General features: G+C 42.6%; 60 protein-coding genes and 1 other annotated feature (2 of these 61 cut by a window edge). Of the genes, 7 read left to right on the top strand and 53 right to left on the bottom strand.

Features of this window, described 5'->3' with window-relative positions:
* The 3 genes from LIZ08_RS01800 to LIZ08_RS01810 all read right to left on the bottom strand — a co-directional run.
* Nucleotides 1–460: the beginning of a metal ABC transporter solute-binding protein, Zn/Mn family gene (locus LIZ08_RS01800; protein ID WP_129299587.1), read on the bottom strand. 476 nt of this gene lie to the left of the window's left edge; only the first 460 of its 936 coding nucleotides appear in the window; its start codon is at nt 458–460; its stop codon lies beyond the left edge, outside the window.
* A 354-nt stretch (nt 461–814) separates the two neighbouring features.
* Complete coding sequence (locus LIZ08_RS01805; RefSeq protein WP_049486554.1) at nt 815–1,798, bottom strand: Gfo/Idh/MocA family protein; 984 nt, start codon at nt 1,796–1,798, stop codon at nt 815–817.
* Between the two features lie 16 nt (nt 1,799–1,814).
* A complete protein-coding gene (locus LIZ08_RS01810) occupies nt 1,815–3,077 on the bottom strand; it encodes a DUF6287 domain-containing protein (RefSeq protein ID WP_227038150.1) in 1,263 nt (420 codons plus the stop codon).
* 248 nt (nt 3,078–3,325) lie between these two features.
* Here LIZ08_RS01810 and LIZ08_RS01815 point away from each other — a divergent pair, with 248 nt between their 5' ends.
* Together LIZ08_RS01815 and LIZ08_RS01820 are read left to right on the top strand one after the other, a co-directional pair.
* Nucleotides 3,326–3,847, top strand: a complete 522-nt coding sequence (locus LIZ08_RS01815; RefSeq protein WP_003006066.1) for a DUF2975 domain-containing protein — start codon at nt 3,326–3,328, stop codon at nt 3,845–3,847.
* Between the two features lie 10 nt (nt 3,848–3,857).
* Nucleotides 3,858–4,064 carry a helix-turn-helix domain-containing protein gene (locus LIZ08_RS01820; protein WP_003006064.1) on the top strand — a complete coding sequence of 69 codons (207 nt, stop codon included), beginning with the start codon at nt 3,858–3,860 and terminating at the stop codon, nt 4,062–4,064.
* A gap of 505 nt (nt 4,065–4,569) precedes the next feature.
* Here LIZ08_RS01820 and metG read toward each other — a convergent pair.
* The 22 genes from metG to LIZ08_RS01930 form a co-directional block, all read right to left on the bottom strand.
* Nucleotides 4,570–6,561 (bottom strand): methionine--tRNA ligase, encoded by a 1,992-nt coding sequence (gene metG, locus LIZ08_RS01825; RefSeq protein ID WP_070450347.1) that lies wholly within the window; start codon nt 6,559–6,561, stop codon nt 4,570–4,572.
* A gap of 214 nt (nt 6,562–6,775) precedes the next feature.
* A complete protein-coding gene (locus LIZ08_RS01830; protein ID WP_003006059.1) occupies nt 6,776–7,468 on the bottom strand; it encodes a phosphoglycerate mutase in 693 nt (230 codons plus the stop codon).
* Between the two features lie 144 nt (nt 7,469–7,612).
* The gene (locus LIZ08_RS01835) at nt 7,613–8,059 is read right to left on the bottom strand and encodes a Fur family transcriptional regulator (RefSeq protein WP_003006041.1); all 447 of its coding nucleotides are present in this window, start codon (nt 8,057–8,059) and stop codon (nt 7,613–7,615) included.
* Between the two features lie 603 nt (nt 8,060–8,662).
* Complete coding sequence (locus LIZ08_RS01840) at nt 8,663–8,938, bottom strand: HU family DNA-binding protein (RefSeq protein ID WP_003006038.1); 276 nt, start codon at nt 8,936–8,938, stop codon at nt 8,663–8,665.
* A 110-nt stretch (nt 8,939–9,048) separates the two neighbouring features.
* A complete protein-coding gene (locus LIZ08_RS01845; protein WP_045759182.1) occupies nt 9,049–9,882 on the bottom strand; it encodes a DegV family protein in 834 nt (277 codons plus the stop codon).
* A gap of 89 nt (nt 9,883–9,971) precedes the next feature.
* Nucleotides 9,972–10,700: a metallophosphoesterase gene (locus LIZ08_RS01850; RefSeq protein WP_021152788.1), complete on the bottom strand. Its 729-nt coding sequence runs from the start codon at nt 10,698–10,700 to the stop codon at nt 9,972–9,974.
* A gap of 20 nt (nt 10,701–10,720) precedes the next feature.
* A complete protein-coding gene (recN, locus tag LIZ08_RS01855; protein WP_049486558.1) occupies nt 10,721–12,379 on the bottom strand; it encodes a DNA repair protein RecN in 1,659 nt (552 codons plus the stop codon).
* Between the two features lie 6 nt (nt 12,380–12,385).
* Nucleotides 12,386–12,820: an arginine repressor gene (locus tag LIZ08_RS01860; protein ID WP_003006022.1), complete on the bottom strand. Its 435-nt coding sequence runs from the start codon at nt 12,818–12,820 to the stop codon at nt 12,386–12,388.
* Nucleotides 12,810–13,628 (bottom strand): TlyA family RNA methyltransferase, encoded by an 819-nt coding sequence (locus tag LIZ08_RS01865; protein WP_227038151.1) that lies wholly within the window; start codon nt 13,626–13,628, stop codon nt 12,810–12,812. Before LIZ08_RS01865 ends, LIZ08_RS01860 begins: the two co-directional genes overlap by 11 nt.
* Nucleotides 13,621–14,496, bottom strand: a complete 876-nt coding sequence (locus tag LIZ08_RS01870) for a polyprenyl synthetase family protein (RefSeq protein WP_227038152.1) — start codon at nt 14,494–14,496, stop codon at nt 13,621–13,623. The genes LIZ08_RS01865 and LIZ08_RS01870 overlap by 8 nt, the downstream gene beginning before the upstream one ends.
* A complete protein-coding gene (locus LIZ08_RS01875; protein WP_003006013.1) occupies nt 14,493–14,705 on the bottom strand; it encodes an exodeoxyribonuclease VII small subunit in 213 nt (70 codons plus the stop codon). The genes LIZ08_RS01870 and LIZ08_RS01875 overlap by 4 nt, the downstream gene beginning before the upstream one ends.
* Entirely contained in the window at nt 14,683–16,023 is a 1,341-nt protein-coding gene (gene xseA, locus LIZ08_RS01880) for an exodeoxyribonuclease VII large subunit (RefSeq protein WP_227038153.1), read from the bottom strand. Before xseA ends, LIZ08_RS01875 begins: the two co-directional genes overlap by 23 nt.
* A 152-nt stretch (nt 16,024–16,175) precedes the next feature.
* A complete protein-coding gene (locus tag LIZ08_RS01885; RefSeq protein ID WP_024055990.1) occupies nt 16,176–16,340 on the bottom strand; it encodes a Malolactic fermentation system transcriptional activator in 165 nt (54 codons plus the stop codon).
* A 109-nt stretch (nt 16,341–16,449) separates the two neighbouring features.
* A complete protein-coding gene (locus tag LIZ08_RS01890) occupies nt 16,450–17,904 on the bottom strand; it encodes a glycoside hydrolase family 32 protein (protein ID WP_118396899.1) in 1,455 nt (484 codons plus the stop codon).
* 9 nt (nt 17,905–17,913) lie between these two features.
* Nucleotides 17,914–18,759: a carbohydrate ABC transporter permease gene (locus tag LIZ08_RS01895; protein WP_023917473.1), complete on the bottom strand. Its 846-nt coding sequence runs from the start codon at nt 18,757–18,759 to the stop codon at nt 17,914–17,916.
* A gap of 1 nt (nt 18,760) precedes the next feature.
* Entirely contained in the window at nt 18,761–19,663 is a 903-nt protein-coding gene (locus tag LIZ08_RS01900) for a carbohydrate ABC transporter permease (RefSeq protein ID WP_023917471.1), read from the bottom strand.
* Nucleotides 19,664–19,747: 84 nt separating this feature from the next.
* Nucleotides 19,748–21,061: an ABC transporter substrate-binding protein gene (locus LIZ08_RS01905; RefSeq protein ID WP_118095804.1), complete on the bottom strand. Its 1,314-nt coding sequence runs from the start codon at nt 21,059–21,061 to the stop codon at nt 19,748–19,750.
* A 131-nt stretch (nt 21,062–21,192) separates the two neighbouring features.
* Nucleotides 21,193–22,188 carry a LacI family DNA-binding transcriptional regulator gene (locus LIZ08_RS01910; RefSeq protein WP_049514237.1) on the bottom strand — a complete coding sequence of 332 codons (996 nt, stop codon included), beginning with the start codon at nt 22,186–22,188 and terminating at the stop codon, nt 21,193–21,195.
* A 26-nt stretch (nt 22,189–22,214) separates the two neighbouring features.
* Complete coding sequence (locus LIZ08_RS01915; protein ID WP_227038154.1) at nt 22,215–23,093, bottom strand: NAD(P)H-hydrate dehydratase; 879 nt, start codon at nt 23,091–23,093, stop codon at nt 22,215–22,217.
* 52 nt (nt 23,094–23,145) lie between these two features.
* Complete coding sequence (locus LIZ08_RS01920; protein ID WP_003005996.1) at nt 23,146–23,919, bottom strand: HAD-IIB family hydrolase; 774 nt, start codon at nt 23,917–23,919, stop codon at nt 23,146–23,148.
* Between the two features lie 13 nt (nt 23,920–23,932).
* Entirely contained in the window at nt 23,933–24,787 is an 855-nt protein-coding gene (locus LIZ08_RS01925) for a bifunctional methylenetetrahydrofolate dehydrogenase/methenyltetrahydrofolate cyclohydrolase (RefSeq protein WP_201088198.1), read from the bottom strand.
* 165 nt (nt 24,788–24,952) lie between these two features.
* Entirely contained in the window at nt 24,953–25,183 is a 231-nt protein-coding gene (locus LIZ08_RS01930) for a DUF1797 family protein (RefSeq protein WP_003005989.1), read from the bottom strand.
* 247 nt (nt 25,184–25,430) lie between these two features.
* Here LIZ08_RS01930 and LIZ08_RS01935 point away from each other — a divergent pair, with 247 nt between their 5' ends.
* From LIZ08_RS01935 to LIZ08_RS01945, 3 genes are all read left to right on the top strand, one after another.
* Entirely contained in the window at nt 25,431–27,689 is a 2,259-nt protein-coding gene (locus LIZ08_RS01935) for an ATP-dependent Clp protease ATP-binding subunit (RefSeq protein WP_227038155.1), read from the top strand.
* A gap of 264 nt (nt 27,690–27,953) precedes the next feature.
* Nucleotides 27,954–28,403, top strand: coding sequence for an NUDIX hydrolase (locus tag LIZ08_RS01940; RefSeq protein ID WP_223346145.1), 450 nt, complete (start codon nt 27,954–27,956; stop codon nt 28,401–28,403).
* Between the two features lie 67 nt (nt 28,404–28,470).
* Entirely contained in the window at nt 28,471–28,773 is a 303-nt protein-coding gene (locus LIZ08_RS01945) for a DUF1827 family protein (protein WP_003012157.1), read from the top strand.
* A 101-nt stretch (nt 28,774–28,874) separates the two neighbouring features.
* On the opposite strand, the gene ileS is transcribed toward LIZ08_RS01945, so the two are convergent.
* From ileS to typA, 13 genes are all read right to left on the bottom strand, one after another.
* The gene (ileS, locus tag LIZ08_RS01950) at nt 28,875–31,667 is read right to left on the bottom strand and encodes an isoleucine--tRNA ligase (RefSeq protein ID WP_227038156.1); all 2,793 of its coding nucleotides are present in this window, start codon (nt 31,665–31,667) and stop codon (nt 28,875–28,877) included.
* A gap of 253 nt (nt 31,668–31,920) precedes the next feature.
* On the bottom strand, nt 31,921–32,748 hold the full coding sequence (locus LIZ08_RS01955) for a DivIVA domain-containing protein (RefSeq protein WP_125826174.1): 828 nt from the start codon (nt 32,746–32,748) through the stop codon (nt 31,921–31,923).
* 9 nt (nt 32,749–32,757) lie between these two features.
* Nucleotides 32,758–33,549: an RNA-binding protein gene (locus LIZ08_RS01960; RefSeq protein WP_129824405.1), complete on the bottom strand. Its 792-nt coding sequence runs from the start codon at nt 33,547–33,549 to the stop codon at nt 32,758–32,760.
* A 6-nt stretch (nt 33,550–33,555) separates the two neighbouring features.
* Nucleotides 33,556–33,819, bottom strand: a complete 264-nt coding sequence (locus LIZ08_RS01965) for a YggT family protein (RefSeq protein WP_003011858.1) — start codon at nt 33,817–33,819, stop codon at nt 33,556–33,558.
* Nucleotide 33,820: 1 nt separating this feature from the next.
* Nucleotides 33,821–34,450, bottom strand: a complete 630-nt coding sequence (locus LIZ08_RS01970) for a cell division protein SepF (RefSeq protein WP_003005962.1) — start codon at nt 34,448–34,450, stop codon at nt 33,821–33,823.
* 9 nt (nt 34,451–34,459) lie between these two features.
* On the bottom strand, nt 34,460–35,128 hold the full coding sequence (locus LIZ08_RS01975; protein WP_227038157.1) for a YggS family pyridoxal phosphate-dependent enzyme: 669 nt from the start codon (nt 35,126–35,128) through the stop codon (nt 34,460–34,462).
* Between the two features lie 2 nt (nt 35,129–35,130).
* Entirely contained in the window at nt 35,131–36,396 is a 1,266-nt protein-coding gene (gene ftsZ, locus LIZ08_RS01980) for a cell division protein FtsZ (protein WP_003005955.1), read from the bottom strand.
* A gap of 15 nt (nt 36,397–36,411) precedes the next feature.
* Nucleotides 36,412–37,800: a cell division protein FtsA gene (ftsA, locus tag LIZ08_RS01985; protein ID WP_003005953.1), complete on the bottom strand. Its 1,389-nt coding sequence runs from the start codon at nt 37,798–37,800 to the stop codon at nt 36,412–36,414.
* Between the two features lie 142 nt (nt 37,801–37,942).
* Nucleotides 37,943–38,761, bottom strand: coding sequence for a cell division protein FtsQ/DivIB (locus LIZ08_RS01990; protein WP_406698110.1), 819 nt, complete (start codon nt 38,759–38,761; stop codon nt 37,943–37,945).
* 376 nt (nt 38,762–39,137) lie between these two features.
* Complete coding sequence (locus LIZ08_RS01995) at nt 39,138–40,220, bottom strand: UDP-N-acetylglucosamine--N-acetylmuramyl-(pentapeptide) pyrophosphoryl-undecaprenol N-acetylglucosamine transferase (protein ID WP_045759164.1); 1,083 nt, start codon at nt 40,218–40,220, stop codon at nt 39,138–39,140.
* A gap of 1 nt (nt 40,221) precedes the next feature.
* Nucleotides 40,222–41,571, bottom strand: coding sequence for a UDP-N-acetylmuramoyl-L-alanine--D-glutamate ligase (murD, locus tag LIZ08_RS02000; protein WP_227038159.1), 1,350 nt, complete (start codon nt 41,569–41,571; stop codon nt 40,222–40,224).
* 90 nt (nt 41,572–41,661) lie between these two features.
* Nucleotides 41,662–41,910, bottom strand: coding sequence for a DUF3165 family protein (locus tag LIZ08_RS02005; RefSeq protein WP_004219693.1), 249 nt, complete (start codon nt 41,908–41,910; stop codon nt 41,662–41,664).
* Nucleotides 41,911–41,933: 23 nt separating this feature from the next.
* Nucleotides 41,934–43,781, bottom strand: a complete 1,848-nt coding sequence (typA, locus tag LIZ08_RS02010) for a translational GTPase TypA (protein WP_049474409.1) — start codon at nt 43,779–43,781, stop codon at nt 41,934–41,936.
* Between the two features lie 178 nt (nt 43,782–43,959).
* On the opposite strand from typA, the gene LIZ08_RS02015 reads away from it, so the two are divergent.
* On the top strand, nt 43,960–44,685 hold the full coding sequence (locus LIZ08_RS02015) for a 16S rRNA pseudouridine(516) synthase (RefSeq protein WP_227038160.1): 726 nt from the start codon (nt 43,960–43,962) through the stop codon (nt 44,683–44,685).
* A gap of 44 nt (nt 44,686–44,729) precedes the next feature.
* On the opposite strand, the gene LIZ08_RS02020 is transcribed toward LIZ08_RS02015, so the two are convergent.
* Both LIZ08_RS02020 and LIZ08_RS02025 read right to left on the bottom strand, forming a co-directional pair.
* A complete protein-coding gene (locus LIZ08_RS02020) occupies nt 44,730–45,113 on the bottom strand; it encodes a rhodanese-like domain-containing protein (protein ID WP_031575916.1) in 384 nt (127 codons plus the stop codon).
* Nucleotides 45,113–45,331, bottom strand: coding sequence for a YqgQ family protein (locus LIZ08_RS02025; RefSeq protein ID WP_003017930.1), 219 nt, complete (start codon nt 45,329–45,331; stop codon nt 45,113–45,115). The genes LIZ08_RS02020 and LIZ08_RS02025 overlap by 1 nt, the downstream gene beginning before the upstream one ends.
* Nucleotides 45,332–45,418: 87 nt before the next feature.
* On the opposite strand from LIZ08_RS02025, the gene LIZ08_RS02030 reads away from it, so the two are divergent.
* Nucleotides 45,419–46,078 carry a prepilin peptidase gene (locus tag LIZ08_RS02030; RefSeq protein ID WP_227038161.1) on the top strand — a complete coding sequence of 220 codons (660 nt, stop codon included), beginning with the start codon at nt 45,419–45,421 and terminating at the stop codon, nt 46,076–46,078.
* A 7-nt stretch (nt 46,079–46,085) separates the two neighbouring features.
* On the opposite strand, the gene trpB is transcribed toward LIZ08_RS02030, so the two are convergent.
* The 13 genes from trpB to rsmD form a co-directional block, all read right to left on the bottom strand.
* A complete protein-coding gene (gene trpB, locus LIZ08_RS02035) occupies nt 46,086–47,273 on the bottom strand; it encodes a tryptophan synthase subunit beta (RefSeq protein ID WP_227038162.1) in 1,188 nt (395 codons plus the stop codon).
* Between the two features lie 121 nt (nt 47,274–47,394).
* Nucleotides 47,395–47,635, bottom strand: a binding site (T-box leader).
* Between the two features lie 62 nt (nt 47,636–47,697).
* Nucleotides 47,698–48,225 (bottom strand): VanZ family protein, encoded by a 528-nt coding sequence (locus tag LIZ08_RS02040; protein ID WP_227038163.1) that lies wholly within the window; start codon nt 48,223–48,225, stop codon nt 47,698–47,700.
* Nucleotides 48,212–49,300, bottom strand: a complete 1,089-nt coding sequence (gene rlmN / locus LIZ08_RS02045) for a 23S rRNA (adenine(2503)-C(2))-methyltransferase RlmN (RefSeq protein ID WP_003005918.1) — start codon at nt 49,298–49,300, stop codon at nt 48,212–48,214. Before rlmN ends, LIZ08_RS02040 begins: the two co-directional genes overlap by 14 nt.
* A gap of 6 nt (nt 49,301–49,306) precedes the next feature.
* Entirely contained in the window at nt 49,307–49,882 is a 576-nt protein-coding gene (locus tag LIZ08_RS02050) for a YutD family protein (protein ID WP_049474406.1), read from the bottom strand.
* A gap of 284 nt (nt 49,883–50,166) precedes the next feature.
* Nucleotides 50,167–51,879: a sensor histidine kinase gene (locus LIZ08_RS02055; RefSeq protein WP_227038164.1), complete on the bottom strand. Its 1,713-nt coding sequence runs from the start codon at nt 51,877–51,879 to the stop codon at nt 50,167–50,169.
* Nucleotides 51,876–52,610, bottom strand: coding sequence for a response regulator transcription factor (locus LIZ08_RS02060; RefSeq protein WP_227038165.1), 735 nt, complete (start codon nt 52,608–52,610; stop codon nt 51,876–51,878). Before LIZ08_RS02060 ends, LIZ08_RS02055 begins: the two co-directional genes overlap by 4 nt.
* 58 nt (nt 52,611–52,668) lie before the next feature.
* The gene (gene msrB / locus LIZ08_RS02065; RefSeq protein WP_227038166.1) at nt 52,669–53,790 is read right to left on the bottom strand and encodes a peptide-methionine (R)-S-oxide reductase MsrB; all 1,122 of its coding nucleotides are present in this window, start codon (nt 53,788–53,790) and stop codon (nt 52,669–52,671) included.
* A gap of 11 nt (nt 53,791–53,801) precedes the next feature.
* Nucleotides 53,802–54,362, bottom strand: coding sequence for a redoxin domain-containing protein (locus LIZ08_RS02070; protein ID WP_155125909.1), 561 nt, complete (start codon nt 54,360–54,362; stop codon nt 53,802–53,804).
* 59 nt (nt 54,363–54,421) lie between these two features.
* Nucleotides 54,422–54,787, bottom strand: a complete 366-nt coding sequence (locus LIZ08_RS02075) for a hypothetical protein (protein WP_227038167.1) — start codon at nt 54,785–54,787, stop codon at nt 54,422–54,424.
* Nucleotides 54,788–54,813: 26 nt separating this feature from the next.
* Nucleotides 54,814–55,524 carry a thiol-disulfide oxidoreductase-associated membrane protein CcdA2 gene (gene ccdA2, locus LIZ08_RS02080; RefSeq protein WP_049483939.1) on the bottom strand — a complete coding sequence of 237 codons (711 nt, stop codon included), beginning with the start codon at nt 55,522–55,524 and terminating at the stop codon, nt 54,814–54,816.
* Between the two features lie 162 nt (nt 55,525–55,686).
* The gene (locus LIZ08_RS02085; protein ID WP_045763983.1) at nt 55,687–56,769 is read right to left on the bottom strand and encodes a SepM family pheromone-processing serine protease; all 1,083 of its coding nucleotides are present in this window, start codon (nt 56,767–56,769) and stop codon (nt 55,687–55,689) included.
* Nucleotides 56,753–57,241: a pantetheine-phosphate adenylyltransferase gene (gene coaD / locus LIZ08_RS02090; protein ID WP_227038168.1), complete on the bottom strand. Its 489-nt coding sequence runs from the start codon at nt 57,239–57,241 to the stop codon at nt 56,753–56,755. Before coaD ends, LIZ08_RS02085 begins: the two co-directional genes overlap by 17 nt.
* Nucleotides 57,231–57,347, bottom strand: the 3' end of a protein-coding gene (gene rsmD, locus LIZ08_RS02095; protein ID WP_031575882.1) for a 16S rRNA (guanine(966)-N(2))-methyltransferase RsmD. 423 nt of this gene lie beyond the right edge of the window; only the last 117 of its 540 coding nucleotides appear in the window; its start codon lies beyond the right edge, outside the window; its stop codon occupies nt 57,231–57,233. Before rsmD ends, coaD begins: the two co-directional genes overlap by 11 nt.

Here is a 57,347-nt window from a genome sequence, read left to right on the forward strand (position 1 = left end):
TTTTTACAGGATCCAACCAAGTATGCGGATCATACAAGTGCTTGGATTCTTTTCCCTGACCAGCATCGACATCCTCTAATCCAGCCACCTTATCAAGGGTCATTCCTTGGCTACCTTCGATCACTCGCAACTTGGAACCTTGAAGATTAGGATCTAAGCGACCGGCCCAAGATTCCAGGGTCTGAGAATGATAGACAAATACATCCGCATCATAGATCTGGGCTACTTCCTTGGTTGAGGGTTCATAATCATGGATCCCTGCACCTGACTGAACCATCCAGATGTCATTTTGATCGCCAGAGATTTCCTTGACCAGGGCATAGATAGGATAAAAACTCGTGACAATTTTAAGACCTTTTTTAGAAGGGGGCTTGCCCGCATTTCCTTGACTTCCACAAGCTGTCAGCAGAAAGAAACCGAGAAACAAGAGTCCCAGAACCTTCATTCTTCTCCAATTCATCCTTCACCTCTTTTTTATTTTCGTTAACTAGTTTATTAATCAGTTAATTAACTAGTTAATAATACTGCTAATCATTTGCTTTGTCAAGCCTTTTTTACATTTTTTTCCTTTTAATGCTAGAGACTAACAGTTGCCTAGACTCCACGAGCCTTCCTTGCAGTAAAAAAAGAGAGTGGGACAGAAATCGGTAATTCGTTAGAATTCGATTTCATCGTCCCACCTCCGCACAATTGAGTAGGGCTGTAAAAGCTGATGAAATAAGCGTAGTAGAGCCCACTCAACCACTGCGTCTTGCTCGACAATCCAAAAATAATTGAGAGGCTAGGACTTTTGTCCCAGCCTCTTTTCCGACTCCTATTCTTCTTCTGGGTAAACCAAGCCCCAGTCTTTGCGGAGTTGAGTCATGAGGTCCATGACATCACGGCTGTAGTTTAGGTAGAGATGATTTTCCCTTCCTGCGACTGCTGCTTCCATATCAAGGACTTCATACTGGAGGGCTTTAGCGGTTTCTCCTGCTTCGATCACTTCTTGTGATCCATCTTCCGTATAGGTGATGACCGCTTTTTGCCCACGCGGGTATTCGTAGAGTTCGATATAACCCTTGTCATAAGCGATCGTCCCACGTTTCGGTTGTTTGGCGTGAAGACTCAGCGTCACCGTTGCCATTTCCCCTTCACGATTCGTAAGAAGGATCCCCGCTTGCTCATCGACACCAGTCGGTGCCAGCTTGACCTGTGAAACCATCTCTGTCGGCTGTGACGTCATAAACCAACGTACGAAAGACAGGGCATAGACACCGATGTCCAGTAGAGCTCCACCTGCCAGATTGCGATTGAAAAAGCGGTTGGTCATGTCGTATTCCTTATAGGAACCGAAGTTCATCTGGATAACCTTAAGGGATCCCAGCTTGCCACTTGCTACAATTTCAGAGAGTTTCCGATAAATAGGCATATGGAAAATGGTCATGGCTTCTGCTAGTTTGACATGGTTTTCTTCAGCAAGCTTTATCGCTTCTGCCAATTCCTCACTGTTGAGGGTGATGGACTTTTCGCAGAGCACGTGCTTGCCAGCTGCGAGGGCCTTACGAAGATACTGGATATGAGTATTGTGAGGCGTTGAGATATAGATGATATCCACTTCAGGGTCTTCAAAGACTTCATCAATCTCTTTATAAACCTTTTCGATCCCGTATTTCTCAGCGAAGGCTACCCCCTTGTCATAGGTACGATTGGCAACGGAATAGAGTTTCCCACCAAGCGCTTCAAGGGCTTGCGCCAATTCATTGGCAATAACGCCTGTTCCAAGACTCGCCCACTTATAGTTGATGTGATAGCCCATGGTTTAATCTCCTTTTTTATTGACGGTAGAAATATTGATCAGCTGGGTAGTTTCCTGCAGATTGAGTCACCACCAGACGGGCCTTACTGGTGTCAGACTGGTCTCCATCTGGATTTTGGAAGCCAATTTTCAGCAGTCCAATCGCCGCACCGGTCTCACCCATCTTCAGTTCAACATAAGGGATCTTGCTCTTCTTATCTGAGTCCGCAACGGCCTTGAGGCTGCCTTGGCCCTTGACTTTTCCGTCTGCTTGGATGACGATCTCAGCCCCCTTGCCATTGCGCCAAGTTCCAGCTAAGCTAGAGAAGTCGCCTCCGTTAATGGCCGCAATATCCAAGTCTTTCTCTTTTTTCGGTTGCGGGTAGGCTTTCCACCACTCTAGATGGTAATCACGGTAGGCCGCATCCCCAAAGAGAATCCGACGTTCTTGGGAAGCTACTCCGTCAGGACCTGTCACACCCGCTGGGATCAAGTACAAGGTTTGCTCCTGCCCTTGGATCGCAGTCGCATTTGCCCCTGTGAAATAAACTTCATAATAGCCTTTTCGCTTCTTGGGCTCTTTTTCTTTATTGAACAAGTAACTTGCCCGAGTGCCTCCACTCCAGAAAGTCCAGCCAGTCTCCCCATTTACAATACTTGGAAAGGCATTGGTCTTGTTTTGGTAGTATTCTTCTGGAGTATAGCCATAAAGTTTAAAACCGGAATCTGCGATTTCCTTTTCATAGGTATCATTGGAATAAGCACCTTCAAACGGTGAGAGATTGCCATCAAGGACGACATCATTTGGATCTGTCGATTTGAAAAAATCCTCCCGATTGGCAAAGACCATCTCGTGGTCGGGATTTTTGTCAGACATGGTGACCGTGATCAAAGGCTTCTTATCTGTCTTGTATTTAAAGACACGAACAGTGACTGTAAAGTCTGTATTGCCATCGGACTTTTTCATCTTGCCTGTCGAAACTTTATTAGACCCTTCGACCTTCCAATCCGTGCTAAATTCAGCGGATACCTTGCCGTCAGCTGTTTGGTAATCGATCTTCCAGGCCTTGCCTTTTTTCTCGATTTTGGCTTCATCCCGTTCATTAGAGACATAGTCACCACTCAGGTCAATAGCTTTTTCCTTTGGCTTGGTGACCTTCTTGCTAGTCTGGTTAAATTCCTTTTGATGGTCTGGTTGGATGTTGGAGCTAGAGTAGAGATAAACTCCTCCGATCAGAACAACTGCTCCGACCAGCCCCAAAATCGGCCCCAGGTATTTTTTCTTCCACTTAAGATTCATTTTACTACCTCCATGGAATAAGATCTTTACACTAGTATACCCTAAATCGAAAGTATAGTAAAATTCCCCTCTATATAGTGGTTTTCCAGGTTTAAACTGACTAGTCTTAGCAGAGAATACCTGTTTCTCAAAAATAATATTTTGTTTATCGTTATTTTTTTATCGTTTTTCGATACTTTTTTATTGACTATTTTTTTATAAAGAGTATACTATAAGTGAAAAATAAATAAACTTCAAGGAGGCTTGCGATGAAAAACTCAAAAACCTTAAAAAATGTCATTGAAGTCTTGACGGCTTTCATTTACTTCTGTGGCTTTATGACTGTGGCTGCACTGGTCGTCCACCTGCTTTCACGGATGGGAGTGTTTAAAGATCTCATTCAAACTGGACGCTTGTCCTTTGATGTGAATGGCATCCAACTCTTCCCCAAACATCCGCAACCTCTCTGGCAGTTGCTCTTCCCACTAGCCTCAAGCGCTATCTATATTTACCTTCTCATCACCATTCGCAGCTTCCTCCAAAATCTCTACCAAGAAAAGATCTTTTCTCACTCCAACATTGATCTTTGCAACCGAGCTTGGAAGATTCTCTTGGTCTTGTCCTTTATGTCTGGCACACTTGAAACCAGTGGAAATGCTTATCTCCTTCCCTTCACTTTCCAATTTACCTTTAACACAGGGCTTCTCCTTGCCGTTCCAATCGTCTGGGTCTCTGGCAAGATATTAGAGAGAGGGATTGAGATCGCAGAAGAAAATGAGCTGACCATTTAAGGAGGGGACCATGATTATCGTCAATCTAGATGTCATGCTGGCCAAGCGAAAGATGAAATCCAATGAGCTAGCCGACAAAATCGGCATCACGACAGCCAACCTCTCCATCCTCAAGACAGGCAAGGCCAAAGCCATCCGCTTCACCACCCTTGAAGCCATCTGCAAAGAACTCGACTGCCAGCCAGGAGATATCCTAGAATACCGGCCGGATGAATAGGAAAATATAATTTGAGACCTTCCTTGGGTGAGGACGGACGGTAGCGAATCCCTTTGGGATTCCATACCTAATATTTGAGCCTACTGTCTCAAATCTCCCGAGAGTCTGAAATGATACCGTTTCAGACTCTTTTCTCACTGCGGAAGTCTCCGTTAACATCCATTGCTAATAGGACTCATCTACCATCCTTGTAAAACTCAATGATAGGAACCATATCAATACAACAAAAGCACTCCCGCGGGAGTGCTTGAGAGCGTAGACAATTTGTTCTTCCTTACAAATCAAATTAATTTTATAAAAATCAAAAAATTTATTCGTTAGAATTATTCAATCATCTACTGAAACTTTCCGCCGTGAGAAAAGTGCTAGAAACAATTGTGTTTCTAGCACTCGGGAGTTTTGGAACCTAGGGTCCAAAACTAAGTCATGGAACTTCTTCGAAGTTCGCTGACGTCCGTACTCACCTAAGGAAAGTTTTTTAGATGATTTTTTCTTTGTCTATCGTTTAGCCGATGATGCTTCCATTTGGTACAGATGGATCAACTGTTAAGACTGTTAATTGATCTCCGTGTTCCGCGGAAAGAATCATGCCTTGGCTGACATATTTCTTCATCATCTTACGTGGTTTGAGGTTGGCCACGATTTGGAGTTTCTTGCCGACCAATTCTTGTTCATTTGGATAGAATTGAGCGATACCTGAGAGGATTTGACGGTCTTCGCCATCTCCTGCATCTAGGCGGAAGCGAAGCAGTTTGTCTGATCCTTCGACGCGTTCCACTTCTTTGACTTCTGCTACACGGATTTCAACCTTGTCAAAGTCTTCAAATTTGATCTCGTCTTTTTCAGACTTGAGTTCCACTTCTTCTGGAATCCATTCTTTTTCTTGTGGTTTGCCTGCAGTCATTTGAGATTGGATGTAGGCAATTTCTTCTTCCATGTCAAGACGTGGGAAGATTGGAGTTCCTTTGGCAACCACTGTGACATTTTCAGGGAAGCCTGCTAAGGTCAAGTTTTCAAGATCGAAGTCCAAGCCCAAGCCAAGTTGTTCCATGATGGCGTTTGAGGTGTTCATCATGAATGGTTGGATCAAGTGAGCCACGACACGAAGGCTAGCTGCCAAGTGAGCCATGACCGCTGCCAATTGTTCCTTGTCGCCATCTTCTTTAGCGAGGACCCAAGGCGCTGTCTCATCTATGTACTTGTTGGTCCGAGAGATGATGTTCCATACGGCTTCCAAAGCGCGTGGGTAATCAACCGCATTCATTTGCTTGTGGTATTCAGCGATGTTTTCTTCAACTACCTTAGCCAAATCAGCATCAAATGCAGTGACATTTTCGACATAAGCAGGAACTTGACCACCAAAGTATTTGTTAATCATGGCTACCGTCCGGTTAAGGAGGTTTCCAAGGTCATTGGCCAATTCATAGTTGATACGAGCCACGTAGTCTTCTGGTGTGAAGGTCCCATCAGAACCAACTGGAAGGCTACGCATGAGGTAGTAACGGAGTGGATCCAAGCCGAAGCGTTCCACCAACATTTCTGGATAGATGACATTCCCTTTAGACTTCGACATCTTGCCGTCTTTCATGACAAACCAACCATGGGCAATCAAGCGTTCTGGCAATTTGATATCCAACATCATGAGAAGGATTGGCCAGTAGATCGAGTGGAAACGAAGGATGTCTTTTCCAACCATGTGGAAGACGGTTCCGTTCCAGAATTTATCAAAGTTTTCATGATCTTCTTGACCGTAACCAAGAGCCGTCACATAGTTGAGAAGGGCATCAATCCATACATAGACCACGTGTTTTGGATTAGATGGAACTGGAACTCCCCAGGTAAAGGTAGTCCGAGATACCGCCAAGTCTTCCAAGCCTGGCTCGATGAAGTTTTTCAACATTTCATTGAGACGGCCATCTGGCGTAATGAAATCCGGTTGAGATTTGAAAAATTCAACCAAGCGGTCTTGGTATTTGCTGAGGCGAAGGAAGTAAGATTCTTCGGAGACCCATTCTACTTCGTGGCCTGATGGGGCTACCCCACCGATGACCTTGCCATTCTCATCACGGAATACCTCAGCCAATTGGCTTTCTGTAAAGAACTCTTCATCAGAGACTGAATACCAACCAGAGTACTCACCCAGGTAGATGTCGTCTTGCGCAAGCAAGCGTTCAAAGACCTGAGCCACTACTTTTTCATGGTAGTCGTCTGTCGTACGGATGAATTTATCATATGAGATATCAAGTAATTGCCAGAGTTCTTTCACTCCAACGGCCATCCCATCTACGTAAGCTTGTGGCGTAATCCCAGCTTCTTCTGCTTTTTGCTGGATCTTTTGACCGTGCTCATCGAGACCAGTCAGGTAGAAGACATCGTAGTTCATCATGCGTTTGTAACGCGCCAAGACGTCACAGGCGATCGTTGTATAAGCTGAACCAATATGCAATTTACCAGATGGGTAATAGATAGGGGTTGTGATGTAGAATGATTTTGTCATTTTCTTTTCCTTTCAGGGCTAATGGAACCCAATTTAGTAACACTCTATTATAACACTTTTAGGGGTTACTGAAAACCCAAAACCAGCTAGGATCTAAGGAAGACAAGCAAAAAAGCTGACCGAAGTCAGCTTTCTATGATTGATAACGAATCACGTTATAATTGCCTCGCTTTTGCGTTTTCAGGCTCGGGATAAAAATATCCACTGGATATTTTTATTTTCCAAGATAGTATTCTTTTACAACGTTCAATTTTTCGTCAAATTCGAATACCAATGGTGGGAAGTTAGGGATTTCCACATCCATGATTTCGTCGTCTGACAAGTGTTTGATGTGTTTAACAAGAGCACGGATTGAGTTACCGTGTGCTCCTACGAATACGTTTTTACCGTCTTTAAGAGCTGGAGCGATTTTATCTTCCCAGAATGGAAGGGCGCGTTCCAAAGTCACTTTCAAGTTTTCAGCATCTGGAATCACTGAATCGTCAAGTGAAGCATAACGACGGTCAGTGTGTGCTGAGTGTTCATCATCACGGTCCATTGCAGGAGGCAATACATCGTATGAACGACGCCAGATGTGAACTTGTTCATCACCAAATTGTTCAGCAGCTTCTGCTTTGTTTTTACCAGTCAAACCACCGTAGTGACGTTCGTTCAAGCGCCATGATTTTTCAACTGGGACCCACAATTGGTCAGAAGCTTCAAGCGCAAGGTTTGTTGTTTTGATCGCACGTTTCAATACTGAAGTGTATGCTTGGTCAAATTCGATACCAGCTTCTTTGATCAATTTACCAGCGTCGATCGCTTGTTGTGTACCTTTTTCAGACAAATCAACATCAGCCCAACCAGTGAAAAGGTTAGCTTTGTTCCATTCAGACTCACCGTGGCGAGCAAAAACCAATTTTACCATTAGATGGATCTCCTTTTTATTCTCCGAGGTTTCCCCCGTTTATCTATTTTATTCTACTAGATTTTCAGTAAAAAATCTAGTGGCGACCATAGAAAAGTGCAATTTCTCACAAAAAAGAGCCTGACAGCTCTGATTTCTCTCACATTAATTTTTCTGACAGTCAGGGCAAATGCCATAGACGGTCATCTGGGTCTTGGTGATCTGGTAGCCACTTTGACTGGCTGCTTCTTCGCGCAGATCTGGGACTTCAATGTCCACATCTGCGATACGGCCACATTTTTCACACACCACATTCAAATGGTCATGCCCCATGAAATCAAAATAGGTCGTGGTATCATTGCGAACCTTGATCTCAGAAACAACACCCTCATCAATTAAAACCTTGATATTGTTGTAGACAGTTGCTAGACTCATGCTTGGAAACTGAGGCAATAAATCACGATAGATCTTCTCAGCGCTTGGATGTTCATGACTCGCCACTAAATAGGAAAGAACTGCTCTGCGGGTATCGGTAATCCGAATGCCCTTAGCACGCAAATTTTGCAAGACTTCTTCCACACGCTCTTCTTCATGACGATGCAATGCGTTCACTATGATCCCCCCTTTCCAATATGATTTAATCGATTCGTTACCCTTATTATATCATGTTTCAAAACAAATCACTATTTAGAATGCTTTTAATTAAAAAAAATGTCCGGGGGACATTTTTTTCATGAGCCTGAAAATGGAAAAGCGAGTTTATGTCCGGGGGACATTTTTTTCATGAGCCTGAAAACCGAAAAGCGAGTTTTTGTCCGGGGGACATTGATTCATGAGCCTGAAAACCGAAAAGCGAGTTTTTGTCCGGGGGACATTTTTTTCATGAGCCTGAAAACCGAAAAGCGAGTTTATGTCCAGGGGACATTGATTCACGAGCCTGAAATAGATTCATCTACTCTCAGCCGATCCAACTGGTCATCCAGCGCACGGTTCCTAGGATCATTTTGACCACGAGGATCATAAAGCAAAATTCCAGTACGAACCACAGCCCTTTCAATAGATACAAAATAGGTCGGATAAACAACAAGGCAAAGAGGCCTAAAATGAATCGCATGGTCTTTTCTCTCTTTCTTTTTTCCTATTATACCCTTATCCTATAGAGCTGTCCAACAAAAAAACCATCCTAGAAATCTAGGATGGCTTTTCAAAATGCAATTATTTAACTGCTTCTTTAAGAGCTTTACCAGCTTTGAATGCTGGAACTTTAGAAGCTGCGATTTTGATTTCTTTACCAGTTTGTGGGTTGCGACCTTTACGAGCTGCACGTTCACGAACTTCGAAGTTACCGAAACCAATCAATTGAACTTTTTCACCTTTTGAAAGGTATTCTGAAACTGCTGCGAATACAGCGTCAACAGCTGCTGCTGAATCTTTCTTAGTCAATTCTGTAGCTTCTGCCACTTTTGCGATCAAATCTTGTTTGTTAGCCATTTAACAAATCCTCCAATTTTTTTTAGGCTTTACGCCTTAACAGTACTATAATATCTAAAAAAAGCCTTTAGGTCAAGTACTAAACCTGTTTTTTCAAACATTTATTCAGCTTATTCGTAGCGCACCAAAACTGCAAATGCATTCTCACCTGTATGAGTTTGAATAATCGATCCAGTTTCGAGAACAGGGATTGCTTTTTCAACGAGCGATTGCAACTGAGCCTTCATTTCATTGGCCCATTCTGGTGTCCCTGCGTAAGAAATACCGATCTCAGCCACCTTACTATGGGAAAGTTTCTCTACCAATTCATCCAACCATTTCTTAAAGGTCTTGTTTCCACGGCCCTTGACGATTGGTTCCAACTGATGGTCCTTCATTTCCATCACCACACGGATGTTAAGAAGCGAGCTCAAAAGTCCGGTAACACGGCCAATCCGACCACCTTTAACTAGATTTTCCAAGGTAGATACGCCGATATACAACTCTGTCTTTTCTTTGACTTCTTCAATACGAGCTAAAACGGTGTCTAGATCTGCTCCTTCTTTAGCCAACTTAGCTGCCTCAACCACTTGGAACTTCATAGCTTGGTCTGTAAAGCCACTATCAATCACGGTCACATCTGCCCCTGACAAGGTTGCCCCTTGGCGAGCCGCCTCTACGGTTCCTGACAAGGCATGAGACATATGAATTGAAACGATATGAGCTCCGTCTGCTGCTAGTTTTTCATAAATTTCCGCAAAGACTCCAACGGGTGGTTGGCTGGTCTTTGGAAGATTTTTGCTAGACTGCATTAAGCGCAAGAAGTCACCCTCACCCAACTCACTGTCGGAATAAAGGACTCCATCCACCATAACAGAAAGTGGCACAATGGTGATGCCATATTCTTCAACCACTTCAGGCTCAATTGTAATAGATGAGTCTGTAACTATTTTAATATTTGCCATATATTTCTATACTCTTCCTAAGAATGTTCTGCTTTCATTATATCAAAAAACACGGGGTTTTGCAGTGAAAGATATCCATTCCTGCTTCCTCAGTCGTCTGCGGCAGAAAAACCTGTATTATGAAGGACATGGTCATGGACAATGCCTTGATCATCCAAGAGCAATCCATGGAGGACTCCACCAAAGACAGCGCCCCCATCGACGCCCATTTTCTGATCTGAAATCCAAAGATTTTCGGTACCGACTGGCTCATTGAGCAGTCCATAGACCGGTGTATGGCCAAAGACGATCCATTTGCCTGTATGATTCTCCGCTTCATGGAATGGTTTTCGGATCCAGACCTTTTGATAATCACTGGTTTCTCGCCAATTTTCAAGGGTTAGATCCACACCAGCGTGGACAAAATAATAGGTCTCTGTCTCGTAGTCAAAAGGCAAACTACGGATGAAGGCCACCAAGTCAGGAACGGCATTTTCTACTGCTTGCGCATCCGCAATGCCATCTACAGGAGCATCGAGCGGCCGGCCTAACAGAGAGTTGATAGTCGTATCGCCACCATTTCTTCGGTAGTGGTCATAACGCTCTTCTGGATTGTCCAACCAGGCTAAAAACATGTACTCGTGATTCCCGGAAAGGCAAACAGCTCCGTGATGGTCTACGTAGTCCTTTACGATTTCAATTGATCGTTTGCTGTTTTCGCCTCGATCTATCAAATCCCCTAAAAAGACCAATTGAGCTTTTCCATCCCATTCTGTCATGAGCTCTTCTAGCATTTGTGCTTTTCCGTGAATATCTCCGACTACAAAGTATGTTGACATTGTTTCAAACCTTCTTTCTCTTAACGCTTGAGAAGTTGCTCTGCTTGTTGACGGGCAGCTTCCGTTAGATCCTCTCCTGCCAGCATCTTGGCAATTTCTTCAATTCGTTCTTCTCTATTGAGCAAACGCACAGTAGAGACAGTTGAGTGTTCATCACTGATTTTCTCAATATAGAATTGATAATCTGCTGCAGCGATGACTTGAGGCAGGTGAGAAATGGCAAGCACTTGGCCATTTTGACCAATCTTATGAATTTTCGCTGCAATGGCTTGAGCCACGCGCCCAGAGACCCCTGTATCCACCTCGTCAAAGACGATACTGGTTTTTCCTTCTTTTCGAGAAAAAGCCGACTTAATGGCCAACATCAAGCGTGACAATTCTCCGCCGGATGCTACCTTGACAAGAGGTTTAAAGTCCTCTCCTGGGTTGGTCGAAATGTAAAATTCGACAGCTTCATTTCCCTCACGATTAAACTTAGACTTGCTGAAGCGCACTTGAAAACGCGCCTTGTCCATGTAGAGGTCTGCCAATTCTTGCTGGATTTCATTTTCCAAAGCTTGGGCCAGAGTATGCCGCTGATCACTCAAATCTTGAGCCAAGATGACCAAGCTCTTTTCTAGACGTTTGAGTTCTTTTTCCATATCCTCAGACGAGAGGTCACTTCCGGTGAGGAGGCTATATTCTTTGGTGATTTGCGCCAGGTATTCTAAGACGTCCTTGACTTGGCCACCATACTTGCGCGTGATAGAATGGATCAAATCCAAACGCGATTCCACCTGCATGAGGCGATTGCCATCAAACTCCAGACCATCGACCACATCTTCTAAGCGCTTGGTAATATCCTCAAGGGCATAGAAGGTTTCCGATAACTGGCTTGAGAGCTCTTTGTAGGTCGGATCATATTCTTCAATGCTTTCCAGATCATTCATGGCTGAGCGAACATTGGAGAGGCTCGAAAACTCTTCTGCATCCAGCATGGTATAGGCATTGGTTAGGGTATCAGCAATCATCTTGTGATTGAGCAGGCGTTGGCGTTCTTGCTCCAGATGCAGGTCCTCATCCACTTCCAAGGCAGCTGCCTCAATCTCTGCAATTTGAAACTCCAACATCTCGATACGGGCCTTGTTTTCCTGCTGGTTGCGCTGGAGTTCCACCACTTGTTTGCGCAGGCGTTTGTAATCTTCAAAGGTCTGACGATAAGCATCTTTGGTTTGGAAAAAGGCTGCATCCCCAAATTCATCCAGCATGGCGATATGCAATTGGGGCCGCATCAGTTCTTCCTGATCATGCTGGCCATGGATGTCCACCAAATGTTGACCGACTGCCTTTAAGACCGATAAATTCACCATCTGACCATTGATCCGGCTGACACTTCGTCCATTTTGCAGGATCTCTCGGCGAATGATCAATTCATCGGTCCACTCTAGTCCTTGTTCTTCAAAAAGCGACGTCAAGTGGCGATTGCTCTCAACGGTAAAGAGACCTTCGATTTCTGCTTTTGGGGCTCCGTGTCGAATGACATCCGTCGTTGCACGGCTTCCCAGCATCATGTTCATGGCATCGATAATGATGGATTTCCCTGCACCTGTTTCCCCTGTCAGTACCGTCATTCCCTTTTCAAAATTTAAGGAAATCTCTTCGATAATGGCAAAGTTCTTAATCGAAATTTCTAATAGCATAGGCTCTTACCACCCAAAGATTGATTTGAGGATATTCTCTGCTTCAGGTGCGGAATAGGCGATCAGTAAGATCGTATCATCATCTGCAACAATACTAAAGATATGCTCCTTATAAATCTCCCGCAAGCGACGTTTGACTAAAGGCGCTGTCCCTGGAACCATGGTGAAATTGACATATTCTCCCATGCGACGATGAGACAAAATATTGCTTTCGATCATCCCGATCCCTTGGTGGTGCTTACGTGGCAATTCATAGACATAGGTCATATCTTTCAGAGGGCGTTTTACGATGCCCAATTCTTTGATATCCCGTGATACCGTCGCTTGGGTTGCTGAGATGCCTTCTTCTTTCAAATGTTCGACGATCTCTTCTTGGGTCCCAACTTCATGATCGCGAATAAAGCGACGAATTTTTTCTAATCTGATATTCTTACTCTTCATGTTTAAATTCCTTATGTGCCAGCTCCACAACAGCCTCCAGCTGCTCTGTCGTTGGCTTTATTTTCTCTTCTTTTTTTTCTAGATACATCAAAAATTCGATGTTGCCATGGCCTCCTTGGATAGGGGAATAATCCACTCCCATTACAGAAAAGCCATGAGTTCCTGCAAATGTAGCGACCTTTTCAAGAACCGCTAAATGAATCTTAGGATCCTTAATGATCCCATTTTTCCCAATCTGCTCACGTCCTGCCTCAAACTGAGGTTTAACTAGCGCAACCACTTGTCCATTTTCTGCCAAAATCCGATGAAGGGCTGGCAGAATCAAGTCCAAGGAAATAAAGCTGACATCGATACTCGCAAAGCTCGGTGTCGCTTCAAAATCATCTGGTTGGGCATAGCGGAAATTGAACTGTTCCATCGAGACTACCCGAGGATCATTGCGCAATTTCCAGGCCAACTGATTGGTCCCGACATCCACCGAAAAGACCTGGCTGGCTCCATTTTGCAGCATGACATCTGTAAAGCCACCTGTAGAAGCTCCAATATCAATCGCAATTTTATCCTCTACAGTTAAGCCAAATTGGTTCAAGGCTTTTTCTAATTTGAGTCCGCCGCGGCTGACATACTTGAGCTTTTCACCCTTTAATTTCAACTCGGTCGCTTCATCAATTTTTTCACCTGGTTTATCAAAGCGCTCACCATTGATAACGGCAACGACAAGGCCTGCCATCACCCCTCTTTTGGCTTGTTCGCGGGTATCAAATAGGCCTTGTTTATAGGCTAATACATCCACTCTTTCCTTAGCCATCTATTCGTAATCCTTCTATTAATTTCTTGATTGCTTGCGGATCAAAGTCGCAAGCAGCTGTAATCTGATCCAACAAGTCCTCGCAAACGTCTAATTGGCTTGTAAGCAAAGCTTTTGATTCTTCTAATCCCAAGAGGGCTGGATAAGTCGATTTTTCTGCTACTAAGTCCTTTTGAGGGGTCTTACCCAAAACTTCAAAATCAGCGACCAAATCCAAAATATCATCCCGTACTTGAAAAGCCAGGCCTAATGTTTTCCCGATTTTTTCTAAGAGCTGACCAATGTCTGCTTGCAACTCTAAAATCGAGGTTGCCGCGATGAATGGATAGGCAAGGAGGCGTCCTGTCTTATTAGCATGGATGGTCTGTAACTCTGCTAGTGTGAGTTGTTTGTGCTCCCCTTCCATGTCAAGGACTTGGCCAGCTACCATTCCGCGACTACCGGAAGCATCTGATAACTCAAGGATCAAAGAGACCTTGACTGCATCTGAAAGGTCACTCGCAACAATCATTCCAAAGGGATCGAGGAAAAGTGCATCTCCTGCTAAAATCGCCAAGTCTTCTCCAAATTTCTTGTGGTTGGTCAATTGCCCCCGACGGTAATCGTCATTGTCCATGGCCGGTAGATCATCATGGATAAGGCTTCCTGTGTGGATCATCTCCAAAGCCCCTGCCACTTGAAAATGAGCCTCTGTCAACTCCTGTCCGAAGGCTTCTAACAATTCTAGAAGAAGCATTGGGCGTAGGCGTTTTCCACCTGCTTGGATCGAATACAGGACCGAGTCCACTAAATGGGGAGCGATGGATTTTTCTTCATAAAAAGAGCGAATCGCTTGCTCTACTCTATTTCGTTTTTCTTCTTGTCTCATGCTAGATCCGCTTCAGTACCATCTGCTTGCATGACCTTGACCAAGGTTTTCTCTGCTTGATCCAAGGTATCTTGCAATTCTTTTGACAACTTCATTCCTTTTTGGAATTCTGTAATGGCTTCTTCAAGAGCCACATCACCACTCTCCAATTTTTGGACGATGGCTTCCAAATCTGCTAAATTTTCTTCAAATTTCTTTTCTTTCGACATGTTTTACCTCTACTTCTAACTGGCCATCTCTCATGATGAGGGACAGCGGGTCTCCTTCTTTTACGTTCGCAACCGAATCCAAGATCTGATCGTCTTGCTTGACCATGGCATAGCCACGCGCAATAATCCGACTAGTATCCAGCATCAAGAGGGCTTCTGATAAGCCTTGAACCTTGATCTTTTGCTCTTTTAGGACTTGTTCCATGCGGCTGGTTAAGAGTCTCTTATCTTGGAAGATACGGTCTTGATAACGTTCGATACGATGCAAAGGAGACATAGCCTCTAGACGATGGCGCAGACCTTGCAGCTGAATGTCCCCTTGTCCATAAACTTCGCGCATCCCTTGTTTCAATCGCAATTGCAACTGGTCAATCTTTTGCAGGTAGCCATCATAGAGTCTCTCGGGCTGTCTAAAAATAACCGATTGACTTAATTTGGCCAAACGTTCACGATTATAGGCTAAACGATTGGACATGGCTGTTGCCATGCGATTCTCCTGCTTTTGTAAATACGACAAGAGATCTAATTTCGTCACCGGAGTGGCTAATTCAGCGGCTGCTGTCGGAGTAGCGGCTCGTCGGTCCGCTACAAAATCGGCTAGAGTCGTGTCTGTCTCATGTCCCACACTGGAAATAATGGGAATCCTAGACTCAAAAATAGCCCGCACAACCGGCTCTTCATTAAAGGCCCAGAGGTCTTCAATCGAACCACCCCCACGACCGATGATCAAGACATCTAGGTCCGTCCGAGCATTGGCCTTCTGGATATTAGCAACCACCTCACTTGTAGCGCCTTCTCCCTGGACCTTGGTCGGGTAGAGCACGATGTCCACACCAGGAAAACGACGGCTCACCGTTGTGATAATATCGCGAATCACGGCCCCACTTTGACTAGTGACCACCCCGATCTTTCTTGGGAATTGTGGTAGAGCTTGCTTCCACCGATCCTGAAAAAGCCCTTCTTCGGTCAGCTTTTTCTTAAGTTGCTCAAATTGGATGGCTAAGGCCCCTACCCCATCTGGCTCCGCCTTTTCGATGACAATGGAATAACTCCCACTTGGTTCATAAAGCTGAATCCGACCAATGACGTTGATCTTCATGCCTTCTTCTAGCTCAAAGCCAAAACTCTTATAGATCCCAGCCCAAACAGTCGCCTGAATCACAGCCTTTTCATCCTTTAGAGAGAAATACTGGTGGTTGGGGCGTTTCCGAAAATTTGAGACCTGACCTGTCAAATAGACCCGCTCCAAATAGGGGTCCTTATCAAATTTTAACTTGAGGTATTTGGTCAGACTGGATACGGATAAATAGTTGGACATAGGAACTCCTTTCTACAGAATATGATCAAGTTTAATTATACCAAAAAACACCAAAAAAGGCTGGCAGACAAAGCGAAATCATGAATTTCCTTTCTCTCCAAACCTCATTTTATTCAAGTCACTTTCTACTGGTCTATTTTAAACCAGCTTCCCTATTTTTCACACTTCTCTAATCGTTCAATAAAGGAGCTAAGAAGTGCTTGGGGTTCCCCTTCATTTGGGTAGGCATAACTAATATAGAAGACTGTTTTTTCCTCTTCAACCAGCGGAATTTTGACAAGATTTGGATATTCTGGAAAGAGAGTCAGATCGGTCATGAGGCCAATTCCTAAATTTTCTTCGATGAAACTCAAAACCTATTTAGGATACAACAAAAAGACAAGTCTCAGGACTTGTCTCTTTGTTCTTTAGGAGATTTTTATATACCTATTTTTGATATGTTTTTACAACTAAATCGACCCCTTCATCTGCTTTGAAGGTATAGACAGGGTTCTCAGTCGTTTCATAAAAGGTCATTGATAGAGTTTTACCATCCACGAATACTTCAATTGAGTTGGTATCTCGAAGAATCGAGAAATGATGATCCTTTTCACCATCCAACTGAATCCATCTTGATTGAATTTCTGGGCTTTCTTTTCCAGAAATGAGGTATCCAAATTGGTCTCGACTCAAGCTAAAGCGTTTATTGGAGGCATCGTAAATCAATTGCAAGGCACTATCAGCATCAGATTCATTCCCATAGCTTAGGATAAAGGAGCGACCTGATTTAGCACCTATCTCAAACAAGGTTTGTTTTCCTCTAGCTGGGATCGTGATTTGATTGCCCTTCACAATGGTTTCTGGCGCATTCTCTACAAGGAAGTGATCTTTCACAGACTCAGGTAATTCCTGAACCAATCTTCCGTCTCTCAAACCTAATTTTCTAGGAACCGTCATGCTTCCTGCCCAACCATGACCTAAGTCATGACTAGGGATGGAACGTTGCCACATTTGCATCCAAGCAACCATGTATCGTTCGCCATTTGGTCCTTGACAAGTTTGAGGAGCATAGAAGTCCAAGCCACCATCAATTTCATCATATGAATCGACAACAAACTGACCCGTTTCCCAATTCATGTCACCGATAAAGGCAACAGTCGAATTTAAATTCCAGTATTTTTCTTGCTGTCTTTCCATTTCAATGGGAGACAGAATCAAGACCCATTTACCATCTAAGGGGAAGAAATCCGGACATTCCCACATGATACCTTGCCCTTTTTCACCTTCCAGTAAGACTGATTTAAAGCTCCAGTCCTCTAGATTACTTGATGCAAACAAGAGAATTTGCCCTCGATCATCTACTGTTTTGGAAGCAACTACAGTATAATAGCTTCCTTGGTATTCAAAGACTTTGGGATCACGAAAATCAGCAATATCTGCGATACCATCAATATGCTCCACATGAATCACTGGATTAGTGGGGATTTTTTCAAAGGTAATGCCATCCGTCGATACCGCAAGACACTGAGTTTCTTCGCGCTTTTCCTCATCGTCTACATGACCCGTATACAGCAAGTAGAGCTTGTCGTCTTTCACGATAGCACTACCCGAGAAGCAGCCATCCTTATCATAGCTTTCACTTGGCGCTAATGCTACTGGCAGTTCTTCCCAATGGAGAAGATCTTTTGATTTGGCATGCCCCCAATGCATGGGCCCCCAAACACTATCATAGGGATAGAATTGGTAAAACAAATGGTATTCTCCGCGGAAATAAACAAAGCCATTAGGATCGTTCATCCAGCCAATTGGAGGTAGTAAGTGAAAGGATCCTCTATATTGCTGGTCAACCTTCTCCCTATTTTCATCGATATACTGATTCGCTTTTCGAATAGTTTCCTTCATCCTTATCACCTACTTAATACCTGTTCCAGACCCACCTAAACCTTGAATAATATATTTTTGTGCTACGATATATACTAGAATAAGTGGAATTGTAGAAATTGTCAAAACAGCCATTACTTGATTGATATAAACTGGTTGAGTTGTATTAATGGTTGTAATCGCTACCTGCATTGAAAATTTTGAAGAATCTGTTAAAACCATCAACGGCCAGATATAATCATTCCAACTTGAAATAAAGGAAAGAACACCGACTGTTGCAACTGCTGGTTTCGACATCGGCAACATAATCTTGAAAAAGATCCGCAGGATACTTGCACCATCTATTTTTGCAGATTCGATAATTTCTTCTGGAATGGCAATAAAGAAGTTCCGGAAAAGATAGATATTAAAGACACTAGCTAATCCAGGAATAATAACCGCTAAACGATTATTGACTAAGCCAAGGGAATTAATAATTGTAAATTGAGGAATCAACACTGTTTCAATCGGAATGATTAACAATGCCAATAAAAAGCCAAATAGAATTTTTTTACCTGTAAAATTAATTTTTGCAAATGCAAATCCCGCTAAGGCATTTACTATAATAGACCCCAGTGCAAATGTTCCTGCATAAAAAATACTGTTCCCTAAGTATGTTAGAATACTAAAACGTGAAAGAACTTCTTGGTAAGGTTTAAACCAATCAGCTGGATTAAAACTAGGTAAGAAAGCTTTCCAACTTGTTAAATTCTTATACACATCTGCTTCTGGCTTCATTGCTGAAACCACCATCCAGATCATAGGAAATAGAAAGAGGCCTGCTAATAGAATTAATAAAATATATTCTAAAATAGAAGTCGGTTTTAAACGTTTCATCCTAATCGTCCTCCTTCAAAACTCGCCGTTGTACAAGACTGATCATACCAATCAATGTTGTAAATACTAAGGCAATAGAACTTGAATAACCAACGAGACGGTCTGTGAAACCTTGTTGGTAAATATAATATACCATTGTAATTGTTGAGTTTAGTGGTCCACCTTGAGTCATGACCATTGGTTGCACAATCAATTTAAATGCTGAAATCAATGTCGTCAAGAGTACAAATAAGGCAGTTGGTTTCAATAAAGGCATTGTGATGTATCTGAATTGAGCCCATTTTGAAAATCCATCCAACTCTGCTGCCTCATAAACATCTTGTGGAATATTTTGCATTCCTCCAAGGAATAACAACATTTGATAGCCTGCACCTTGCCATGCAGAAACAAATACAATTGCATACATGGCCTGTTTTGGACTTGTCAAGAATGGTTGTGAAGAAATACCAATTTTGTTCAGTAGGGCATTGAGCAAACCATTATTTGGATTTAACAAGTATAACCAGAGGATAGAGATAACGACAAGAGACATCACAACAGGAGCAAAAAATGCTACCTTAAAGAACATATTTCCTTTACGTTTCTTATTTACGATTAAGGCCATCCCGAGAGCCGCACCAAGTTGTACTGGAATAATCCAAACAACAAATTTCAAGGTATTCAGGAAGCTTTTTATAAAGATCGGATCTTGTGCTAAGCGCATGAAATTTTGTAACCCTACAAATTTTCTGTCCTCTGGGGTCAATAGGTAATAATCTGTAAAGGCATAATAGATGACCATACCAACAGGTATCACCAAAAAGATAAAAAGTAATACTAAGGCTGGAGCTAAAAAGCTATAGCCCATAATATTTTCTTTAAGACGTTCTTTCTTTTTTGTTTCGACTTTCTTTGTTTCGCTCATTGTTCGTCTCCTAAGATGAAATCATTAAATAAAATAAGGTGGAAGGTACATTTCATAACTTTCCTTCCACCTTTTGAATATCAACTATTTATTTAAAGATTGGTCGATTGCTGTTTGCATTTCTTTCGTACGAGCATCTAATACTTTTTGTACATCTGGATTATCTTTATAATAGCTGATATCTTGCATCGCTTGTTGGAAAGCGCGTGAAACTTGTGGATAAGCTACTACAACAGGACGAGGATGGGCTGATACAGCATTTTGTTCCATCAAGAAGCGCAATGGTTCAGATACTTTATCCTTAATATTTTTAATTGTTGATTTTCTGATTGGAAGAACACTGTTCCCCAAGCTTATAATTTCACTAGATTCTGTATTTGTTGCAAACTTAACAAATTCAGCAGCAGCTTCTTTTTTATCAGATTTTGTTGTAACAGCTAATTGCCAACTACCTGAAGGTGAGACCAATTTCTTCGTTTTATCTGAAACTGGATAAGGAAGAATACCAAAATCAATATCTTTGTAATTTGTTTGTAGATCCCCAATCGTCCAAGACCCGCTTAGAACCATCGGATACTCACCTGTTTCAAATCCTTTTTCAACAGGACTAACTGTAGTGTAATCCTCTTTTACTAGATTTTGAATAAATTGAACAGCTTCAACACTTTCCTTACTATTGAAGTAACCTTCAGCTTTTGTTCCTTTAGAATTTACAACAGAACCACCATTTGACCAAATAAGGGGCATATAAGCATATGGTAACATCTCATCATTTGAATTCAAACGGAAATCGATTGCTGGTTTATTAAAATGATCTTTTAATTTCTTAGCAATAGCATTAAACTCAGACCATGTCCATGGTTTTTCAAGGGTTGGCAAACTCGCTTCATCAATCCCAGCTTCCTTAAACATCTTCTTGTTATAGTATACACCTACATTTGATTCAGAAAAACCAAACGCATAGAATTTACCATCATAAGTTCCCTGTTGTTTAATACTGTCCAGTACATCATCCATGTCATTGTCCTTTAGATAATCATCCAAGGGAGCAATCACTTTTGATTTTGCATAGGCAGCAGTATTTGGTCCATCTAGCGTAATAACATCTGGTAAACTATTTGTCGTAATAGCAGCGTTGACCTTATCTTCATATCCTCCACCGCTACCACTACGTGGAATATATTCTGTCACAACCTTGTATTTGGTTTTCTTTGACTTGTTGAAATTATCAACAACTTGTTGCCAAGCTTTTCCCTCAGCTGTTTCATCTGAGAATTGAACCCAGACTTTTATTTCGTCCGAAGAACTTGCAGTTTTGGATTTTGATCCCCCACCACATCCTGCAAGCAATCCTAATGATAGTGCTGCAACTACAGATAACTTAATACCTTTACGCATAGCGTCCTCCTTTTTGAAACGTTTCATTTTTTATTGATTTTTTAACTCAAACTAAGATAGCTGAGTTTTTTTGAAACGTTTCATTTTATGACTAAATTATAACAGCGCTTTCATAATTTGTCAAGCACTTTTTATAATTTTTTTGTTGTGTTTCCTTCAAAAAAATGTACCGGTAAACTAATGACATTCTGGTCTATTTTTTCTTCACGAATTAATTTAAGCAATAGTTCAACTGCTGCTTGAGCCATCTGAGCTATTTGTTGAACAATTGTAGAAAGTAAGTAAGGTTGATCAAAAGCTGGTCTTAATCCATCAAAACCAATAATCTGATAATCTTCTATAGGAATTTTTCCCATCTCCCCTAAAACTTTTATCACACGAAGGGCCATAAAATCATTTACTGTGAAAATCCCATCAATCTGAGGATGCTTTTCAAAAAAGGTTCTTATTTGCTCTTCTACTTGATTCAGTGGTTCCGGCATTTCAAGACAATAAAGGTTCGTATTTTTCTGTTTAGCCTCCGCTTTGAAACCTCTCCCCCGTTCCGTTGTTTCATTCAAATGTTTGTTCACACCACTAATGTAAGCTAGGTTTTGACAATCGCGTTTGACTAATTCGCGACAAGCTAGTTGACCACCATGAAAATTTTCAGAAGTTACGTAATAGACATTTTCAGAAAAATGACGGTCAATACTGACAAAAGGTAAATTTGATGAGACATACTTATCAATATCTGAATAGGTGATCCCAATGATCCCATCTACCTTATTTTTCTCAAGTAATTTTATGTATTCTATCTCATTTTTAGAATCTTTATCCGCATTACAAATTAATAATTTATATTGATTTTTTAATAGTGCTTTTTCAACATGATAAGCAAATTCAGAAAAGAAAGGATGCCATATAGTTGGAATGAGTAAAGCGATAATATTACTACGATTCGTTTTTAAGCCTCTCGCATATTCATCTGGCACATAAGACAATTTTTCAATCGCTTGTTGAACTTTTTTTAATGTCACCTCTTTAATGCCTTTTTCATTATTGATGACACGAGAGACTGTTCCAACACTGACACCAGCTTCTGCGGCAACATCTTTCATCGTAATCGATTTTTTTTGCTCATTCATTTTCTCACCTCCTTTCATCCATACTATCATGAAAACGTTTCATTTTCAACATTTTCGTTTAAATTGTCACTCCACTTCTTCATCCATTTGGGGATTTCTTGGCTGATAGTCGTCGGTAGAACCACATAAACCTCCTTGCTCAAGTCTTCTGCAATGGCTGAATGGAGATAGGTCGCAACCACCACACGCTCATAGAGACTGACCTGTGGGAATTGACCCGCAAATCCTGCGATCATCCCTGCCAAGGTATCCCCCATTCCACCTGTGGCTTGATAGGGACCACCAACATCTAGCTGATAGCCCTCATCTTGCCCACTTGTCCAAATGCGGGTGTGAGGCCCTTTTTCTACAATGACAGTCCCTTGAGGAAAGTTCTGTACTGCTCTTCGACTCTTGCCTTCTATCTGGCTTGCTAGATCAAGCCCTGACAGTTTTTCCCATTCTTTTTGATGGGGGGTAAAGACCAACTGAGCCTCTGGCAGGTCAAACTGAGAGGCTGCAAAAAGACTAATAGCTCCGCCATCTAATATCAAGACCTGCTGGCTAGAGACTTGCTCAAAAATCATGTGCAAGATTGCTTGGTTTTCTCTTGCTTCCTTTAAGCCCGGTCCTACGAGAATTACGCTGGCTTTTTGGAGTTGCTCACAAAGGAGTTCGTGATCTGCCAAATCAAAGCCCATGGCTTCAGGAAGATGGCTATGAAGGGCCGTCAGATTATCAGGATCGGTTGCAACAGTGACCAGACCCGCACCACTGTGAACCGCAGCAAGCGCCGCCATAATGATGGCTCCCCCATAGGGGTAAGTCCCCCCAATCAAGAGCAGGCGACCAAAATCGCCCTTATAAGAATTCGACTCTCGCTTTGCAATGACACGCTGGATCTCTTCTTTCTGAACTGTTCTCATACCTTCCTCATTTCTAGTGAAAAAGGAGAAGCCACGACTCCCCCTCCATCTTTTATTTTCCTCTGAATTCTGCAAAGACTTGCAAGATCTTAGCAGCCACAGCTTGTGGTTGATTTTGTTTGGCTACCAATTGATCATCCGCATAAGGCTGAAGGGCTGGAAAATCACCAATCTGAACTGCATAAAGAGCTTTTTCAAAGAGCTCGATATCATTTTGATCATTGCCAAAAGCCACGAAATTCTCTCCACAGAGTTCTTCTACGGTTGTCGCTTTATGCGTGTCTGCTGGATTGAGATAGATGCATTTTTCATGCGCATGATAGCGGATATGGGCCTTATCTGTCTTTTCGATCCGCTCGATGATCTCATCCACGAGCTCCTCATGGCCACCCATATAGATCACGACCTTAATCGGATCTGTCAGCTCCTCTAATGAACGATATTGGGCTTTCTTGAGGGGATCTACATTAGCAACAAAAGGAATCTTTTCCAAAATCTGTCCGCTATAATCAAAGGTATCATCCACAAAAAATGGTAGATTGTAATGGCGGCAAAAGCCAAGGACTTCCCGATACACATCCTTGTCCAATTGGTCCTCATATACCAATTGCCCCTGACGATAGGCCAATCCACCATTTAAACCAATCACGAGTTGCTGACTCAATGGGTCCCCTAAAAGGCCCAAGCAGTCCCGGTAAGAACGTGCAGAAGCAAAGGCGACTTCATGGCCAAATTCTTCTGCTCTCAATAAGACCTGTTTGATTTCATCATCGATTGTGACACCATCGAATGACAGGGTTCCATCTAAATCAAATACAAACTTCATCTTGTTCACACTTTCATTTTTTTAAGGCACGAACAGCTGCTTCGTAGGTCTGCTCCATCAGCATGGTGACGGTCATAGGCCCAACCCCTCCTGGTACCGGAGTAATATGACTGGCCAAAGGGGCAACGGAGTCAAAATCGACATCCCCACACAATTTGCCATTCTCATCGCGATTCATTCCGACGTCAATAACAACGGCGCCTTCTTTCACGAAGTCTGCTGTTACAAATTTCGCACGACCGATCGCAACAACCAAGATATCTGCTCTTCTAGCAATTTTAGGCAGATGATGGGTCCGAGAATGGGTCAAGGTTACCGTCGCATTTTTGGCGAGGAGCAACTGCGCCATTGGTTTTCCAACGATATTGGAACGACCAATCACGACTGCTCGCTTCCCTTCTAGATCAATCCCGTACTCTTTGAACATCTCCATGATCCCAGCGGGAGTTGAAGGCACCATGAGAGGATTTCCAGCCCACAAGCGTCCCATATTCAATGGATGAAAACCATCCACATCTTTTGTCGGATCAATCGCTAAAAGGACTGCATCCGCATCGATATGCTTAGGCAGTGGTAACTGCACCAAAATCCCATGCCAAAGGGGATCTTGATTGTAGTGTTCGATCACTTCTAATAATTCAGCTTGGCTAATGCTTTCAGGAAGTCGTCTCACTTCACTCCGAAAGCCTGCCGCAATAGCAGAACGCTCTTTATTTCTTACATAGATTTTGCTAGCTGGATTATCTCCTACTACGATGACAACGAGGCCAGGCACAACTCCTGTCTCTTCTTTTAATCGTGCTGTTTTCTCCGCAATCTCACCCTGTAATTTTGTAGCGAGCGCCTTCCCATCAATGATTGTCGTCATGTCAATTCTCTTTCTAGTCAAGTAATGAAAATAGTCCTCTCTATTATAGCAGATTTCAACTCTCAAACCTAACTGTTCCTAATTAGAATTTCTTATAGACGAAAACTATAGCCAGATGGACAAAAAATGAGCTTGAGACCACCCCAAACTCATCCACACAGCTGCTTAGTAAAGCAATTCATAAATTTCCATTGCAATTAAATCAATGCTATCAAATGTATAGGTTTCACGCGCTTCAACATCACGAAGTGTAAAGGTTGAACCTTCTTCTTCATTGTGGTTGTAGGCTACTTCAGCGACAACAACACCGTCACGTTCAAAATTACGTTTCAAGTTTCCACCGTCTTTTGTCATCGTCTCCAAACGGTTGATAATCCGTACTAAATGTGATTCCATTTTATTTCTCCTCTTTACTTTCTACTCTCCTATTTTATCATAAAAGAGAAAGCTCTTCCAATAAAAATTCACATTTTTCCATTGATTTGCTTTTTCTTCAATCCTTAGCGACATTCCGTAGCAAATTCTTGCAAACTTCTAGAATACTGATATAATGAAACTATAAATCTTTGACTATTTTTGACCTTTTAAAAATAGGCTTGTCTCTTGATGGAAAACCATTAAAAACCTACTGTGAGGTATGTATATGCTTTGTCAAAATTGTAAAATAAATGAATCAACCATCCATTTATATACAAATGTAAATGGACGTCAGCAGCAAGTAGACCTCTGTCAAAATTGCTATAAAATTATGAAAACAGACCCAAATAACAGCTTCTTGAAAGGCATGACCCAACGGAGCCAACTCACTGGAGATCCTTTTGAAGATTTCTTCAATAACCTTGGAAACTTCCAAAGTCCGCAAGAACCTCAAACCCCTCCAACTCAATCCGGAGGCAGTTATGGAGGTGGCGGCTACGGCCAAAACAATAACCGTGGTGGTGGTCAAGACCCTCGTCAAGCACGCCCTCAAAAGCCAAAAGGACTGTTAGAAGAGTTCGGCATCAATGTCACAGAAATTGCCCGCAAAGGGGATATTGACCCTGTCATTGGCCGTGACGAGGAGATTATCCGTGTCATCGAAATCCTCAACCGTCGAACCAAGAACAATCCGGTTCTGATTGGAGAGCCTGGGGTCGGAAAAACTGCCGTAGTGGAAGGCCTGGCTCAAAAAATCGTCGATGGCGACGTTCCACATAAATTGCAAGGAAAAGAAGTCATCCGCCTAGACGTCGTCAGCCTCGTTCAGGGCACAGGCATCCGTGGTCAATTCGAAGAACGCATGCAAAAATTAATGGATGAAATTCGTCAACGTGAAGATGTGATTCTGTTCATCGACGAAATCCATGAAATTGTTGGCGCAGGATCAGCTGGTGAGGGCAATATGGACGCTGGAAATATCCTCAAACCAGCCTTGGCGCGTGGAGAACTCCAATTAGTCGGTGCTACTACCCTCAATGAATACCGTATCATTGAAAAAGATGCAGCCTTGGAACGTCGGATGCAGCCCGTTAAGGTCGATGAGCCAACGGTTGAAGAAACCATCACCATCCTCAAGGGCATCCAGAAAAAATACGAAGACTACCACCACGTCCACTATACAGACGGGGCCATCGAAGCGGCAGCTATTCTTTCAAACCGCTACATCCAAGATCGCTTCCTGCCAGACAAGGCCATTGATTTGTTGGATGAAGCGGGATCTAAGATGAACCTGACCCTAAACTTTGTGGATCCAAAAGTGATCGACCAGCGCTTGATTGAAGCGGAAAACCTCAAAGCCCAAGCGACACGCGAAGAAGACTTTGAAAAAGCAGCCTACTTCCGCGACCAAATCGCGAAATACAAGGAAATGCAAGGTCAACATGTCACCGATCAGGAAACCCCTGTCATCAGCGAAAAAACTATTGAACACATCGTTGAACAAAAGACCAATATTCCTGTTGGTGATTTGAAAGAAAAAGAACAGTCTCAATTGATCAATCTGGCTTCTGATTTGAAAGCCCATGTGATCGGTCAAGATGATGCTGTTGATAAAATTGCGAAAGCCATTCGACGCAATCGTGTCGGCCTAGGATCGCCTAACCGTCCAATCGGAAGCTTCCTCTTTGTCGGACCAACCGGTGTCGGGAAGACCGAATTGTCTAAACAATTGGCGATCGAGCTCTTTGGCTCTGCAGACAATATGATCCGCTTTGATATGAGCGAATACATGGAAAAACATAGCGTAGCGAAACTAGTCGGAGCTCCTCCGGGCTATGTTGGCTACGATGAAGCTGGACAACTAACGGAAAAGGTTCGTCGCAATCCATACTCCCTCGTGTTGTTGGATGAAGTGGAAAAAGCCCATCCAGATGTCATGCACATGTTCTTGCAAGTCTTGGATGATGGCCGTTTGACAGATGGTCAAGGCCGTACCGTCAGCTTCAAAGATACCATTATCATCATGACCTCTAATGCTGGAACCGGTAAAGCTGAGGCCAATGTTGGTTTTGGAGCTGCTCGCGAAGGTCGAACCAACTCTGTACTTGGAGAACTCGGTAACTTCTTTAGCCCTGAATTCATGAACCGTTTTGATGGCATCATTGAATTTCAACCTCTATCAAAAGAAAACCTTCTCCAAATCGTTACCCTCATGCTCGATGAAGTCAATCAACGTCTCGCACAAAATGAGATTCATCTGGATGTGTCAGAGAAGGTCAAAGAAAAATTGGTCGATCTGGGATACGATCCAAAAATGGGGGCCCGCCCACTCCGTCGTACCATCCAAGACCATATCGAAGATGCCATTACCGATTATTACCTGGAACATCCAAGTGAGAAACAACTCAAAGCCGTCATGACCAGCAATGGGAATATTAGTATCAAAGCTGTTCACAAGACGGCTGAAAAGAAGTCAGAATCATAATCAGTAAATGTACATTCAGAGAGTGGGACAGAAATCGGTAATTCGTTAGAATTCGATTTCGTCGTCCCACCTCCGCACAGTTGAGTAGGGCTGTAAAAGCTGATGAAATCAGCGTAGTAGAGCCCACTCAACCACTGCGTCTTGCTCGACAATCCAAAAACAATTGAGAGGCTAGGACTTTTGTCCCAGTCTCTTTCTTTTTTCCCTCCAGATTTTTGCTAAAAAATATGATATAATGATGAAAAAATAAGAAAAGAGAAAACCATGACCATTCCAAGTTTTGGTGAAAAGAAACAAGATGTGACCTACGTCAATCGCTATGGTGTCTACGCTGTTATTCCCAATAAGGACAAGGATCAGATCATCCTCGTTCAAGCTCCAAATGGGGCTTGGTTCTTGCCTGGCGGGGAAATTGAGGCAGGTGAAGATCACTTACAAGCTCTGAAACGGGAACTGATCGAAGAATTAGGCTTTACCGCTGTTTTAGGGCAATACTATGGCCAAGCAGATGAGTATTTCTATTCCAGTCATCGCGACACCTACTACTACAATCCTGCCTATATTTATGAAGTGCTAGACTATACAGAGGCTCAAAAACCACTGGAAGATTTTAACAATCTTGCTTGGTTTCCTGTAGATGAAGCTATTGAAAAACTCAAACGTGGCAGTCATAAATGGGGCATTGAACAGTGGAAAAATACCCACAAAAAATAAAGGAATTCTTTCACAAAAAATAAAAAAGTGCTATAATAAATGAAGATAGAGGTTAGGAGGAACTCATATGAAGCTCATTAATACCACAAATAGTCATGCTGCACTGGTCAAAAGCCAACTTGCCAGCACTGACGCCTTGCTTGTCGAGGTTTATTCCGCGGGCAATACTGATGTCGTTTTTACACAGGCCCCAACACACTATGAATTATTGATCAGTAACAAACACCGAGCTATTCGTGAAACTGAAGTAGAAAAAATTCGTGAGTTCTTTTTAAAACGTAAGATTGATCTTCAAATCATTGACCAATCCGCTATTAAAACCCTCTACTCCGATAAACTAATTGAAATTTCCTTTCCAATTACTAAGTAAGGCCAATTTGCCTTACTTTTTTCTTTCCCTAATACATAAATCTCTACACTATTCTAGCCATTAAAAAAGAAGTTCCTTTATGGAACTTCTTTTAATGGCTTTTATTTAGCTTCAAATCCTTCTGCGACTGCATCCGCAAAGTTCTCTTCGACGATGTTTGCACAGTGATCACAGATGGTTGCGTGGTAGTGACGTTCAGCCGTTGTTGGATCGATGCGACGGCAACGGTCACAAACTTCACCAGCGGCACGTTCAACCGTGAAGGCTACATCTTCAAAGGTCACTGCACCTTCTGGAGCTGGGCCTTCTGCGATAGTCAATTCAGAAACAATCAAGAGTTGGGCAACATTGCTATCAACAGCTCCAAGAAGTGTTTTCACAACTTCATTTGGATAAACTGTCAAATGAGCTTCGAGTGATTTACCGATCACTTTTTCATTCCGCGCTTCTTCCAAGGCTTTTTGCGCTTGACCACGGAAGTCCATGAAGGCTGACCATGTATCCAAGATTTCTTCTTGGTTGGCAAACGTTTCTGCTTCTGGTAATTCTGACAATTGAACAAAATCTTCGGCTTCAAACTCAAGATATGACCAGATTTCTTCAGCAGTGTGAGGAAGGATTGGTGTCAAGAGTTTGGTGATTTTCACAAGGATGTCATAGAAGACCGTTTGCATTTGACGGCGTTCGAGGGATTTAGCTCCTTCGATGTAAACAACATCCTTGGCAAAATCCAGGTAGAAGGCTGACAAGTCAACGTTGATAAAGTTAACAAGCGCCTTGTAGATCGTCAAGAACTCAAAGTTTTCATAAGCATCACGAATGGTCTTGACAAGCTGGTTAAAGCGAATGGTCATGTACTTGTCCACTGAACGAAGCTCGTCATAAGCAACTGCATCCTCAGCTGGATTAAAGTCAGAAGTGTTGGCAATCAAGAAACGAAGAGTATTCCGGATCTTACGGTAAGTCTCAGACACTTGGCTCAAGATATCCATTGAGATACGCACGTCATTGCTTGAATCTACACTAGTTACCCAGAGACGCAAGATTTCGGCACCAAATTGCTTTTCAACATCGCTTGGAGCAATGGTATTTCCAAGAGATTTAGACATCTTCTCACCTTTCCCATCCAAAGCAAAACCTTGAGACAAGATTTGTTTGTATGGTGCGACACCATGGTTCGCCACAGATGTGATAAGAGATGAGTTGAACCAACCACGGTACTGGTCTGAACCTTCAAGGTAAAGATCAGCTGGGTATTTGAGTTCTGGACGATTCACTACAACCCCATTCCATGATGAACCTGAGTCAAACCAGACGTCCATGATATCTGTTTCTTTTGTAAATTCGCCATTTGGTGAACCTGGATGCGTAAATCCTTCTGGCAAGAGTTCTTTCGCTTCACGCTGCCACCAGATGATAGAACCATGCTCTTCAAAGAGTTGAGCCACATGTTCGATGGTTTCAGCTGTCATGATTGGTGTTCCGTCTTCTGCATAGAAGATTGGAAGAGGCACACCCCAGGCACGTTGACGAGAGATGACCCAGTCACCACGGTCACGAATCATGTTATAAAGACGCACTTTCCCCCATTCTGAGTGGAATTTCACTTTTTCAATTTCGTCCAAGATATCTTGACGGAATTTTGATACAGAAGCAAACCACTGTGGCACTGCACGCCAGATGATTGGTTTTTTCGTCCGCCAGTCAAATGGGTAGGAGTGAGAGATTTCTTCTTGAGCAAGGAGCAAATCACCAAGTTTTTCGATAACCGTTGGAACAACCTTGTCATAGAACTGACCTGCAAAGTCAGGGCCAGCATTCTCCATCATGATTCCTCGTTCGTTAACAGTAACAGCAACTTCGAGGCCATTGGCAATCCCTACATTGTAGTCATCCTCACCAAAACCAGGAGCGGTATGGACGATACCAGTACCTGAATCAAGGGTTACATGCTCACCAAGGATCACCAATTCATCCACTTCAGGATCCCATGGGTGTTCTGTAACGATATGGTTCAATTCTTTTCCTTGGTAAGTCGCAAGGACTTCAGCATTTTCCCAACCGAATTTTTCAGAAAGACTTGGCAAGAGCTCAGATGCTACGACATACTTGCGGTCAGATCCAGCAGGTTTCACTACGACATAATCAAACTCTGCTCCTACCGTCAATCCACGAGAAGCTGTAACCGTAAATGGAGTTGTTGTCCAGACAACGATGTAAGTGTCTGTATCTAGGATACCCTTACCATCTTTAACCTTGTTCGCATAATAAAGAGACGTTGATACCAAATCATGGTATTCAATCTCTGCTTCAGCGAGGGCTGATTCAGAAGACCAAGACCAGTAAACTGGCTTAGCTCCACGGTAGATATAGCCTTTATTGGCCATTTCACCAAAGACGCGAATTTGCGCTGCTTCATAGTCAGGCGTCAAGGTTACATAAGGATGATCCCAATCACCTGAAACACCTAAGCGTTTAAAGTCTTCGCGTTGTTTATCTACTTGAGAAAGCGCATATTCACGGCAGAGTTTCAAGTACTCAACCAAATCCATTTCTTTACGTTTCACACCTTGTTTGGCTAAGACTTGCTCAATTGGCAAACCATGGGTATCCCAACCTGGAATATAAGGAGCGTAAAATCCTGACATAGACTTAGAACGAACGATGATATCTTTTGAGATCTTGTTCATGGCATGCCCTACGTGAATATTTCCGTTGGCATAGGGAGGGCCATCATGAAGCGTAAAATGCGGTTTCCCTTCATTCAACTCTTGACGGCGTTGATACAATTTTGCATCTTCCCATTCTTTTTGCCAAACTGGTTCCTTCGTTGGAAGCCCAGCCCGCATTGGAAAAGCTGTTTTTCCAAGATTCAATGTTTCTTTGAGTTTCATTGTGTCTCCTTATTGATTTAAAAAGCTATAAAAAAACACGAGCATCCTAAAAAGGACGATTGCTCGTGGTACCACCTTTGTTCGAGAAGTCGCAAACGACTTTCTCCTCTCATCCCGTAACGAGGGAAACGTCCGTTCTTACTCAAGGGTTCAGAACGAATACTGTAAAAGGATCATCCATTAAGAGAGAGTGCAGATCTTCCACTATCATCTGCTCGCTAGACCTATCATTAATGGACCTGTTTTTACAAAATTATAAAATATTGACAGATTCACGATTTGCATCATCTTCAGGTTGAATAGTTTCCTCAACCTCAAAGACTTCCTCATTTTCATGACGAGCGTGCTCTGCTTCTTCTAAAGCGGATTGAACTTTTTCATTCAAACCTTCAAACGCTTGTGTTGCACCCAATTCTAAATTAGCAGCTTCGATGCGTTTTTGCAATTCTTCGATTTCAGCTGGAGAGAATTGACGAGTCAAATCAATGTTATCATCTTCTGCATGATGATGGTGAACTGATTCACCCAAAGCTTTCTCCACAATTTCACGGAAAGCTTCATCACTTGTTTGAATGTACATAGCTGTTGGACGAAGAATTTCATCCCATTCAGGTGTATCGATAATGCTCAATTGGCTTTCGATTGTTGATTTCAAACGTTGATGGAAGACGCGTGTCTTATTCTTCAATTCCTCTGTTTCAACGGCAACCTTCTTGGCATTATCCGTTGCATGACGAAGGATTTCATTTGCTTTTTGTTTTGCTTCATCCACTAAGTGCTGTGCATCTTGTTCAGCTTGACGAACAATATTTTCAGAACGTTCGTTAGCTGCTTGTTTGACACGTTCAGCAGTATCTTGTGCAATCAAAACAGATTGACTCAATGAATCTTTCATTTCATCAAAATAGTTTAAGCGTTCTTCAAGAGCTTGAATTTTTGCTTCTTGATCATGATTTAAACGAACAAGATCTTCATAATCGCGAACAACGATATCTAGAAATTCTTCTACTTCGTTCGCATCATACCCTCTAAATTTAACGCCAAAAGTTTTATCTTTAATTTCTAAAGCAGTAAGAGCCATAACTCCTCCTCATTTTTTACTTAAGAGTACTTCAACAGTTACTTTATATTTTCCACTCTTTGAAATACCATTTTCAGAAACAATTTTAAGACGCCCAAAGCGTCGAACACTGACTAAATCATTCAGACCTACAGCATAGCTAACATTGGAAGTCGTCGCATAGTTAACTTTCACTAGACCAGAACTAATCAACTGACTAGCTTGTGAGCGCGAAAGCTTGAAGGTCCCAGCAATCACCTTATCTAACCGATAACTCGACACGAGAATATCTCGCTGCTGGCTTTCTTCCTCTACAATCATTTGTTCAGATAGAGGAACTTCCCTCAGCTTAACAGGTACCCGAGAAATTTTCTGGATGTGATCCATGAAATAGTGAACAAAACGCTGTTCAACAAATACTTGGATCTTTCCATCACTCGTCAGAATATCTCCAAAGGACTTGCGCTCCACACCCAATTGGTGAACAATGGTTCCCAGTACCTGGGAATGAGTCAAGTGATGAAATTTTGAAGCATAGACCATTTCTAATAGGGCCAGATCAAAGTCACTTGGATCTAATTGGTAATAATCTGGAGCAACAATAACCTTGGCATACTCCATTTTCTGCTCATCACTGGAAGCAAAGACCTGTAATTGGTAGCTTGCCGCGACATTTCGTAAAATAGTGACCTGATGAGGGTTTAAAAAACCCGTCACCTCAACAGAATAGCGTTCCACCACTCTTTCAGACAATTCAATACAGCGATCAATGAATTCGTGATCTTCGCGATTGAAATGTTGGTAAATCTCTGTCTGTCCCATCGTATTCTATCCAATCAAAAGTAGGAACAAGCGGGCTAACAACTGATTCATCAAGTTCAAGACCAAAAGTGCTACCAGAACTGTAAAATCCAAGCCCCCAAACTGCAATGGTAACTTTCTAAAAAGGCTCAAAAATGGTTCAACTAGGCGGTGAACCATTTGTCCAAGAGTACTCTGAGGTGCCCCAGGGAACCAAGATAGTAAGGCATAGATGACAAGAATGATGGAATAGATTTGAATGATATTTGATAAGTATTGAAAGATAACCATCTTAACGATTACGTTTCATATCATAGTCAAATTCTGTCACTTCCACATCATTTGGAAGGCGGATATCTTCAATGTTAACAACTACATTAATTGGAGTCAACAAGTACATGGTACTTGCAACACGACGAAGATTTCCTGCTAAAACATAACGAGCCCCATCCAAATAATCTAAACAACGACGTGCTTGTACTTCTGTCATATATTGGAAGTCAATCAAGATACTCTCATTAGATAGTAATAGATCAACAATTTCAGTCGCTTCCTCGTATTTGCGGGGATAGCGTACATCAATGGTAATCTTTTCATCTGTATTCGCACGATTAGCAGCCAATTCACGTTGACGTTCATGCAAGCGAGTAATATTTTCAGATGTATTTTTCGTTGTTGAAACAGGTTCCTTCACTGCCGCTGTAGACACTGGAGTCGTAACAGGTGCGACAGGAGTCGGTTTTGGTTTTACTGGTTCTCTTTGACTAATCTGTGGACGTGGAGAAGTCACTTGAGGAGTCGGCTGTGGCTGTGGAACTGGTTGAGTTTCCGCCCCAGCTGCTTTTGCCTCGCGAACTTCTACTTCTTCACCGTCTTCTGTGAAGTAGTCAATAAAGTTGTTAAATTTATCTTTTAATGACATAGTTCTTTCCTATTTAAAAAATGATGTCCCAATTCTAACATAAGTCGCTCCGTTCGCAATGGCTACTTCAAAGTCACGACTCATACCCATACTTAGTTCTGAAAAAGGCATATTTTTTAATTGTTTCTTTTCTAGTTGTTTCTGAAGTTGGTGAGTTTTTGAAAAAATATCCTGCAACTCTTCTTGACTAGCCTCAAAAGGAGCCATCGTCATTAAACCAACAATTTCAATTTTGTCCAGCTGTGCGATATCCGCTAAAACATCATCCAGTTCATCGGGTGCAAATCCATGCTTACTTTCTTCACCAGAAATATTCACTTGGAGGAAACACTTGATTGGGTGTTCTGCTCGCTTTTGAATTTCTTGAGCTAGCTTCACCGAATCCAAGGCATGAAAGTAATCGACAAGATTGATCACGTCTTTTACTTTCCGCCGTTGGAGGCTCCCAATCAAGTGCCAAGTGAGGTCATACTCTTTTAGAGCTTGATACTTTTCTAGGAATTTATCGACACGATTTTCACCGATATGTTGGATACCTGTTTTCACCAGTGCTTCTGTTGTGGCAACATCCACATACTTGGTGACAGCTATCACATTTACTTGATCTTGACGGTTAGCTTTGTTTCTTGCTGTTTCTACTTGTTGCCGAACAAGATCAGCATTCTTTACCAGATTCATGATTAACGATTCCGGAAGAATGGTGGTGTTTCCAATTCATCATCATCTGAAGATGAATCTACGTAACGATCAACTTGATGTGTTGATGTTGGTTCAGTTTGGCGAACGATATTCTCACGACGAATATCCCAATCACCAAAGGCTGAGCCACGGTTTGGTTCTACCGCTGGACGACTTGGAGTTGTTGGCAATTCAACATCTTGTTTCAAATCAAATTCACGGTCAAATGGTGCAGCTTGTGGGCGTTGTTCACGTGGTCCTGTTTTATAAGGACGTTGTGAGGAAGCAATGCCGCTAACGCGTTCTACCTTGTCTTGACGGACACCAGTTGCAACAACCGTCACGCGGATTTCATCTTTAAGAGATTCATCAATAGATGTACCCAACCAGATGTTCACTCCGTGACCTGCAGCTTGGTTTACAATTTCTGAAGCTTCTTCAGCTTCGATCAAAGTCATATCCAAACCACCTGTTACGTTGACGATCACGTCTTCTGCACCATCAATTGTAGTTTCAAGAAGCGGAGAGTAAATGGCTTTACGAGCCGCTTCGATAACGCGTTCTTCACCGCTACCAACACCAATACCCATGAGGGCATTTCCTTTGTTTTCCATAACAGTCTTCACGTCTGCAAAGTCAAGGTTGATCAATCCAGGACTTGTGATCAAGTCAGTGATCCCTTGAACACCTTGACGAAGAACGTTATCTGCTTCACTCAAAGCTTCAAGAAGTGGTGTCTTCTTGTCTACAATTTCAAGCAAGTTGTTATTAGAAATAATCAACAAGGTATCTACATGTTCGCGAAGTTCGTTGATCCCTTCAATAGCGAAGTTGCCACGTTTTGAACCTTCAAACCCGAATGGACGAGTGACAACGGCTACTGTCAAAGCACCTACTGCTTTTGCAATACGAGCGATGACTGGTGCAGCACCTGTACCAGATCCTCCACCCATCCCTGCAGTGATGAAGACCATGTCTGCACCTTGCAAAGCTTCTGTTAACACTTCTTCGCTTTCTTCAGCTGCCTTACGACCAACTTCAGGTTGACCTCCAGCACCCAATCCACGAGTCAATTTTGGACCCAATTGGATAACTGTTTCAGCTTTTGCACTTGAAAGTGCTTGAACATCTGTATTAGCTGCGATGAATTCTACACCGGCAACGCCTTCGTCAATCATACGATTGATGGCGTTACCGCCACCGCCACCGACACCGATTACTTTAATTACTGCACCTTGTGCCGCTGCTGTGTCAAATGAAAATGTCATAAATACTTACACTCCTTAATCAAACATATTACCGATCAAATTTTTCATTCGGTCTGTGAATGTAGTTTTTGGTTCTTGTTTGCTATCATTGCTTGCTGCTGGAATTTCTTGAGCATCCACTGGAGATTCAATCTTCTCAGCATTGTATGCAGGTACTACCGGTTGTGCTGGAGCAGCAGGTTGTGGTTGTACTTGTGGTTGCACTGGACGATCAAATTGAATCGGTTGTTGACGCAAGACCTCGTCTCCATGAACCGCAGCTTGAGCAATAATATCCACATCTGTCAAATTGCCTGCATATTCAGACAAGCTAATTACATGGGCAAAAGCTGGATTGCGAATTCCAATTTGATTTGGAACAAACAATTTCACATTTACACCAAAGACTTCTTGAGCCAATTCTTCAACACCAGGAAGGATCGCACCTCCACCGATAATCACAATACCACCAGGAAGATCCAACAAATGTCTTCTCTCAAGGTCTTGTTTGATTTGCTCAAAGATGTGTTTAATACGTGCTGAAATGATTTCAGCTAAGTACTTCTCAGTCACTTCAACTGGCTCTACTTCACCGATGACTTCTACATGGAAGACTTCGTTTCCAGCAGATGGCACATAGGCTTCACCATAGTTGAACTTCAAGCCTTCTGCCAATTTTTGAGAAGTTTTCAATACTTTAGAAATATCTTTGGTAACATAATCGCCACCTTCTTGGTAGATATTTGTAAATTGAAGTTCTTGGCTACGAACAGATGCCACCGTTGTTTGGCCACCACCCATATCGATCACCGTTGCTCCGAATTCACGTTCGCCTTCATTCAAGACTGTTTTGATCATCGCAAGCGGTGAAATGATGATGTTTTCAACTTGTAAGCCTGCACGTTCAACGGTTTTACGCAAATTGTGCAAGATTGTACGAGGTCCTGTATAAAGAAGGCCACGCATTTCAAGTCGAATTCCCATCATTCCGCGTGGATCGCGGATTCCTTGGAATCCATCTACCGTGAATTCTTCAGGAATGAAGGTGATTACTTCACGATCCGGTGTCATACTTTTTGTGAGTGCAGATTTGACAACATTTTCAACATCTGCATCTGTGATTTCTTTTGAATCACTTGTGACTGGAATCATTCCTTGAGTTGCTTCGATTTGTAGTAAGTTTGCAGGCAACCCAACATTGACTAGATTGATTGAAATCCCTGCTTTTTCTTCAGCTTGGCTGATTGCATTTTTAATTGCATTTGAAGCAGCTTCGATATCTACTATAATTCCATCTTTGACGCCAGCACTTTTTGCATTGCTGACTCCAATTACATTCATTTCTCCATTGACATGTTCTGCCACCAATACTTTTATTGAACTAGTACCGATATCTAAACCTGTAAAAAAGCCGTCTCTAGCCATTACACCAGTCCTCTCTCTTTATTTGTTTTCACTTTACATCTATTTATAGCCCTTTTAGTTGGAACTATCCAAACTTCATTATATCACAAAGAAGCCTAAAATGGACATTTTTTCTTCAATTATTTGAGATAATTTATGGGCTTTACTCATTCCCAGAAGAATTCTCTCCTTCTGGATTCTGTTCTTGGCTTGCTTCCTCAGAATGTTCATCCTGATTTTCTGTACTTTCAGCCTTTTCTTTTTCAGCCTGTTCTTTGGCATCTGCGATGGATTGTTCACTATAGCTGAATACTCCAGCCTCCATATCGATAGTCGAATCATCGTCTAATTGCTTACTGATCGCCTTATAGTAAGGAAGTTTGCGGGTAATTTGGGAAACAGGCACCAAGATTTTATTATCGTTTTTCATAGTGATGGTCACCAGATCCTTGGTGACCTTGCTCGGAGTCAGATCTACCGAAACAATTTTATCCGTAATGGAAGAAGAAATAGACTTCATTTCTTGGACAAATTGTCTAACTAATTCTCGATCTGAGAATTTTAAACTAATATAGGAGGACGGCAATTCCGAAGCTGGAGTTACTGTCTCAACGACTTCTCCATTTTCTAATACTGGATAGTGGTCTTCTCCGGTCACATAATAAGCAACTACTTTGTGTTCCACGACATTGACTTTAAAGGTCACTGGGAATTGATAATGCATGTGCACTTCTTTGATCCACGGACTAGCCGTTTTCATATTTTGTTCATAGACCGATTTATGAAGGAAGGTCGTCAGAGTATAATCTTCTTCCTTAATGCGACTTTTTTCATACAAGAGTTGCTGATCAACCGCTTTGTTCCCTGAAAATTCAATTACTTTCTGTGTGGACAAGGGGCTTAAAAAGTAGATCGAGAGAAGGGCGACAATCGAGCTGATTCCGATAACCGGAAGGGCACGATAGATGTGGCGTTTTGCCACTGTCGGTTCCTTCTTTGGTTTTTTCGTCTTCAAGCCTTTAAAAAATGAAGGCTTTTTCTCTTGCTTCTCTGAAGGATCTAGCTCCTCTATAGCCGGATCATCCTCTTCTCCTTCTGAACTTTCTCCATCTGCTTCTGAATCCTCTTCGGCCTCAGATTCATCTTCCTCTTCAGGCTCTTCTATTTCTTCAGATTCTTCCTCTGAGACAGAAGTTGTTTCTTTTTCTGAAAGGTCTTCGTCTTCTTTTGTTTCTTCGCTTTCAGTTTCCTCTTTTTCAGCTTCTTCCGCTTTTTCAAGCGCTTTTTTTTCTAAATATTCTTTGTTTCTTTTTTGCCAGGCTGACAATTCTGTAATTTTGTCATCCGTTGGCGTTTTTTTATTGTCGTCCGTCATCTTTTCCCTTACTGATATCTTTTTGAAGCAGGCCATAAAAATCGTCTAGTGAAAGGAGTTCTGTCGATTTTTCCATTGCTTGGTGGTAGACTTGGCTTTGCTTCAACATTTCTTGAATGGTTTCATTAAAGGTTTCGAGCGTCAATTGATCTTCCTGCAATTGCTCTGCATAACCTTTATCCACAAAATATTGGGCATTTTCAATCTGATCGCCACGGCTGGCTTCTTTTCCTAGCGGTACGATCAGGTGGAGTTTGTTCATGGCTAAGAGTTCAAATAAGGTATTGGCTCCACCTCTAGTCACCACTAAATCAGCCTTCTGGAGCATGGGCAAATACTGATCGGTTACATAATCCACTCGATACAAGCCACCCTCAGCCTGATTCAATGTTGAATCGCCCGTCAAATTGATGATATTGTAGTGGTGCAAGAGCTCTGCTTGATGCTCTGTCACAAATTCATTAAAGACACGCGCACCAGCTGATCCTCCGACAAAGAGAAGGGTCGGCAAGTCTTTTCGGAAACCTTTTGTTTTTTCTTCTAAAACTTCTGAAGTTGGCGGAATATGATCTGTAACCTTGGTTACCGCACCGATATGCTCACTCTTTGTCAAACCATGTGCTTGCTCAAAAGTCGTGTACATCTTGGTAGCAAATTTATAAGCAATTTTATTGGCCAATCCCATAGAAAGATCGGACTCATGGATATAGACAGGAACACGCGTGAGTCGGGCTGCGATCACTGGTGGCACAGAAACAAATCCTCCTTTTGAGAAGAGAACTTGTGGGCGCACACGAAGCAGGATTGCAATGGACTGGAGCGTCCCCCAAGCCACCTTGAACACATCCATCATATTTTGGAAAGAGAAATAGCGGCGCAATTTCCCCGTTGCAATTGAATGGAAGCGCACGTCTAAGCCAGACTTTTTGATCTCTTGGTATTCGATTCCTTTTTTGTCTCCAATATAATGGACTTCCCATCCATCTTCGATAAATTTTGGAATCAAGAGGAGATTAAGGGTCACATGTCCCACGGTTCCCCCACCAGTAAACATTATTTTTTTCATCTTATTTCAACCCTTTTACTGTAGCAAGGAATTCATCCCCACGCACTTCAAAATTCGGATACATATCCCAGCTGGCATTGGCAGGACTTAGTAGCACAACATCTCCGGGGCTAGCCAAGTCGAAGGCTTTCTTTGTAGCATCCGCTACATCTGCCGCATCAACATAAGAGACGCCAGCTTTATCTGCTGCGCGTTTCACTCGAGGAGCTGATTCCCCTAGAATCACCATTTCCTTTAAACCAGTAATGTGAGGCACCAATTCATCAAATTCATTGCCACGATCGAGCCCCCCTGCAATCAAGATCACCTTGCTGTTATCAAAACCAGAAAGAGCTTTTTGTGTTGCTAGAATATTAGTCGATTTGCTATCATTGTAGAATTTGACACCTTGAATCTCATCCACATATTGAAGACGGTGTTTCACTCCTCCAAAGGCCGACAAGGTTTCTTTAATGACCTCATTCTCCACACCTCGGACTTTTGCAACAGCAATCGTTGCCAAGGCATTCTCTACATTGTGACTACCTGGAACACCCAGTTCATCCGCACGCATAACAACTTCTCCCTTAAACTTGAGAAGTCCATCTTCCAAATAAGCCCCATCCACTTTTTCAACCGTTGAAAATGGAAGGACCCTTGCCTTGGTTTTTGTAGCCAGTTCCTTGGCCACGTCTTGGTTGAAGTTCAAGACAATGACATCTTTTTCTGTCATATTCTTTTGAAGATTCCATTTGGCAGCTACATAATTTTCAAAAGAACCATGATAGTCGATATGGGTCGGCATGAGGTTGGTAATCACTGCAATCTCTGGATGGAAGGCTTCAATTCCCATCAATTGGAAAGAAGACAATTCCATGACCAGAACGTCCTTTTCTGTTGCTGTTTGTGCAACTTGACTAGCTGGAAAACCGATATTCCCAGACAATAGACCACCTTGGCCGGCAGCCGTCAAGACTTCCCCGATCATGGTTGTCGTCGTCGTTTTTCCGTTTGATCCTGTAATCCCAATAATTGGCCCATCCGAAATCAGATAGGCCAATTCCACTTCAGTGAGGACTGGAATACCCTTTTCAAGCGCTTTTTCGACCATTGGGTTAGAATAAGGGATTCCTGGATTTTTGACCATGACTGCAAAGTCTTCATCCAACAATTCCAGAGGGTGACCTCCTGTCACAACTTTAATCCCTTCTTCCAGTAAACTTTGTGCTGCTGGATTTTCTTCAAAAGGTTTGCCATCATTGACGGTCACAATTGCTCCTAAGCGATCCAACAAACGGGCAGCTGACTCGCCTGACTTCGCCAAACCTAATACAAGAACCTTTTTATTTTCAAATTGTTTCACAAATTTCATGATTTCTTCGCTCCATTTTTATCACTCTCTATTTTACCTTTTTTTAGCAAAATTAAAAAGCCCAAAGGGCTTTAAAAATCACGTCAGCGTTTATTTTTTCTGTTTGGTCGTCATTTTGGAAATATCCACCAAAGCCAGGTAGCCAACAAAGGCGAGAAAGGCACCGACAAAAAACTCAGACGGTAGTTGGAATATCTGAAAAATGGCGAGACAAGTCAGTACGATAATGGAGACGATTAAGACCACCATTGTGACACTGTTTAAGGTACCACGAATACTTTTTGGGGTCATAAAAAGGTAAAAAAGGAGAATCAAAATCCCTAAGATAAAATAGACCATTTTGTTTCTCCTTTCTTTCCGTATTATTCAGCAGCTGCTGATTTTTTCTTTTTATTTGCTTTTTCGCGTTCTGCTTTGTTCAAGATTTGTTTCCGCAAACGGATAGATTCAGGTGTTACTTCCATGTACTCGTCGTCGTTCAAGAACTCAAGAGATTCTTCCAAGGTCAAGATACGAGGAGTCTTGATAACCGCTGTTTGGTCCTTAGTAGCGGAACGAACGTTGGTCATTTGTTTTGCTTTCGTAATGTTTACGGTCAAGTCGTTCTCACGAGAGTTTTCACCAATGATCATTCCTTCGTAAACTTCTGTACCTGGATTGACAAAGATCGTACCACGTTCTTCGATAGACATGATAGAGTAAGTGGTTGCTTTTCCGTTATCGATTGAAACAAGAGCACCACGGTGACGTCCACCGATTTCTCCTGGAATCACTGGCAAGTATTGGTCAAAGGTGTGGTTCATGATTCCGTAACCACGTGTCATTGACAAGAACTCTGTTGAGTATCCAATCAAACCACGCGCAGGAACAAGGAAGACCAAACGAGTTTGACCGTTACCTGTTGCAACCATATCCAACATTTCACCCTTACGCTCAGAAAGGCTTTGAATAACAGAACCTTGGTATTCTTCTGGTGTGTCGATTTGTACGCGCTCAAATGGTTCACATTGGACACCATCAATTTCCTTGATAATAACTTCTGGACGAGACACTTGCAATTCGTATCCTTCACGACGCATGGTTTCGATCAAGATAGACAAGTGCAATTCCCCACGTCCTGAAACTGTCCATTTATCAGGTGAATCAGTTGGGTCAACACGAAGAGAGACGTCTGTTTGCAATTCCGCTTGCAAACGTTCTTCGACTTTACGTGAGGTCACCCATTTCCCTTCGCGACCAGCAAATGGTGAGTTGTTGACCAAGAAGGTCATTTGAAGGGTTGGTTCATCGATGTGAAGGATTGGAAGAGCTTCAACTGCGTCTGTCGGTGTGATCGTTTCTCCAACGAAGATATCTTCCATACCAGAGATCGCGATCAAATCACCTGCTTTAGCTTCTTGAATTTCACGACGTTCCAAGCCAAAGAAACCAAAGAGTTTGGTAACACGGAAGTTCTTAGTCGTTCCATCCAATTTAGAAAGAGTTACTTGGTCCCCAACTTTTACAGTACCACGGAAGACACGTCCGATACCGATACGTCCAACGAAGTCGTTGTAATCAAGCAGGGATACTTGGAATTGAAGAGGCTCATCTGAGTTATCAACTGGAGCTGGGATGTGATCAATGATAGTATCAAAGATCGGTGCCATTGTGTGCTCTTGATCAGCTGGATCGTCTGAAAGTGAAGATGTTCCGTTAATCGCTGATGCATAAACAACTGGGAATTCCAATTGGTCATCATCCGCACCCAATTCGATGAAGAGTTCAAGAACTTCGTCTACAACTTCTTCTGGACGAGCAGATGGTTTATCGATTTTGTTAACTACAACGATCGGAACAAGATCTTGTTCCAAGGCTTTTTTCAATACGAAACGAGTCTGAGGCATGGTTCCTTCGTAGGCATCAACGACCAATACAACCCCATCGACCATTTTCATGATCCGTTCCACTTCTCCACCGAAGTCCGCGTGTCCTGGTGTGTCCATAATATTGATTCGAGTTCCGTTATAAGCAACGGCTGTATTTTTAGCAAGGATCGTAATCCCACGTTCTTTTTCAAGATCGTTTGAGTCCATTGCACGTTCTTGCAATTCTTTACGTTCATCCAAGGTGTGCGATTGTTTCAACAATTCGTCTACCAAGGTTGTTTTACCATGGTCAACGTGGGCAATGATCGCAACGTTACGAATATCTTCTCTTAATTTTGTCATGATTTCCTCTATAAAATTTTAAATAATATTTCTAACTGAACAATTATACCACAGTCCTATCTAAAAAACACAGTTCAGCTAGTTGTAAATGTTTTCATCTTCATTTCTTTTCTCCGACTCGATTTCCTTTTCTTTTCATGATACACTGATGATAAGAATTTCAGAAAAAGAGGCTCCCATGAGATTAGATCAATTGATGGCAGACCATCACTACGCTCGCAAAGACATCAAACAACTTCTGGCCCGAAGGCAAATCTTGGTCGATCACCTACCAGCTAAAAAGCTATCCCAAAACATCGACCCTGGACTCCAACAGATTCAAATCGGGGATCGGATCATTCAGGAACCGCGTCACCACTACTACATGCTCCATAAACCAATTGGAGCCGTGACCGCTAAAAGAGACGTCTACCATCCAACAGTGATCGAGCTAGTGGATCCCCAGCAAGAGTACCCAGACCTCTATCCTCTTGGTCGCCTCGATCGCGACACCAGTGGTTTGCTCCTCATCACAGATAATGGCCCCTTAGGCTTTCAACTACTCCATCCCCAATACCATGTGGAGAAGGTCTATGAGGTAGAAGTCAATGGTCCGCTCTATGCAGCCCACATCGAGCAATTTCAGAATGGGATTTCATTCACGGACGGCCCTATCTGCAAGCCTGCTTCCTTAACTATTCTAGAAAGTAACCCCAGCTACAGCAAGGCCCAGGTCCGAATCTCAGAAGGAAAATACCACCAAGTGAAAAAGATGTTTTTGGCCATTGGAGTCAAAGTAATGACCTTAAAACGCTTGTCTTTTGGTCCCTTCACCTTGGATCCTCAGTTAGCCCCTGGAGAAAGCCGGCCTTTGAATGAGGTGGAGCTCACATGGGTCAAATACTACCTTGAAAAAACGAGATAAAAAAGCTCTAACCACACACTTTGTGCAGTTAGAGCTCTTTTTTATTAAGCGTCTTTTTTCACTTTCCCATTCCAAGAATCAAGACCATAAGACAAGACATAAATGTCTGTATAACCCTGTTTCTTAAGATATAGGGCCGCATTGGTTACACGCGAACTACGGCTATTTTCATAGAGCAAAATCGGTTTGTCTTTGCGCAAGGCTGCAAGACTCAACTTCAACTGAGTAGAAGGAATGTTGCGTGCTCCTAAAATATGCTTGGCATGAAACTCAGCCGGCTCTCGCAAATCAATCAACTGACCTTGACGAATCAGCTCTTCAAAGGTTGCATTATCCACAAATTTAGCAGCTTTACGGATGCGGAAATAATTAAACGCCATCCATCCAAATGCTCCTAAAATAACCAACCAAACAATGATATTACCCATCACTCTACCTCACTCTTTTTCAAAAATTCTAATTCTTGCTTGTGTTCTCTTCTTAAAACGGTATCGGCTTCTAAATAATCGAGCCGTTCCATCAGGCCTGCATCATAAAGACGTTGAAGCTCAATTTTCATCAATTCGATGTCATAGAGGCGCTTCCCCACATAAATGATGATTCCAAAACGTTTTAAAAATTGTTGAACATCATACAGGTTTTTCATGTTCATTATTGTATCAAATTTAGAAAGGCTTTACAAGATTTTCAAGCAAATGATGAAATTTTCCGATTGCTTTACGAATAAATAAGTATGATCAACTTTTATTTTTTTACCATCGGTACTTGCATCGCCTCTTTTTTGGGACTAGTTGTCGATCGTTTCCCAAACCAATCTGTTCTCGCTCCTCGCAGTCATTGTGATCACTGCCAACACGTCCTTGGAGTTTGGGATCTCATCCCCATCCTCTCACAACTACTGCACCGCTTTCGCTGTCGCTATTGTCATCAGACCTACCCATTTTGGTACTGCCTTTTTGAGGTCTGGAGTGGCCTGCTCTTTTTAGCCTGCGCCAATGGTTTTCTTTCTCTGCCTCAGCTTCTAACACTACTGGGAGCTGCCGTTTTAGCCATTTATGACCTTCGCTTTATGGAATACCCCTTGGTCATCTGGTGCTGTCTCCATGCCTTGGTCCTCTTTTTATCCGGTAGTAATCTCCTCATGCTGGTCTTTTTACTCCTTGCGATAGGAGCTCACTTTTTCTTTATCGGAATGGGAGCAGGAGATTTCCTCTTACTCGCTACCTTCTCGCTGACCTTTTCCTCTACCAAGATCCTCATTCTCATTCAGATCGCATCCATCTTAGGGATTCTCGTCTTTGCTCTCAAAAAAGAAAGAGACCGGATTCCCTTTGTACCCTGTCTCTTTCTCAGTTATCACGCTTTACTGCTTTATACGATGTTTTGCAGATAAATTCTTTTTATTTTGCAGCCTTCGCTTCTAGATAATCAGCGATGGCAGCTACGTCCTTGTCCCCACGTCCGGAAACATTGATGATGATGATCTTGTCTTTATCTAATTGTGGAGCACGTTTGACCGCTTCTGCAATCGCGTGTGAGCTTTCAATGGCTGGGAGGATTCCTTCTGTCTTACTGAGGAGAAGAAGAGCTTCTACTGCTTCATCATCTGTTGCAGCCACATATTCGACACGACCAGAATCTTTAAAGAAAGCATGCTCTGGACCAACCCCTGGGTAGTCCAAACCAGCAGAGATCGAGTACACTGGCGCTACTTTTCCATCTTCGCCAAAGACTGCATAGGTCTTCATCCCATCAACCACACCGATAGTCCCTTTGGTCATGGTCGCTGCGTGTTGATCGGTGTCCAAGCCATGTCCAGCTGCTTCTACCCCAATCAAGCCGACTTCCTCTTCTGCGACATATTCAGAAAAGGCACCGATGGCATTGGAGCCACCACCGACACAGGCAATCACATAGTCCGGCAAACGACCTTCTTTTTCCAAGATTTGACGTTTAGATTCTTCACTGATCACTTTTTGGAATTCATGCACAATAGTTGGGTATGGGTGAGGGCCAACAGCAGAACCCAAAACGTAAAAGACATCTAGATCCGCCATCCATGCTCCAAAGGCAGCATCAACGGCGTCTTTCAAGGTCTTAGTCCCGGTTTCAACCGCATGAACGGTTGCCCCCATCATTTCCATGCGGAAGACATTCAAGCGTTGGCGTTCCACGTCTTCTGCCCCCATGTAGACATCACAGGCCATACCGAACTTAGCTGCCGCAGCTGCTGTAGCTACACCGTGTTGACCGGCTCCTGTTTCAGCAATCACGCGCGTTTTGCCCATGCGTTTAGCCAAGAGGATTTGCCCCAGAACGTTATTCAATTTATGCGAACCTAGGTGATTCAAGTCTTCGCGCTTCAAATAAATTTTTGCCCCACCTAAATGATCTGTCAAACTTTCCGCAAAGTAGAGCGGTGTTTCCCGACCAGAGTAATCTTTCAAATAATGTTTGTATTCTGCGATAAACTCTGGGTCCTTTTTATACTGTTCAAAAGTTGCCTCTAATTGATCCAGCAAGTTTTGAATGGGTTCTGGTACGAAAGATCCACCAAATTGTCCGAAATAGCCTTTTGTTTCTGTCATGATTGTGTCCTCTTTTCTATATCTTCAATCCTGTTTATGATCTTTTTCTCTCGCGGGTCCTTTGAGCTGCAGTCTCACTGGGTTCCTTTGAGATACAAAAAACCTCACACAGAAAAATCTGTGTGAGGACGATTCGATACCGCGGTGCCACCTCAATTGTAGGAGGCTATTTTTTCTCCTACATCTCTGACCTGTCTAACAACAGGGTGCACGATAAGGTGTGCTCACCGAATTTTTATTGTTTCAAATTCATCATCATAAACGCATCAGCCCATTTCAAGATTCACCACTGCTTGTTCGCAATCACCACAAGCTCCCTGGAAGTGAGAAAAATCTCTACTTTTCTGATGTCTTGAAGTTATTATAGCTCCCGCTTCTGACTTTGTCAACAAAAATTTTAAAAAGTGGTTAAAATGTTCGGATTTTACATTTCCCCATTTTTTGCTAGCAATCGTGCTCTGCAATACTGAAAGCCTAAATAAGCCAGATAAGCGCCTAAGGTATTGGTCCACAAATCATCTAGCTCAAAGACACGATTGGCATCAAACAAGAGATCTAACAGAACTTGGCTGCATTCAATCCACAAGCTCATCGCAAAACCGAAGCACAAGACCCGTTTGCGGCTCCTCAACCAGGGCCATAGCCAGAGGAGTTGAAAGACCAGCGGGCTTAACAAAAAGATATTGGCTATGTTTTGGAGAATGACCTTAATGAGTTGGAGGGCACTGGTGATCTGACCAAGATTCATCACCGAATTAAAAGGAACCAGCAGGACGACGATGCGACCGAAATGTTGAATACCCGGTGTTTCCATACCTGGCTCTGGCTGTTGGGGCAAAAAACACATCAAACACAAGAGGATAAAATAGAAGAAGCTGCCACTCCGTAACAGCCTTCTTCCTCTTTTTGTTAGTTCTGTATGATCGATCAGCCCTTGTTTAAGGTTGCGCATGTTCAACAATCGCTTTCTCCCGATCCCGTTTCATGGTATTTGAACGCAATTGGCCACAGGCTGCATCAATATCTGTACCGTGCTCTTGACGCACTACACAGTTAACACCTTGTTTTTTCAAGGTATCATAGAAGGCCATGACCCGTTCTTTTGGACTCCGGCTATATTGGTCATGCTCACTGACAGGATTATAAGGAATCAAGTTGACATAAGACAATTTCTTGATATTCTTGAGCAATTCTGCCAACTCTAAGGCTTGCTCGACTCCATCATTGACTTCATTGAGCATGATGTACTCAAAGGTCACCCGACGGTTCGTAGTCTCAATATAGTATTCAATCGCCGCAAACAATTTTTCAATTGGAAAGGCCCGGTTGATCTTCATGATGCTAGAGCGCAAGTCATTGTTTGGTGCATGAAGAGACACTGCCAAATTGACCTGCACACCTTCATTTGCAAAGTCACGAATTTTATGAGCCAAACCAGAAGTTGACACGGTAATATGACGAGCACCAATCGCTAATCCCTTGTCATCATTGACCGTCCGGATAAATTTCAAGACATTGTTATAGTTGTCAAATGGTTCTCCGATTCCCATGACAACGATATGGCTGACCCGTTCATCTTGGCCACGTTCGTCAAAGTATTTTTGGACCAACATGATTTGAGACACGATTTCCCCATTGTTCAAATCTCGTTGTTTTTTGATCAAACCAGAAGCACAAAAGGTACAACCGATATTGCATCCTACCTGAGTCGTTACACAGACAGATAATCCATAGTGCTGACGCATCAAGACGGTTTCAATCAACATGCCGTCTGGCAATTCAAAAAGGTACTTGACCGTTCCATCTGCTGACTCTTGCACGATCCGTTGCTTGAGTGGGTTGACGACAAACTGATCATTTAACTTTGCAATCAAATCCTTAGAAAGATTGGTCATTTCTTCGAAGGACTGGACGCGTTTGCGATAGAGCCATTCCCAGATTTGTGCTGCACGGAATTTCTTTTCCCCGTTTTCTTCCGCCCAATCAATCATATCTTGGCGTGTTAAACTATAAATGGATGGTTTCATTCTTTCTTACTCCTCTTTTTGTCGAATCACAAAATGACGTTTGTTGTCTGTCTTCGTTGTTTTTTTGGTCTCAGCAGACGGTCTTGTTTTTTTCGAGTTATTGGCTGACTGTCCCTTGTCGCGTTCTCGTTTTTGGAAACGATCTTTTTGTTTGCGATTGCGCGAACGCTTCTTCGGCTCTCTTTCTTCTGATTGAGCTTTTTTGACCGGTGATTTCTTATCAAAAGAAGCACGATGGGGCTCCTTATTTTCAAGGACAAAATAAGCACAACCATAGCTACAATATTCTAACAAATAATCGTCTAAGCGACTTAATTTATCCATCGTTGCAACATCGCGCTCTTCCTTATAAAAGCCACGCAAGCGCAACTGCTCATTGCTCCAATCACCAACAATGTAATCAAACTTGGTTAAAATCTCAGAAAATCTCTGACCAAAAACAGTCGCATCAAAAGCTTCCTTCTCATTTTTCAACAGCTCAAAGGAGAGGTTTTCTGAAAGGATCTGGTCTCCTACCTGACGAAACACAGGTCCAGGAAATTTATTGTAATTATATAATTCAGGGTCAATTTCTTTTCGCATAGTGTTCCTTCATCAAAATCTATTTACTGTAACACTTTATTTTATCATAAATTTGATGACTTGCGTCAGATTTGACTAGAAAAGAGTTGAAATTCCTTTGAGAGCAAAAAGAGAGTGGGACAGAAATCGGTAATTCGTTAGAATTCGATTTCGTCGTCCCACCTCCGCACAGTTGAGTAGGGCTATAAAAGCTGATGAAATCAGCGTAGTAGAGCCCACTCAACCACTGCGTCTTGCTCAACAATCCAAAAATAATTGAGAGGCTAGGACTTTTGTCCCAGCCTCTATGAATATTCATTGCCGGATGAAAGGGGCAAATAAAGAGTGATTTTCGTATAGCTATTGGCCTTAGAATCAATCTCCATATGATAGGCTTCACCAAATTGAAGATGCAATCGTTGGTCCACATTTTTCAAACCAACACCTCCTAAACGAAGAAGGGTTTGGGCTGTTGATTCTGATAAATCAAACCCTCGTCCATTGTCAAAAATCGATACGCAGGCGTAGTCTCCACTGACTTCAGTTGTCACTCGAATGAGACCTGGCCGATCGATCTCTTTAATGCCGTGGTAAATCGCATTTTCCACTAATGGTTGAAGCACTAATTTAGGAAGCTGATAGTCACCCAACCGTTCATCTTCTAGAATTTCATAATTGAGCTTTTCACCATAACGTTGCTTCTGAATGAAAAGATATTGGCGGACATGGTCAATTTCATCTCTCAGTAGGATTTGCTCCTGGCCTTGGTTGAGAGCCAGTCGAAAATATTGAGCCAGAGACTTGGTGATGTCGACCACGCGCCGACTATCATTAAACTCTGCCATCCAGACAATCGTATCCAAGGTATTGTAGAGGAAATGCGGATTTATCTGAGCAGAAAGTGCCCGCAGCTCGTACCGCCGTGCGTTCTGTTCCTCTTCCTTGACCTGTTGCATGAGGTTATCGATTTGGTCCAACATGGCATTAAAAGCTTGAGCGAGGTCCACCAATTCTGGAGATCCTTTGGCTGCAGCTCTCACGTGAGCATCTCCTGCTCCAATTCTCAAAATGATAGTCTGAAGGTCTCGTAAGGGTTTGATCCACAAACGCAGAACAAATCCAATACCTATTAAACACATGATCAAAGCTAGTAATCCTAGACCAATGAAAGAGTACAGGAGCTGCGACTGAAGCATCTGAAGTCCTTCAAGTGAAGCCACTCCAATCAAGGTCCAATCGCTATCTGGAATCGGAACCTGATAGATAAAATTCTGCCCTCCTTTAGCATAGCCATCTTTCACAGCAATATAGGGCTGCATGGCCTGCATTTCTTGGCTGGAGAAATAGACCGCCTTTTTAGGATGGTAGACAAACTCATGCTTTTGATTAATGATAAAACTAAAGCCTTGTTTCCCTAGTTGAAGGTGATCCAAGTAAGCCTGAAGGCTATCGTAGCCAATATCCAAGCGTACTACTCCGAGATTTTGGCCAGTCTGATCGACCACTTCTTGGGTAATAGAAACCACCCATTTTTCTTTTTCCGAGGTCAAGGATTCCTTTCGAGCAGGCGTTAAGACAGGCATGGCTCTTTCCTTAATCGCCTCTTGATACCAACTTTCATTCATCATATCTGAAGAAGTCTGCATGCTGATTTTGGTATCTGTCGCTACCAGACGTCCGTCCTTAGTCACCAGGACTGCTGAGACCAGGTCCGGATCCGTTTCAATCATCGTTCGCATCAAGTGCTGAACCGTTTCTTGATCCGCACTCCTATCTTGGGCAAATTGGCGAACAGCCTGTTCCTTACTAAGCACTGTTGTGGTCTGCTTTAATTTTTTTAGATAAGACGTAATAAACTGACTACTTTGGTCGATACTATTTCTTGTCGTCCGCTCCGTTAGCTGGCGGATCGCCCCTGAACTCGTTTGATAATAGAGGCTACCGATAAGACCAAACAGCAAGAGAATGAAGAGAAAAAAGTAGAGGACCAGCTGGATCAGCAAAGGATATCGTTTCATTCATGCTCTCCTTTTTTGTACTGCCTTGGCGTCACCCCAACAACCTGCTTAAAGCGTTGAGAAAAATAGTTCATATCTTCAAAACCAACCTGATCGGCGATCTCATAAATCTTTAAATCTGTCGTGAGAAGCAAGAGCCGAGCCTTCTTCATTCGCTCCTGGATAAGGTATTCTTGAAAGGGAAGTCCCAATTTTTTCTTGATCAATACACTTAGATAAGAGGGACTGAAACCAAGTTGATAGGCCAAATCCTTCAGGGTTAACTGGGAATCTGCTAAACGAGCATGAATGGCTTCTTCCAAGTCTGTCGAATAACCATGACTGACCAAATCTTCGACTTGCGCCTTTTTTCGCTCTTGATCGAGTTTTCCTTTCACCTTTGCTAACATCTCTTCAATATCATCTTTTGAAAAAGGCTTCAGCAAATAATCATCTGCACCTAACTTGATGGCTTTCCTTGCAAACTCAAAGTCATCATAACCTGTCAAAAAAATGATATGACAAGACGGAGACTGCTCTTTGACGAGATGGGCCAGATCCAAGCCATTCATTTGTGGCATATTGATATCGGTTAGAAGGATATCAGCTGGTTGATCTTGAAACTTCTCCCAGGCCTTACGGCCATTTTCTGCCTGGTTGATGACGGTCATTCCAAACTGTTCATAATCCACTAAGGAAGTCAATCCCTGCCGGATAAGCTCTTCATCTTCCACAATCATGATCGCATACATGTCTTTCACCTACTTGTTTTTGCTATGCTTATTATAGCAAATTGTGGATCCAAATGTCTCAGACATAGTCTAATAAATAACCGTAGCCCTTTTCCACCATCTCTGCTTTAGGGATAAATTTGATTGACAAGCTATTGATGCAGTAACGAAGGCCACCTTTTTCCTTGGGACCATCGGTAAAAACATGGCCCAGATGAGAATTTCCCACACGGCTCCGAACTTCTGTCCGAGTCATATTGAAACTCTTATCCTCCTTATAGATGGCCACATCAGGACTAATAGGCCGACTGAAACTTGGCCAACCACAACCAGAATCAAATTTATCCTTAGAGGAAAAGAGCGGCTCACCGGTCACGACATCTACATAAATACCGGCATCAAACTGATCCCAGTAACGATTGGAGAAGGCCCGTTCGGTATCATTTTTTTGTGTCACCGCATACTCTTCAGGAGATAACTTCTTTTTGATCTCCTCATCGCTTGGCTTGGAGTAGCGACTAGCATCAATAACAGGATAAGAAGCCTGATTGACATCGATATGGCAGTACCCATTCGGATGTTTCTTTAGATAATCCTGGTGGTAGTCCTCAGCCTTGATGAAATTAGTCAGTGGCTCTTTTTCCACCGCTAACGGTTTGTCGTATTTTTTTGCTACCTCTTCAAAGACTTGGTTAATAGTTGGAAGGTCTTCTTGGGAGACATAATAGACACCTGTTCGGTATTGTGTTCCTTGATCATTTCCTTGTCGATTCTTCGACGTTGGGTCGATAATCCGGAAATAATGCAGGAGCAATTCTTTCAGAGATACCTTCTTGACATTGTAGGTGATGTGAACTGTTTCAGCATGGCCTGTTTGAGGGACCAATTCATACTTGGTCGTTTCTCCCTTTCCATTAGCGTAGCCTGATACAGCATCGATCACACCTGGAACACGGGAGAAATATTCCTCTACGCCCCAGAAGCAACCACCAGCCAAATAAATTTCACGCTGATCCTTTGGATCAACCGTTTCATTTGTTTCCTTTTTGGCTACTGGAGTCTGACTCATCGATGCTTTTTTAATCATCTCAGTGCTTGTTTCTGATTGATCCATTCCGTTTGATCCCTTACTAAAGAAAAAGAAACCAATGAATAGTAAGCCAACGAGAAGGATAGCAAACACTTTCCATTTTGTTTCCATTGTCTATCTCCTTACTGCATGTTCTCTAGGGTCTTGAGGATATCCTCTTTATTCATATAGCCAATATGACTCTTTGCTAAAGTCCCATCACTATTGATAAAGAGCGCCGATGGATATGAACGAATCCCATACTCTTTTAGCAGTTCCCCTTTACTATCTAGCAAGACCGGGAAATCCTTGTAATCCAAAGACTGGTACCAGTTTTTGAAATCTGCTTCCGATTTTTCACCATTAAAGGTTGGAGCTACAACGGATAAGACCACATAATCCTTACCCTCCTCTGCCTTTGCTAAATCATTTGTGTCGCCTAATGTTGAAAGACAGATTGAGCACCAGGAAGCCCAAAATTTGAGGTAAACTTTCTTTCCCTTGTAATCGGATAAGCGGTAGGTCTTACCGTCTACTCCTTGCAGGTTAAACTCCTTCACTTTCTTGCCAGATGGTTGCCTAGCCCCAGCTTTGGCTGTTTGTTGGCTCATGTCCTTATTGGAAGTAGCCATTCCTTGACTCGAGCAAGCCCCCAAAAGTCCAGTACACAAGAATCCTGCAGCTACTAAAGCTAATTTCTTCATCATTATTACCTCTTTAAATAAGGAGAAAGTCATCCTCAGATGACCTCTCCCTTCTTTCATTAGTTGTCTGATTTCATATCAGATGATCCACTCTTTTCGTCTTTCATTTCTGAATCGCTGGATTTCATCTCATCCTTTTTCATATCGTCCTTCATTTCAGAACTGCTGTCAGACATCATAGATGAATCTTTCATGTCTTCTTTTTTCATTTTATCATCGGACATGGATGAATCCTTCATGTCATCCTTCTTCATATCGTCCTTCTTCATATCGTCCTTCTTCATATCGTCCTTCTTCATATCGTCCTTCTTCATCATACTACTATCGTCCGTTTTTTTCATGTCTGAATCTGATTTCTGTCCAGAACAAGCTGCTAAAGTGACGATGCTAAGTGTAGCAATAGAAAGTGCAAGAATTTTTTTCATGATTTTTCTCCTTTAATCATTCAAGATTAGTGAAACAGGGATGCGAGGCTATTAAGATTTCCTAGCATCAGCAAGATGCCCATCAAGATGATGAGGGCACCACCAATTTTTTTCAAGGTTCCCATATGGGGCTTGAGTTTAGCAAAATGTTGTAGAACCCAGCTAGAGGCCAGAGCCAAGACTAAGAAGGGGAGCGCCAAACCTAATGTATAGACCAGCATCAGGAGAGCGCCTTGCAATGCACCATCTCCTCCAGAAGCTGCAATGGCTAGAACAGAACTCAAAACTGGTCCGACACAAGGGGTCCAACCAAAACTGAAGGTGACCCCTATCAGAAAAGCATTGAAGAATTCATTGCGCTCCCGATTCTTTTTGAGTTGGATAGTCTTTTGCTTTTGGAGTTGTCTCAGATTGATCACTTCCATTTGGTGAATCCCTAGTAAGATCACAATCCCTCCTAGCAGATAGCGAAACCATGGAGCATACAATACCTGACCAAGAGCCCCTGCACCGTATCCTAGAATTAGGAAAACAGTTGATAGACCTGCGATAAAACAAAGAGTCTTCACCAAGCCATACCAAGAAATATCTCTTCCAAAAATTCGAACAGTTTTCACACGTTCAGAATCCAATAGAATCCCTACATAGACTGGCATCAGTGGCAAAATACATGGGGAGAAAAAGGATAGAACTCCCGCTAAGAATACTGAAATGGAAAACAAACTGGTTTGAATCATTTCACTACCTCCCTTTCTTTCTGATACCAGTATAAAGAAAAAATCCCCCTAAAAATAGAGAGATTGATAAGCAAAAACTTGAATTTGATTAGAAGGTGAATCTTCCTATCTGCCAACTCTACCTCGTACTTTCAAGTACGAGACTGATCTAACAAGATATTTCTACTTCTTCTTCAAATAATCAATGGCGTCTTGAAGGGTTTTGACGGGGACAATTTTCATCTTCGAATGAATTTGTTTCGCTGCTTCTTTAGCGGTTTCATAATTTGATTTGGCCTTGGGATTGGCTTTCTTTTCTTCTTTGGAAACAGGGTTATTAGGGGCAAAGAAAATTTCTGCTCCTTCTTTATCTGCTGCAACGACTTTCTTGTCAATTCCACCGATATCGCCAACCGTTCCATCTTGGTTAATGGTTCCTGTCCCTGCAATATGACGTCCCTGACGAAGATCTGGATCAGCCACTTGGGTGTAGATGGCTAGGCTAAACATCATACCAGCACTTGGTCCACCAATCCCTTGGGTCGCAAACTGGACAGGAACATCGCCTTTGGCTTCAGTCCGGTCGATCAGGCTAATCCCAATTCCGTTTTTCCCGTTGGACAATTTGATGATCTTTCCGTCTGCGGTCTTGGTTTGTCCATCCTCAATATAGGTCACTGAAACAGGGTCGCCAATTTTTTGAGAACCGACATAATCAATCAATTCTTTGGAACTCTTAAAGGTCTTGCCATTCACACCGGTGACGGTATCCGCAATGTTCAAGATTCCCTTAAAGGTCGAGTCATCTGCCACTTGCATGACATAAACACCTAGAAAGTCCATCTGGGTTTCTTTCCCAGCTGTCTTTAACCCTTGGTAGATGGCCATATTTTGCGAGGTTTCCATATAGAATTGGTTAATCCGCGTAAATTCTTGGCTCGAACTACCACCTGTCATATCTTTGGCAGAGTAGATATCTGTAAAAGGGGTCGCCCAAGCATAGATCAAATCAGCCGGGGTCGCTTCTTTCACTGCCACGGTTACAAAGTCATAAGATCCTGACTTGGTATCCATTTTTCCATCTACTGTCATGACGGATCGAATGTCTTCTGCCGTTCCTGGCATCTCAATATAATAGGGAAGGCGAATCACAAAAGCAGCTAGCAAGAGGAGCAAGAAGAGGACGCCTGCAATCGGCCATCGGTATTCTTTTAATCGTCCTTTTTTCTTTTTTGTAGGCAAGCTTGGTTTATTTGCTTGTGTCATCTTTGATTTCCTCCATTACACTCTTTGGTACATAAGGTGAGATATCCTGCTGAAAAGCCAGCAACTCTCGAATACGGGTTGAACTAATGGCCTGGTAAGGAGGCTGAGCATAGAGATAAACCGTCTCCAATTCAGGCGCCAACTGGTGATTAAAATAATCCATATTGGCTTCGTATACCAGATCCTGTGCATTGCGCAAGCCCCGGATCAAGGTGATAACCCCAAGATTTCGCGCCACTGTCACAGCCAACTCTTGAGTCGACGTCACAATTTCAACATTTTCCAAATGAGCCAAGGCCCCTTTCACCATGCGCACACGCTGCTCAATGGAAAAGAGTCCGACTTTTTCCGAATTATAAAAAATTCCGACATAGACACGGTCAAACAAGCGACTAGCTCGCTCGATCAATTGCACATGCCCAATGGTAATCGGATCAAACGATCCTGTAAACAATCCACTTCTATCTGACATATACTGTTACCTTACTAATTCCATAGATTTTTTCTTTCCAGATTCCCACTTGTCCGATTTCCTCAGGAAGTTCTACGTGTTTATCGGTTTCGCACACAATCATGAT

This window comes from Streptococcus sp. 210928-DFI.4.42 (assembly GCF_020554365.1).
Lineage (GTDB): Bacteria > Bacillota > Bacilli > Lactobacillales > Streptococcaceae > Streptococcus > Streptococcus parasanguinis_S.

What these genes read in the sequence shown, in the direction of transcription:
- LIZ08_RS01805 (WP_049486554.1), bottom strand. Translation starts at nt 1,798, where the DNA reads ATGGGCTATCACATCAACTATAAGTGGGCGAGTCTTGGAACAGGCGTT.
- LIZ08_RS01810 (WP_227038150.1), bottom strand. Translation starts at nt 3,077, where the DNA reads ATGAATCTTAAGTGGAAGAAAAAATACCTGGGGCCGATTTTGGGGCTG.
- LIZ08_RS01815 (WP_003006066.1), top strand. Translation starts at nt 3,326, where the DNA reads ATGAAAAACTCAAAAACCTTAAAAAATGTCATTGAAGTCTTGACGGCT.
- LIZ08_RS01820 (WP_003006064.1), top strand. Translation starts at nt 3,858, where the DNA reads ATGATTATCGTCAATCTAGATGTCATGCTGGCCAAGCGAAAGATGAAA.
- metG (WP_070450347.1), bottom strand. Translation starts at nt 6,561, where the DNA reads ATGACAAAATCATTCTACATCACAACCCCTATCTATTACCCATCTGGT.
- LIZ08_RS01830 (WP_003006059.1), bottom strand. Translation starts at nt 7,468, where the DNA reads ATGGTAAAATTGGTTTTTGCTCGCCACGGTGAGTCTGAATGGAACAAA.
- LIZ08_RS01840 (WP_003006038.1), bottom strand. Translation starts at nt 8,938, where the DNA reads ATGGCTAACAAACAAGATTTGATCGCAAAAGTGGCAGAAGCTACAGAA.
- LIZ08_RS01845 (WP_045759182.1), bottom strand. Translation starts at nt 9,882, where the DNA reads ATGGCAAATATTAAAATAGTTACAGACTCATCTATTACAATTGAGCCT.
- LIZ08_RS01850 (WP_021152788.1), bottom strand. Translation starts at nt 10,700, where the DNA reads ATGTCAACATACTTTGTAGTCGGAGATATTCACGGAAAAGCACAAATG.
- recN (WP_049486558.1), bottom strand. Translation starts at nt 12,379, where the DNA reads ATGCTATTAGAAATTTCGATTAAGAACTTTGCCATTATCGAAGAGATT.
- LIZ08_RS01860 (WP_003006022.1), bottom strand. Translation starts at nt 12,820, where the DNA reads ATGAAGAGTAAGAATATCAGATTAGAAAAAATTCGTCGCTTTATTCGC.
- LIZ08_RS01865 (WP_227038151.1), bottom strand. Translation starts at nt 13,628, where the DNA reads ATGGCTAAGGAAAGAGTGGATGTATTAGCCTATAAACAAGGCCTATTT.
- LIZ08_RS01870 (WP_227038152.1), bottom strand. Translation starts at nt 14,496, where the DNA reads ATGAGACAAGAAGAAAAACGAAATAGAGTAGAGCAAGCGATTCGCTCT.
- LIZ08_RS01875 (WP_003006013.1), bottom strand. Translation starts at nt 14,705, where the DNA reads ATGTCGAAAGAAAAGAAATTTGAAGAAAATTTAGCAGATTTGGAAGCC.
- xseA (WP_227038153.1), bottom strand. Translation starts at nt 16,023, where the DNA reads ATGTCCAACTATTTATCCGTATCCAGTCTGACCAAATACCTCAAGTTA.
- LIZ08_RS01885 (WP_024055990.1), bottom strand. Translation starts at nt 16,340, where the DNA reads ATGACCGATCTGACTCTCTTTCCAGAATATCCAAATCTTGTCAAAATT.
- LIZ08_RS01890 (WP_118396899.1), bottom strand. Translation starts at nt 17,904, where the DNA reads ATGAAGGAAACTATTCGAAAAGCGAATCAGTATATCGATGAAAATAGG.
- LIZ08_RS01895 (WP_023917473.1), bottom strand. Translation starts at nt 18,759, where the DNA reads ATGAAACGTTTAAAACCGACTTCTATTTTAGAATATATTTTATTAATT.
- LIZ08_RS01900 (WP_023917471.1), bottom strand. Translation starts at nt 19,663, where the DNA reads ATGAGCGAAACAAAGAAAGTCGAAACAAAAAAGAAAGAACGTCTTAAA.
- LIZ08_RS01905 (WP_118095804.1), bottom strand. Translation starts at nt 21,061, where the DNA reads ATGCGTAAAGGTATTAAGTTATCTGTAGTTGCAGCACTATCATTAGGA.
- LIZ08_RS01910 (WP_049514237.1), bottom strand. Translation starts at nt 22,188, where the DNA reads ATGAATGAGCAAAAAAAATCGATTACGATGAAAGATGTTGCCGCAGAA.
- LIZ08_RS01915 (WP_227038154.1), bottom strand. Translation starts at nt 23,093, where the DNA reads ATGAGAACAGTTCAGAAAGAAGAGATCCAGCGTGTCATTGCAAAGCGA.
- LIZ08_RS01920 (WP_003005996.1), bottom strand. Translation starts at nt 23,919, where the DNA reads ATGAAGTTTGTATTTGATTTAGATGGAACCCTGTCATTCGATGGTGTC.
- LIZ08_RS01925 (WP_201088198.1), bottom strand. Translation starts at nt 24,787, where the DNA reads ATGACGACAATCATTGATGGGAAGGCGCTCGCTACAAAATTACAGGGT.
- LIZ08_RS01930 (WP_003005989.1), bottom strand. Translation starts at nt 25,183, where the DNA reads ATGGAATCACATTTAGTACGGATTATCAACCGTTTGGAGACGATGACA.
- LIZ08_RS01935 (WP_227038155.1), top strand. Translation starts at nt 25,431, where the DNA reads ATGCTTTGTCAAAATTGTAAAATAAATGAATCAACCATCCATTTATAT.
- LIZ08_RS01940 (WP_223346145.1), top strand. Translation starts at nt 27,954, where the DNA reads ATGACCATTCCAAGTTTTGGTGAAAAGAAACAAGATGTGACCTACGTC.
- LIZ08_RS01945 (WP_003012157.1), top strand. Translation starts at nt 28,471, where the DNA reads ATGAAGCTCATTAATACCACAAATAGTCATGCTGCACTGGTCAAAAGC.
- ileS (WP_227038156.1), bottom strand. Translation starts at nt 31,667, where the DNA reads ATGAAACTCAAAGAAACATTGAATCTTGGAAAAACAGCTTTTCCAATG.
- LIZ08_RS01955 (WP_125826174.1), bottom strand. Translation starts at nt 32,748, where the DNA reads ATGGCTCTTACTGCTTTAGAAATTAAAGATAAAACTTTTGGCGTTAAA.
- LIZ08_RS01960 (WP_129824405.1), bottom strand. Translation starts at nt 33,549, where the DNA reads ATGGGACAGACAGAGATTTACCAACATTTCAATCGCGAAGATCACGAA.
- LIZ08_RS01965 (WP_003011858.1), bottom strand. Translation starts at nt 33,819, where the DNA reads ATGGTTATCTTTCAATACTTATCAAATATCATTCAAATCTATTCCATC.
- LIZ08_RS01970 (WP_003005962.1), bottom strand. Translation starts at nt 34,450, where the DNA reads ATGTCATTAAAAGATAAATTTAACAACTTTATTGACTACTTCACAGAA.
- LIZ08_RS01975 (WP_227038157.1), bottom strand. Translation starts at nt 35,128, where the DNA reads ATGAATCTGGTAAAGAATGCTGATCTTGTTCGGCAACAAGTAGAAACA.
- ftsZ (WP_003005955.1), bottom strand. Translation starts at nt 36,396, where the DNA reads ATGACATTTTCATTTGACACAGCAGCGGCACAAGGTGCAGTAATTAAA.
- ftsA (WP_003005953.1), bottom strand. Translation starts at nt 37,800, where the DNA reads ATGGCTAGAGACGGCTTTTTTACAGGTTTAGATATCGGTACTAGTTCA.
- LIZ08_RS01995 (WP_045759164.1), bottom strand. Translation starts at nt 40,220, where the DNA reads ATGAAAAAAATAATGTTTACTGGTGGGGGAACCGTGGGACATGTGACC.
- murD (WP_227038159.1), bottom strand. Translation starts at nt 41,571, where the DNA reads ATGAAATTTGTGAAACAATTTGAAAATAAAAAGGTTCTTGTATTAGGT.
- LIZ08_RS02005 (WP_004219693.1), bottom strand. Translation starts at nt 41,910, where the DNA reads ATGGTCTATTTTATCTTAGGGATTTTGATTCTCCTTTTTTACCTTTTT.
- typA (WP_049474409.1), bottom strand. Translation starts at nt 43,781, where the DNA reads ATGACAAAATTAAGAGAAGATATTCGTAACGTTGCGATCATTGCCCAC.
- LIZ08_RS02015 (WP_227038160.1), top strand. Translation starts at nt 43,960, where the DNA reads ATGAGATTAGATCAATTGATGGCAGACCATCACTACGCTCGCAAAGAC.
- LIZ08_RS02020 (WP_031575916.1), bottom strand. Translation starts at nt 45,113, where the DNA reads ATGGGTAATATCATTGTTTGGTTGGTTATTTTAGGAGCATTTGGATGG.
- LIZ08_RS02025 (WP_003017930.1), bottom strand. Translation starts at nt 45,331, where the DNA reads ATGAAAAACCTGTATGATGTTCAACAATTTTTAAAACGTTTTGGAATC.
- LIZ08_RS02030 (WP_227038161.1), top strand. Translation starts at nt 45,419, where the DNA reads ATGATCAACTTTTATTTTTTTACCATCGGTACTTGCATCGCCTCTTTT.
- trpB (WP_227038162.1), bottom strand. Translation starts at nt 47,273, where the DNA reads ATGACAGAAACAAAAGGCTATTTCGGACAATTTGGTGGATCTTTCGTA.
- LIZ08_RS02040 (WP_227038163.1), bottom strand. Translation starts at nt 48,225, where the DNA reads ATGCGCAACCTTAAACAAGGGCTGATCGATCATACAGAACTAACAAAA.
- rlmN (WP_003005918.1), bottom strand. Translation starts at nt 49,300, where the DNA reads ATGAAACCATCCATTTATAGTTTAACACGCCAAGATATGATTGATTGG.
- LIZ08_RS02050 (WP_049474406.1), bottom strand. Translation starts at nt 49,882, where the DNA reads ATGCGAAAAGAAATTGACCCTGAATTATATAATTACAATAAATTTCCT.
- LIZ08_RS02055 (WP_227038164.1), bottom strand. Translation starts at nt 51,879, where the DNA reads ATGAAACGATATCCTTTGCTGATCCAGCTGGTCCTCTACTTTTTTCTC.
- LIZ08_RS02060 (WP_227038165.1), bottom strand. Translation starts at nt 52,610, where the DNA reads ATGTATGCGATCATGATTGTGGAAGATGAAGAGCTTATCCGGCAGGGA.
- msrB (WP_227038166.1), bottom strand. Translation starts at nt 53,790, where the DNA reads ATGGAAACAAAATGGAAAGTGTTTGCTATCCTTCTCGTTGGCTTACTA.
- LIZ08_RS02070 (WP_155125909.1), bottom strand. Translation starts at nt 54,362, where the DNA reads ATGAAGAAATTAGCTTTAGTAGCTGCAGGATTCTTGTGTACTGGACTT.
- LIZ08_RS02075 (WP_227038167.1), bottom strand. Translation starts at nt 54,787, where the DNA reads ATGAAAAAAATTCTTGCACTTTCTATTGCTACACTTAGCATCGTCACT.
- ccdA2 (WP_049483939.1), bottom strand. Translation starts at nt 55,524, where the DNA reads ATGATTCAAACCAGTTTGTTTTCCATTTCAGTATTCTTAGCGGGAGTT.
- LIZ08_RS02085 (WP_045763983.1), bottom strand. Translation starts at nt 56,769, where the DNA reads ATGACACAAGCAAATAAACCAAGCTTGCCTACAAAAAAGAAAAAAGGA.
- coaD (WP_227038168.1), bottom strand. Translation starts at nt 57,241, where the DNA reads ATGTCAGATAGAAGTGGATTGTTTACAGGATCGTTTGATCCGATTACC.